At 54.2% G+C, this 57,671-nt stretch carries 44 protein-coding genes (2 of these 44 cut by a window edge); 29 read left to right on the top strand and 15 right to left on the bottom strand.

The window, feature by feature from the left end; all coding sequences use genetic code 11:
- Both AM410_RS22960 and AM410_RS22955 read left to right on the top strand, forming a co-directional pair.
- Positions 1-1,075, top strand: the 3' portion of a protein-coding gene (locus AM410_RS22960; RefSeq protein ID WP_014169376.1) for an MFS transporter. It extends 74 nt beyond the left edge of the window; the window shows 1,075 of its 1,149 coding nt (coding positions 75-1,149); its start codon lies beyond the left edge, outside the window; the stop codon is at positions 1,073-1,075.
- A gap of 123 nt (positions 1,076-1,198) precedes the next feature.
- Positions 1,199-1,720 (top strand): anti-virulence regulator CigR family protein, encoded by a 522-nt coding sequence (locus AM410_RS22955; protein WP_020884824.1) that lies wholly within the window; start codon positions 1,199-1,201, stop codon positions 1,718-1,720.
- 34 nt (positions 1,721-1,754) lie between these two features.
- On the opposite strand, the gene pflA is transcribed toward AM410_RS22955, so the two are convergent.
- From pflA to ycaO, 4 genes are all read right to left on the bottom strand, one after another.
- The gene (pflA, locus tag AM410_RS22950; RefSeq protein WP_020884823.1) at positions 1,755-2,495 is read right to left on the bottom strand and encodes a pyruvate formate lyase 1-activating protein; all 741 of its coding nucleotides are present in this window, start codon (positions 2,493-2,495) and stop codon (positions 1,755-1,757) included.
- Positions 2,496-2,699: 204 nt separating this feature from the next.
- Positions 2,700-4,982, bottom strand: coding sequence for a formate C-acetyltransferase (pflB, locus tag AM410_RS22945; RefSeq protein ID WP_014169380.1), 2,283 nt, complete (start codon positions 4,980-4,982; stop codon positions 2,700-2,702).
- A 51-nt stretch (positions 4,983-5,033) separates the two neighbouring features.
- Entirely contained in the window at positions 5,034-5,891 is an 858-nt protein-coding gene (gene focA, locus AM410_RS22940; protein ID WP_025204555.1) for a formate transporter FocA, read from the bottom strand.
- A 406-nt stretch (positions 5,892-6,297) separates the two neighbouring features.
- Positions 6,298-8,058, bottom strand: coding sequence for a 30S ribosomal protein S12 methylthiotransferase accessory factor YcaO (ycaO, locus tag AM410_RS22935; RefSeq protein ID WP_032677795.1), 1,761 nt, complete (start codon positions 8,056-8,058; stop codon positions 6,298-6,300).
- Positions 8,059-8,185: 127 nt separating this feature from the next.
- Between ycaO and AM410_RS22930 the strand changes: the two genes are divergently transcribed.
- The 13 genes from AM410_RS22930 to AM410_RS22870 all read left to right on the top strand — a co-directional run bounded on the left by AM410_RS22930 (position 8,186) and on the right by AM410_RS22870 (position 23,181).
- The gene (locus AM410_RS22930) at positions 8,186-8,878 is read left to right on the top strand and encodes a DUF421 domain-containing protein (RefSeq protein WP_020884820.1); all 693 of its coding nucleotides are present in this window, start codon (positions 8,186-8,188) and stop codon (positions 8,876-8,878) included.
- Positions 8,879-9,040: 162 nt separating this feature from the next.
- Positions 9,041-10,129, top strand: coding sequence for a 3-phosphoserine/phosphohydroxythreonine transaminase (gene serC, locus AM410_RS22925; protein WP_025204554.1), 1,089 nt, complete (start codon positions 9,041-9,043; stop codon positions 10,127-10,129).
- A 69-nt stretch (positions 10,130-10,198) separates the two neighbouring features.
- The gene (gene aroA, locus AM410_RS22920) at positions 10,199-11,482 is read left to right on the top strand and encodes a 3-phosphoshikimate 1-carboxyvinyltransferase (protein ID WP_108648520.1); all 1,284 of its coding nucleotides are present in this window, start codon (positions 10,199-10,201) and stop codon (positions 11,480-11,482) included.
- Positions 11,483-11,735: 253 nt separating this feature from the next.
- Positions 11,736-12,419 carry a (d)CMP kinase gene (gene cmk / locus AM410_RS22915; protein ID WP_014169386.1) on the top strand — a complete coding sequence of 228 codons (684 nt, stop codon included), beginning with the start codon at positions 11,736-11,738 and terminating at the stop codon, positions 12,417-12,419.
- Positions 12,420-12,529: 110 nt separating this feature from the next.
- Positions 12,530-14,203: a 30S ribosomal protein S1 gene (rpsA, locus tag AM410_RS22910; RefSeq protein ID WP_014169387.1), complete on the top strand. Its 1,674-nt coding sequence runs from the start codon at positions 12,530-12,532 to the stop codon at positions 14,201-14,203.
- A gap of 171 nt (positions 14,204-14,374) precedes the next feature.
- Complete coding sequence (ihfB, locus tag AM410_RS22905) at positions 14,375-14,662, top strand: integration host factor subunit beta (RefSeq protein ID WP_008499965.1); 288 nt, start codon at positions 14,375-14,377, stop codon at positions 14,660-14,662.
- 215 nt (positions 14,663-14,877) lie between these two features.
- Entirely contained in the window at positions 14,878-17,142 is a 2,265-nt protein-coding gene (locus AM410_RS22900; protein WP_108648518.1) for a ComEC family protein, read from the top strand.
- Positions 17,143-17,178: 36 nt separating this feature from the next.
- Positions 17,179-18,927, top strand: a complete 1,749-nt coding sequence (gene msbA, locus AM410_RS22895) for a lipid A ABC transporter ATP-binding protein/permease MsbA (RefSeq protein WP_020884816.1) — start codon at positions 17,179-17,181, stop codon at positions 18,925-18,927.
- Positions 18,924-19,901 carry a tetraacyldisaccharide 4'-kinase gene (gene lpxK / locus AM410_RS22890; RefSeq protein WP_025204549.1) on the top strand — a complete coding sequence of 326 codons (978 nt, stop codon included), beginning with the start codon at positions 18,924-18,926 and terminating at the stop codon, positions 19,899-19,901. The genes msbA and lpxK overlap by 4 nt, the downstream gene beginning before the upstream one ends.
- A 44-nt stretch (positions 19,902-19,945) precedes the next feature.
- Positions 19,946-21,175 carry a winged helix-turn-helix domain-containing protein gene (locus AM410_RS22885; RefSeq protein WP_108648516.1) on the top strand — a complete coding sequence of 410 codons (1,230 nt, stop codon included), beginning with the start codon at positions 19,946-19,948 and terminating at the stop codon, positions 21,173-21,175.
- Between the two features lie 45 nt (positions 21,176-21,220).
- The gene (gene ycaR, locus AM410_RS22880) at positions 21,221-21,403 is read left to right on the top strand and encodes a protein YcaR (RefSeq protein WP_006174474.1); all 183 of its coding nucleotides are present in this window, start codon (positions 21,221-21,223) and stop codon (positions 21,401-21,403) included.
- On the top strand, positions 21,400-22,146 hold the full coding sequence (kdsB, locus tag AM410_RS22875; protein WP_014169394.1) for a 3-deoxy-manno-octulosonate cytidylyltransferase: 747 nt from the start codon (positions 21,400-21,402) through the stop codon (positions 22,144-22,146). Before ycaR ends, kdsB begins: the two co-directional genes overlap by 4 nt.
- A 141-nt stretch (positions 22,147-22,287) precedes the next feature.
- Positions 22,288-23,181, top strand: coding sequence for a YcbJ family phosphotransferase (locus AM410_RS22870; protein WP_014169395.1), 894 nt, complete (start codon positions 22,288-22,290; stop codon positions 23,179-23,181).
- Here AM410_RS22870 and elyC read toward each other — a convergent pair.
- A complete protein-coding gene (elyC, locus tag AM410_RS22865) occupies positions 23,158-23,937 on the bottom strand; it encodes an envelope biogenesis factor ElyC (protein ID WP_020884813.1) in 780 nt (259 codons plus the stop codon). The genes AM410_RS22870 and elyC overlap by 24 nt on opposite strands.
- Positions 23,938-24,061: 124 nt before the next feature.
- On the opposite strand from elyC, the gene cmoM reads away from it, so the two are divergent.
- From cmoM to AM410_RS22830, 7 genes are all read left to right on the top strand, one after another.
- Positions 24,062-24,841 (top strand): tRNA uridine 5-oxyacetic acid(34) methyltransferase CmoM, encoded by a 780-nt coding sequence (gene cmoM / locus AM410_RS22860; protein ID WP_032677804.1) that lies wholly within the window; start codon positions 24,062-24,064, stop codon positions 24,839-24,841.
- A gap of 3 nt (positions 24,842-24,844) precedes the next feature.
- The gene (gene mukF / locus AM410_RS22855; protein ID WP_014169399.1) at positions 24,845-26,167 is read left to right on the top strand and encodes a chromosome partition protein MukF; all 1,323 of its coding nucleotides are present in this window, start codon (positions 24,845-24,847) and stop codon (positions 26,165-26,167) included.
- The gene (gene mukE / locus AM410_RS22850; RefSeq protein WP_014169400.1) at positions 26,148-26,852 is read left to right on the top strand and encodes a chromosome partition protein MukE; all 705 of its coding nucleotides are present in this window, start codon (positions 26,148-26,150) and stop codon (positions 26,850-26,852) included. The genes mukF and mukE overlap by 20 nt, the downstream gene beginning before the upstream one ends.
- Positions 26,852-31,303, top strand: a complete 4,452-nt coding sequence (gene mukB, locus AM410_RS22845; RefSeq protein ID WP_044857323.1) for a chromosome partition protein MukB — start codon at positions 26,852-26,854, stop codon at positions 31,301-31,303. The genes mukE and mukB overlap by 1 nt, the downstream gene beginning before the upstream one ends.
- 177 nt (positions 31,304-31,480) lie before the next feature.
- Positions 31,481-33,304: a L,D-transpeptidase gene (gene ldtD / locus AM410_RS22840; protein ID WP_108648514.1), complete on the top strand. Its 1,824-nt coding sequence runs from the start codon at positions 31,481-31,483 to the stop codon at positions 33,302-33,304.
- A 176-nt stretch (positions 33,305-33,480) separates the two neighbouring features.
- Positions 33,481-34,032 (top strand): YcbK family protein, encoded by a 552-nt coding sequence (locus tag AM410_RS22835; RefSeq protein ID WP_014169403.1) that lies wholly within the window; start codon positions 33,481-33,483, stop codon positions 34,030-34,032.
- A gap of 20 nt (positions 34,033-34,052) precedes the next feature.
- The gene (locus tag AM410_RS22830; protein WP_020884810.1) at positions 34,053-34,700 is read left to right on the top strand and encodes an MBL fold metallo-hydrolase; all 648 of its coding nucleotides are present in this window, start codon (positions 34,053-34,055) and stop codon (positions 34,698-34,700) included.
- 50 nt (positions 34,701-34,750) lie between these two features.
- Here the strand turns inward: AM410_RS22830 and aspC are convergent, their stop codons facing one another.
- The 4 genes from aspC to pncB all read right to left on the bottom strand — a co-directional run bounded on the left by aspC (position 34,751) and on the right by pncB (position 40,593).
- Positions 34,751-35,941 carry an aspartate transaminase gene (gene aspC / locus AM410_RS22825; protein WP_020884809.1) on the bottom strand — a complete coding sequence of 397 codons (1,191 nt, stop codon included), beginning with the start codon at positions 35,939-35,941 and terminating at the stop codon, positions 34,751-34,753.
- Between the two features lie 185 nt (positions 35,942-36,126).
- A complete protein-coding gene (locus AM410_RS22815) occupies positions 36,127-37,215 on the bottom strand; it encodes a porin (protein ID WP_020884808.1) in 1,089 nt (362 codons plus the stop codon).
- A gap of 605 nt (positions 37,216-37,820) precedes the next feature.
- Positions 37,821-39,221 carry an asparagine--tRNA ligase gene (asnS, locus tag AM410_RS22810; RefSeq protein ID WP_032677806.1) on the bottom strand — a complete coding sequence of 467 codons (1,401 nt, stop codon included), beginning with the start codon at positions 39,219-39,221 and terminating at the stop codon, positions 37,821-37,823.
- Between the two features lie 169 nt (positions 39,222-39,390).
- Positions 39,391-40,593 carry a nicotinate phosphoribosyltransferase gene (gene pncB / locus AM410_RS22805; RefSeq protein ID WP_020884806.1) on the bottom strand — a complete coding sequence of 401 codons (1,203 nt, stop codon included), beginning with the start codon at positions 40,591-40,593 and terminating at the stop codon, positions 39,391-39,393.
- A 255-nt stretch (positions 40,594-40,848) separates the two neighbouring features.
- Between pncB and pepN the strand changes: the two genes are divergently transcribed.
- Complete coding sequence (pepN, locus tag AM410_RS22800; RefSeq protein WP_073395858.1) at positions 40,849-43,461, top strand: aminopeptidase N; 2,613 nt, start codon at positions 40,849-40,851, stop codon at positions 43,459-43,461.
- Positions 43,462-43,504: 43 nt separating this feature from the next.
- On the opposite strand, the gene ssuB is transcribed toward pepN, so the two are convergent.
- The 5 genes from ssuB to ssuE are packed head-to-tail and all read right to left on the bottom strand — an operon-like array spanning position 43,505 to position 47,745.
- Positions 43,505-44,275, bottom strand: a complete 771-nt coding sequence (gene ssuB / locus AM410_RS22795; protein WP_032677808.1) for an aliphatic sulfonates ABC transporter ATP-binding protein — start codon at positions 44,273-44,275, stop codon at positions 43,505-43,507.
- Positions 44,272-45,063: an aliphatic sulfonate ABC transporter permease SsuC gene (gene ssuC / locus AM410_RS22790; protein WP_073395859.1), complete on the bottom strand. Its 792-nt coding sequence runs from the start codon at positions 45,061-45,063 to the stop codon at positions 44,272-44,274. Before ssuC ends, ssuB begins: the two co-directional genes overlap by 4 nt.
- A gap of 9 nt (positions 45,064-45,072) precedes the next feature.
- On the bottom strand, positions 45,073-46,218 hold the full coding sequence (ssuD, locus tag AM410_RS22785) for an FMNH2-dependent alkanesulfonate monooxygenase (protein ID WP_073395861.1): 1,146 nt from the start codon (positions 46,216-46,218) through the stop codon (positions 45,073-45,075).
- Positions 46,215-47,177, bottom strand: coding sequence for a sulfonate ABC transporter substrate-binding protein (locus tag AM410_RS22780; protein WP_020884802.1), 963 nt, complete (start codon positions 47,175-47,177; stop codon positions 46,215-46,217). The genes ssuD and AM410_RS22780 overlap by 4 nt, the downstream gene beginning before the upstream one ends.
- On the bottom strand, positions 47,170-47,745 hold the full coding sequence (gene ssuE, locus AM410_RS22775; RefSeq protein ID WP_014169418.1) for an NADPH-dependent FMN reductase: 576 nt from the start codon (positions 47,743-47,745) through the stop codon (positions 47,170-47,172). Before ssuE ends, AM410_RS22780 begins: the two co-directional genes overlap by 8 nt.
- Before the next feature lie 249 nt (positions 47,746-47,994).
- On the opposite strand from ssuE, the gene pyrD reads away from it, so the two are divergent.
- Complete coding sequence (gene pyrD, locus AM410_RS22770) at positions 47,995-49,005, top strand: quinone-dependent dihydroorotate dehydrogenase (protein ID WP_020884800.1); 1,011 nt, start codon at positions 47,995-47,997, stop codon at positions 49,003-49,005.
- Positions 49,006-49,170: 165 nt separating this feature from the next.
- Positions 49,171-49,713, top strand: a complete 543-nt coding sequence (gene zapC, locus AM410_RS22765; protein ID WP_014169420.1) for a cell division protein ZapC — start codon at positions 49,171-49,173, stop codon at positions 49,711-49,713.
- On the opposite strand, the gene AM410_RS22760 is transcribed toward zapC, so the two are convergent.
- Positions 49,710-50,819, bottom strand: a complete 1,110-nt coding sequence (locus AM410_RS22760; RefSeq protein ID WP_025204540.1) for a YcbX family protein — start codon at positions 50,817-50,819, stop codon at positions 49,710-49,712. The two genes, zapC and AM410_RS22760, sit on opposite strands and share 4 nt — an antisense overlap.
- A 98-nt stretch (positions 50,820-50,917) precedes the next feature.
- Here AM410_RS22760 and rlmKL point away from each other — a divergent pair, with 98 nt between their 5' ends.
- The 4 genes in view from rlmKL to pqiB are tightly spaced (at most 13 nt apart) and all read left to right on the top strand, a layout consistent with a single transcriptional unit that may run on beyond the window.
- Entirely contained in the window at positions 50,918-53,026 is a 2,109-nt protein-coding gene (gene rlmKL / locus AM410_RS22755; RefSeq protein WP_032677814.1) for a bifunctional 23S rRNA (guanine(2069)-N(7))-methyltransferase RlmK/23S rRNA (guanine(2445)-N(2))-methyltransferase RlmL, read from the top strand.
- A gap of 12 nt (positions 53,027-53,038) precedes the next feature.
- Positions 53,039-54,946: an ABC transporter ATP-binding protein gene (locus AM410_RS22750; protein ID WP_014169423.1), complete on the top strand. Its 1,908-nt coding sequence runs from the start codon at positions 53,039-53,041 to the stop codon at positions 54,944-54,946.
- 13 nt (positions 54,947-54,959) lie between these two features.
- Positions 54,960-56,213 carry a membrane integrity-associated transporter subunit PqiA gene (gene pqiA / locus AM410_RS22745; RefSeq protein WP_014169424.1) on the top strand — a complete coding sequence of 418 codons (1,254 nt, stop codon included), beginning with the start codon at positions 54,960-54,962 and terminating at the stop codon, positions 56,211-56,213.
- 4 nt (positions 56,214-56,217) lie between these two features.
- A protein-coding gene (pqiB, locus tag AM410_RS22740) for an intermembrane transport protein PqiB (protein ID WP_020884796.1) crosses the window boundary here: on the top strand, positions 56,218-57,671 show its 5' portion. Its footprint extends 187 nt past the window's final position; the window shows 1,454 of its 1,641 coding nt (coding positions 1-1,454); it begins with the start codon at positions 56,218-56,220; its stop codon lies off the right edge, out of view.

Raw genomic sequence — 57,671 nt, 5'->3', positions numbered from 1 at the left:
AAATACGCTCGTCCCGCTGTGGCTCGCCCATGAAAACTTACCGACCTGGCAGGTGGGTATGGTCAGCTCGTCCTTTTTTACCGGCAACCTTCTGGGTACGCTGGTTACAGGAAGCCTGATTAAACGCTTTGGTTTTAACCGCAGCTATTATCTGGCCTCGCTGCTCTTCGCTGTCGGATGTGCCGGGCTGGGCCTGATGGTCGGCTTCTGGAGCTGGATGGTATGGCGCTTTATCGCCGGAGTGGGTTGCGCGATGATTTGGGTGGTGGTTGAAAGCGCGCTGATGTGCAGCGGCACGTCACGTAACCGCGGACGTCTGCTGGCAGCCTATATGATGGTTTATTACATCGGTACCGTGCTTGGTCAACTGATGGTGAGCAAACTGCCAACCGACCTGATGAGCGTTCTGCCGTGGGTGACGGGAATGGTGCTGGCGGCAATCCTGCCGCTGCTCTTTACGCGCATTGTGAACCAGAACAGTGAACACCAGGAAGCAACCCACGTCTGGCCAATGCTGAGACTGCGTCAGGCGCGCCTTGGCGTTAACGGCTGTATTATCTCCGGAATTGTGCTTGGTTCACTGTATGGCCTGATGCCGCTTTATCTGAACCATCAGGGCGTCAGCGATTCCGGGATCGGTTTCTGGATGGCGGTGATGGTGAGTGCGGGGATTGTCGGTCAGTGGCCGATTGGACGCCTGGCCGATCGCTTTGGTCGCCTGCTGGTGCTGCGTGTTCAGGTTTTTGTGGTGATCATGGGCTGTCTCGCCATGCTCAGCAATGCGGCGATGGCGCCTGCGCTGTTTATTCTGGGTGCCGCAGGTTTTACGCTCTATCCGGTCGCGATGGCCTGGGCCTGTGAGAAAGTTGAACACCACCAGTTAGTGGCAATGAACCAGGCGTTGTTACTGAGCTATACCATCGGCAGCCTGCTGGGACCGACCTTTACCGCGATGCTGATGCAGAATTACTCCGACAATTTGCTGTTTATTATGATCGCCAGCGTATCGTTTATTTATCTCTTAATGCTGCTGCGCAAAGTGGGAGAACACCCGACGCCTGTGGCGCATGCCTGATTAATAAAAAGCCAGTCGATGACTGGCTTTTTTGTCCCCATCACATATAAGACTTTTACGTATTGTTTGTTTATTGCACCAGGCGATAATTCAGGTGAGTTATATCACTAAAAGGCAACAATCATGTCTACTCGTCGTTTTACCACTACCGCTCTGGCAGTAGTGTTGTCTTTAACGTTTGCTGCAGCTCCGGTCATGGCTAACCCGGGTAACGGGAATGGCAGTGGTCACGGGAACAGTGGCGGACAAGGTAATGGCGGCAGTCACGGCAATTCCGGTAGTCATGGCAACGGAAATTCCGGTACCCACGGTAATAAACAAAATAACGGACAGGAAAATCCAGGTAAATCGAATAAAAGCGTCAGTGACGATGTCGACGCCCGTGTGAGCTTCGATCATGCCCGTCACCTGGCACTCAATTACGGCTTAACAGGTTATGAGTCACTGCCTCCGGGTATTGCGAAAAACCTTGCACGCGGTAAACCGCTCCCTCCGGGCATTGCGAAGAAAACTGTGCCGGCTTCTATGCTGGGCCAGCTTCCTTCCTATCCTGGCTATGAATGGCGTGTCGTCGGTGACGATCTGGTCTTAATTGCGCTGAGTACTGCGGTTGTGACCACCATTATTAATGGCGTCTTCAGATAATATAAAAAAGGCCCGGTTCTCACCGGGCCTTTTCTTAATACATTACCTTGTGGCCGTACTGTTCAAGAATACCTTTCACGCGTTCCATCGTCTCTTTCTTCGGCGGCTTAACGCCATCGAGTTTATATTCTTCGCCCATGGCGACCCACTTGTGTTTACCCAGTTCGTGGTAGGGCAGAAGCTCAATTTTCTCAACGTTGCCCATATCGCGGGTAAATTCTCCCAGCCGATGCGCGGAATCGTCATCATCTGACCAGCCAGGTACAACAACATAGCGGATCCAGGTTTTGATGCCTTTCCCGGAGATGTATTTGGCGAACTCCAGCGTACGGTGGTTGGAAACACCCACCAGATTCTGGTGGATCTCATCGTTCATCTGTTTGAGATCGAGCATCACCAGGTCGGTGACGTCGAGCAGTTCATCAATGACCGGATCGTAGCGGCGGACAAAACCGTTTGTATCGAGACAGGTATGAATGCCTTCTTTGCGACAGGCGCGGAACCAGTCGCGCACGAATTCGGCTTGCAGAATGGCTTCACCGCCGGAAGCGGTTACGCCGCCGCCGGATGCGTTCATAAAGTGACGATAGGTCACCACCTCTTTCATCAGTTCTTCGACGGTCACTTCTTTGCCGCCGTGCGTATCCCAGGTGTCACGGTTATGGCAGTACAGGCAGCGCATCAGGCAGCCCTGGAAAAAAGTGATAAAGCGGATACCCGGGCCATCGACAGTGCCACAGGATTCAAAGGAGTGAATGCGACCAATAATTGACATTGCGGTGATATCTCCAGCATCGGCCCGTCCGGGGCCTGTGTATGCACAGCTCAAAACCGGCTGTGTTTAAGTCTGTTTTGGCTGTTATCCATAGAGTATAGATAGCGGACAAAAGAGACTGTGATGGAGAGAGTGTTAAAAAGGCCCCACGTATGTGGAGCCTTTATTGTACGCCTTTTAACGCGTGATTTCAGTCAATTCCACTTACATGGACTGAGTGAAAGTACGGGTGATAACGTCCTGCTGCTGTTCTTTCGTCAGGGAGTTAAAACGTACTGCGTAGCCGGATACACGGATGGTCAGCTGAGGATATTTCTCAGGGTGTTCCATCGCATCAAGCAGCATTTCACGGTTCATTACGTTCACGTTCAGGTGCTGACCACCTTCAATGGACGCTTCGTGGTGGAAGTAACCATCCATCAGACCCGCGAGGTTAGTTTTACGTACTTCGTCGTCTTTACCCAGCGCATTCGGCACGATAGAGAAGGTGTAAGAGATACCATCTTTCGCGTAAGCAAACGGCAGTTTAGCGACGGAGGTCAGAGAGGCAACAGCACCTTTCTGGTCACGACCGTGCATTGGGTTAGCACCTGGGCCGAATGGCGCACCTGCGCGACGACCGTCTGGGGTGTTACCGGTTTTCTTACCATACACAACGTTAGACGTGATGGTCAGAACAGACTGAGTCGGGATAGCGTTACGGTAAGTGGTCAGTTTCTGAATTTTCTTCATGAAACGTTCAACCAGGTCAACCGCCATGTCATCAACGCGAGAGTCGTTGTTACCAAACTGCGGATATTCGCCTTCGATTTCGAAGTCAACAGCCAGACCGTCTTCGTCACGAATTGGTTTAACTTTCGCATATTTGATTGCAGACAGGGAGTCAGCCGCAACGGACAGACCTGCGATACCACACGCCATGGTGCGGATAACGTCACGGTCATGCAGCGCCATCAGAGAGGCTTCGTAGCTGTACTTGTCGTGCATGTAGTGGATAACGTTCAGGGCAGTGACGTACTGTTTAGCCAGCCAGTCCATGAAGTGATCCATACGCTCCATAACTTCATCGAAGTTCAGAACGTCGCCTTTGATTGGTTCAGACTTAGGACCAACCTGCATTTTCAGTTTTTCATCAACGCCGCCGTTGATTGCGTACAGCATGGTTTTCGCCAGGTTTGCACGCGCACCGAAGAACTGCATTTGTTTACCAACAACCATTGGGCTTACGCAGCATGCGATAGCGTAGTCATCGTTGTTGAAGTCCGGACGCATCAGGTCATCGTTCTCGTACTGCAGAGAAGAGGTGTCGATGGACACTTTAGCGGCGAATTTCTTGAAGTTCAGAGGCAGTTTTTCAGACCACAGAACGGTGATGTTCGGCTCCGGAGAAGGACCCATGGTGTACAGGGTGTTCAGGAAGCGGAAGCTGTTTTTGGTAACCAAAGTACGGCCATCAACACCCATACCACCGATAGATTCCGTTGCCCAGATTGGGTCACCAGAGAACAGCTCATCGTATTCAGGGGTACGCAGGAAGCGAACCATACGCAGTTTCATGACCAGGTGGTCAATCATTTCCTGAGCGTCTTGCTCGGTGATTTTGCCCGCTTTCATATCACGTTCGATGTAAGCATCCAGGAAGGTGGATACACGACCGAAGGACATTGCTGCACCGTTCTGAGACTTAACAGCGGCCAGGTAGCCGAAGTAGGTCCACTGGATAGCTTCCTGAGCGTTGGTTGCAGGACCAGAGATATCGCAGCCATATTTAGCCGCCATTTCTTTGATCTGACCCAGCGCGCGATGCTGTTCAGCGATTTCTTCACGCAGACGAATAGTCGCTTCCAGGTTTACACCGTTTTCCAGATCAGACTGCAGGGAAACAAACTGCGCGTATTTGTCTTTCATCAGGAAGTCGATACCGTACAGCGCAACGCGACGGTAGTCACCGATGATACGGCCACGGCCATAGGCATCTGGCAGACCAGTCAGAACGCCAGATTTACGGCAATTCAGAATGTCTTTGGTGTAAACATCGAATACACCCTGGTTGTGGGTTTTGCGGTATTCGGTGAAGATTTTTTTCAGCATTGGGTCCAGCTCGCGGTTATACGCTTTGCAGGAACCTTCAACCATTTTGATACCACCGAACGGGATGATCGCACGTTTCAGTGGTGCTTCAGTCTGCAGACCAACGATTTTCTCAAGGGCTTTGTTAATGTAGCCAGCATCGTGAGAAGTGATGGTAGAAGCAACGGAGGTGTCAAAATCAACTGGCGCGTGAGTGCGGTTTTCCAGTTTTACGCCTTCCATTACGCTGTCCCACAGCTTGGTGGTCGCGTCAGTTGCACCAGCCAGGAAGGATTCGTCACCTTCATACGGGGTATAGTTTTTCTGAATGAAGTCACGTACGTTTACTTCATTCTGCCAGTCACCTTTCGCAAAACCTTCCCAGGCTGTGGCTAACTTTTCATTAAGCTCGGACATGTAACACCTACCTTCTTAAGTGGATTTTTTATTTACTGCCTGAGATAACCATCAATGATGGTCGTCGCCACGCAGGTAAATGACCCAGTATGTCAACCCAACTAACAGACCCCCACCGATAATGTTCCCGATAGTGACAGGGATCAGGTTATCAGTAATGAAATTCATAATAGTCAGGTGAGAGAAACTTTCCGGGGTTGAACCAACAGCAGTCCAGAACTCCGGGCTTGCAAAGTTGCGGATTACAATTCCCATTGGGATCATAAACATGTTCGCAATACTGTGCTCGAAGCCGCTGGCAACAAACATCGCAACCGGCAGAACCATAATCATGGCTTTATCCATCAGGCTACGACCCGAGTAGCTCATCCAGACAGCCAGGCAGACCATCAGGTTAGCGAGGATGCCGAGAGCAACGGCTTCGATAAATGTGTGGTGCATTTTGTGGTCTGCGGTCTGCAGGACGTTGAGTCCCCAGCCACCGTTGGCGGTCATATACTCGCCAGAGAGCCACATCAACAGAACAAAGAGCAGACAGCCAATCAGGTTGCCAACATAGACATTAAGCCAGTTGCGCGCCAGTTGACCCCAGGTAATTCTTCCGCTGGCTTTTGCCACGACAATCAACACTGTAGAAGTGAAGAGGTCGGCGCCGCAGATGACGCAAAGAATCAGTCCCAGTGAGAAGCAAATACCGCCAATCAGTTTCGCCATGCCGAAAGGCATCGCGGCAGTACCGGTGGTGGCAGTGATGTAGAAGACAAACGCGATAGAGATGAACACACCAGCCGTGATCGCCAGATAGAACGTCTTCATCGGGTGTTTCGTTGCTTTATAGACACCCGCTTCTTCGGCAACTTTGGCCATAGCAGCTGGGAGTAAAAGATCAAAAGGGTTGTCAGCTTTCACACTAACTCTCTCTTTATTAAGTCGGCGACGAGATACTAACAAAGCATTATAGAAGAGAAATTGATATAGATCATATCTCGCCTGGCTTATAGGCCCGCAATGTGTATGGATTTACAGCAAAAGCGGAGTAAGTATTTGATTATCCGTATAAAAATAAATTTTAAAAGTTATGAAAAGAGTTGAATTATTTCTTTCGGCCACCTCTGCAACAGTTAATTAATATGGAGTAATTACCATAAAAAGTAACAGTAAAGCCCAGGTAAATATTATTATATTTACCCATATTTAACTTTATTATTACAATCAACAGTCATTGCCGAAAAAAATAAAAAACGGGGCAATGAAATTGCCCCGTAATATAGCCCAGACGATTGAATACGCCTACAGCTGATAATGTTATATGCGCTTATTTTGACCAGTAAGCGGATTTCGCCTTCTGCAATTTTTCATACGCTTTCAGCAGAGACTGATGTGCCGGGAAGGCTTTCAGATCGCTATCCACAGCCTGAAGACCGTAGAACGGCGCTTCACCGCTCAGTGCTGCGCTGGCGGCTTCAACGGCGTCAGCACCGTACATGCGAACAAACGCATTCAGGTATTGCAGCGGCTGACGATCTTCTTCCTGCGCGAGAAGCAGCAGGGTTTGCAGGCAGCGATAGTAGTTAGTGCGCTCGGCAGAGAAGACAGACTGGTTAAACTCCATAGTCCACTCGGTCCAGGCCAGAGCCTGATCCAGATCGCCGCCAGCCAGTGCCAGCATTGCTTTCAGCTCACCAATACGCAGGGTATACCAGCCGTTATCTTTACCGGTCGCCAGACCCAGCAGCTCGCGTACGCGGGTGAAGTCATCATGGCCTTCTTCGTCCAGTTGCGCGATCAGGTTCAGGTAATCTTCTTTTTCCCATTCGCTGCCCGGCAAGGCCAGCAGGGTTTCACGCAGGTGCGCGCCCATGCTGTTGTTCGCCAGCCACAGATCTTCTGCCGGATAGATGTCGGACATGCCCGGCACCAGAATGCGGCAGGCGTACACGCCAAGGTGTTCGTAGTCAGCGATGTAGACTTCTTTATCTTCCGCCTTAAAGATAGCCATCAGCGTGGCGAACTCTTCTTCGGTGGTACCTGCAAAGCTCCAGTCGACGAACGGATAGTCCGCGTCCTGCTTAAACAGATCCCAGGAGATCAAACCGCTGGAGTCGATGAAGTGGGTTTCAAGGTTGGTGTGCTCGGCCACTTCTTCATCGTCAAAGGTCGGTGGCGTAAACACGTCCAGATCTTTCAGGCCACGGCCCTGCAGTAATTCGGTGACGGTACGCTCCAGCGCCACGCCAAAGTCAGGGTGCGCGCCGAAGGAGGCGAAGCAGGTTCCGTTTTCAGGGTTAAACAGCACCACACAGATAACCGGGTATTTACCGCCCAGCGAGCCGTCATAGGCAAAGATTGGGAAACCTTCCGCCTCCAGCCTAGCGATGGATTCCACCACGCCCGGGTAGCGCGCCAGCACGTCAGCCGGAATTTCAGGCAGGCTGATGGATTCGGCAATGATGCGGTTTTTAATGTGGCGTTCGAAGACTTCAGACAGCCCCTGTACGCGCGCTTCATTACGGGTATTACCGGCAGACATACCGTTGGACACGTACAGGTTGCCAACGATGTTCATCGGGATATAGACGGTCTGCTCATCAGACTGACGCGTGAACGGCAGGGCGCAGATACCACGATCCTCATTGCCGGACTGCAGATCGATCAGCATGCTGGCGGTCAGTTCGTTTTCCGGATCGTAGAACGCACGCAGACGCGCGTCGAGAATGCCTTCCGGCAGCGCGTCGTCTTCAGGCAGCGGGAACCATTTTTCGTTCGGATAGTGCACGAACGGGCCGTTGGCGATGGTTTCACCCAGCCAGAAATCGGCGAAGAAATAGTTGGTCGACAGACGTTCAAAATACTCACCCAGCGCAGAGGCCAGTGCCGCTTTTTTTGTCGCGCCTTTACCATTGGTAAAGCACAGGGCACACTCTTTATCGCGAATATGCACGGACCAGACATGAGGCACCGGGTTGAGCCAGGAGGCTTCTTCGATATTAAAGCCCAGGTCGGTCAGTTTCTGCTGGAAGCGAGCGATGGAATCTTCCAGAGCGGCGTCTTTGCCGGGGATAAACGTTTGAGTCATGGCGTTCACTTTTATCGTACGTAAAGCGCGCAATGATACGGGTTTTGCGTGACAGGTGCTATCTTCGGCGAAAATAAAAGACTCGACTATGCTTACAGACAGTAACTTACTGTTAAGGCATAGAAAAATGAAAGCATTTGATCTCCAGCGGATGGCGTTTGATAAAGTTCCTCCCGAATTTTTGGGCGAAGTGGCCCTGCGCAGCCTGTATACCTTTGTATTGGTCTTCCTGTTTCTCAAAATCACCGGGCGGCGTGGTGTCCGGCAGATGTCCCTCTTTGAGGTGCTGATTATTCTGACGCTGGGTTCAGCGGCGGGGGATGTCGCCTTTTACGACGATGTGCCGATGGTGCCGGTCTTTATCGTTTTTGTCTCACTGGCGCTACTTTACCGGCTTGTCATGTGGCTGATGTCGAAAAGTGAAAAGCTGGAAGATCTTCTCGAAGGGAAGCCGGTGGTTATCGTCGAGAACGGGCGGCTGGCCTGGGAAAATGTACAGAGTGCCAACATGACCGAGTTCGAGTTTTTTATGGAACTGCGTCTGAATAGCGTTGAACAACTCGGGCAGGTGCGGCTGGCAATCATGGAAACGAACGGGCAAATCAGCGTCTATTACTATGCTGACGACGAGGTGAAGCCGGGGCTCTGTATTCTGCCGGATATGCTTATTGAGCGTTTCACGACCGTGCCTGAGTCAGGCGAATATGCCTGTATAAGATGTAGCCATGTTGTGGCGATGCAACCGGGCGATCATCAATTATGTCCCCGCTGTACAAATCCGGAATGGACGAAGGTTAGCCGGGCCAAACGCCTTACCTGACAGCCATATTGTCGGTTTTGCCGCAGAGAGGTGGCAGATTGTATTGTGTGACGCGGAACACATTTCACCGGTCATAAGTTTTAGACATTGCGGCGCGTGTCACTGAATGATAAAACCGATATCCACAGTTATAACTTATTGCTTTTAGCGTGGTGAGGGGAAATGGCTCAAGTCTTTAATTTCAGTTCAGGTCCGGCGATGTTGCCGGCAGACGTGCTTAAACAGGCTCAACAGGAACTTTGTGACTGGAACGGTCTGGGTACGTCGGTGATGGAAATCAGCCACCGTGGTAAAGAGTTTATTCAGGTGGCGGAAGAGGCAGAAAAGGATTTTCGCGATCTGCTGAACATTCCCTCAAACTACAAAGTTTTGTTCTGCCACGGCGGTGGCCGCGGTCAGTTTGCTGGCGTCCCGCTGAATATCCTCGGCGACAAAACCACGGCAGACTACGTTGATGCGGGTTACTGGGCGGCAAGTGCGGTTAAAGAAGCCAAAAAGTACTGCTCGCCAAATGTTATCGACGCCAAAATTACCGTTGATGGCCTGCGTGCCGTGAAGCCGATGAGCGAGTGGCAGCTCTCTGATAACGCTGCGTATCTGCACTATTGCCCAAACGAAACCATCGACGGGATTGCCATCGACGAGACCCCGAACTTCGGTAAAGACGTGGTGGTTGCAGCCGATTTCTCCTCTACCATTTTGTCCGCGCCAATTGACGTCAGCCGCTACGGTGTTATCTATGCGGGTGCGCAGAAAAATATCGGCCCGGCGGGTTTGACGATCGTCATCGTGCGCGAAGATTTGCTGGGTAAAGCCCATCAGTCTTGCCCGTCTATTCTGGATTATACGGTCCTCAACGATAACGACTCCATGTTCAACACCCCCCCTACGTTTGCCTGGTACCTCTCTGGCCTGGTCTTTAAATGGCTCAAGCAAAACGGCGGCGTGGCGCAGATGGACAAAATCAATCAGCAGAAAGCCGACCTGCTGTATGGCGTGATCGATAAGAGCGATTTCTACCGTAACGATGTCGCGAAAGCTAACCGTTCTCGTATGAATGTGCCGTTCCAGCTGGCGGACAGCAACCTGGATAAAGTCTTCCTTGAAGCGTCCTTCGCTGCAGGCCTGCATGCGCTGAAAGGCCACCGTGTTGTAGGCGGTATGCGTGCCTCTATCTATAACGCGATGCCGCTGGAAGGGGTTAAAACCCTGACCGATTTCATGATCGACTTCGAACGTCGCCACGGTTAATTACGCTGTTTTTCACCCCCGTAGCCCTGCTGCGGGGTTTTTATTATGTTGAGTTGAGAGTTAAGTTTCATGGAATCCCTGACGTTACAACCTATCGCGCGGGTAGATGGCACCATTAATCTGCCTGGTTCAAAAAGTGTCTCGAACCGCGCTCTGCTGCTGGCAGCTCTGGCAAACGGCACCACCGTCCTCACAAACCTGCTGGACAGCGATGACGTGCGCCATATGCTCAATGCGCTGAAAGCGTTGGGAGTTCATTACACGCTGTCTGACGACCGCACCCGCTGTGAAGTGACCGGCAACGGCGGCGCGTTACGCTCGGCTGAAGAGCGTGAACTGTTTCTGGGTAATGCGGGGACGGCGATGCGACCGCTGGCGGCGGCCCTGTGCCTGGGCAGCAACAATATTGTGCTGACCGGTGAGCCACGCATGAAAGAGCGTCCCATTGGCCATCTGGTGGATGCCCTTCGTCAGGGCGGCGCGCAGATTGAGTATCTGGAGCAGGAAAATTACCCGCCTCTGCGTCTGCGCGGTGGTTTCAATGGCGGTAACGTCGATGTGGATGGCAGCGTCTCCAGCCAGTTCCTGACGGCTCTGCTGATGACTGCGCCGCTGGCACCTCGGGATACGGTCATCACCATCAAAGGCGACCTGGTCTCTAAACCGTACATTGATATTACGCTGCACCTGATGAAAACCTTCGGGGTTGAGGTGGAAAACCGCGCTTATCAGCAATTCGTGGTTCGCGGTGCGCAGCAGTACCAGTCTCCGGGTCATTACCTTGTGGAAGGTGATGCTTCGTCTGCCTCCTATTTCCTGGCGGCAGGGGCGATTAAGGGCGGTACGGTGAAAGTGACCGGCATTGGCCGTAACAGCGTTCAGGGCGATATCCGTTTTGCTGACGTGCTGGAAAAAATGGGCGCCACGATTACCTGGGGCGATGATTTCATCTCCTGCACCCATGGCGAGCTGAACGCTATCGATATGGACATGAACCATATCCCGGATGCGGCGATGACCATTGCCACGGCGGCGCTCTTCGCAAAAGGCACCACGACGCTGCGTAACATTTACAACTGGCGCGTAAAAGAGACTGACCGTCTGTTCGCGATGGCGACCGAACTGCGTAAAGTGGGCGCCGAAGTGGAGGAGGGCGAAGACTACATCCGCGTCACGCCTCCGGCAAAACTGCAGTTTGCGGAAATCGGCACCTATAACGATCACCGCATGGCAATGTGCTTCTCGCTGGTGGCGCTCTCCGATACGCCGGTGACCATTCTCGACCCGAAATGTACGGCGAAAACCTTCCCGGACTACTTCGAGCAATTGGCGCGTATCAGTACCCCTGCCTGATTTGCCTTCGCGCCAGCCTCTGTGCTGGCGCGCTTACACCGTTCCCACTCATTGACGTGATGATCTACACTTCTGAAGATGTGCGCCTGCCGCCTGCAAGCAACGCGAACGATGTAGAAGTATCATTGCGCAATAATTCTTCATCTAAATACCTGTAATTCGCGTTTTTGCACACAACGTTAACGATTGTGGGCATTGGCGCGTATAATGCGCGGCGTTTACGTTAACGGTATGCCTGTTTAAGGAGATAAAGATGACGGCAATTGCCCCGGTCATAACCATTGATGGCCCAAGCGGTGCAGGAAAGGGCACCTTGTGCAAGGCAATGGCGGAAGCATTGCAATGGCATCTGCTGGACTCTGGTGCTATTTACCGCGTGTTAGCGCTTGCGGCGCTGCATCACCATGTTGATGTGGCCTCCGAAGACGCGCTGGTTCCGCTGGCTACCCATCTTGATGTTCGCTTTATCTCAACCAACGGAAATCTGGAAGTGATTCTCGAAGGTGAAGATGTCAGCGGTGAAATTCGGACTCAGGACGTGGCGAATGCCGCTTCACAGGTTGCCGCTTTCCCGCGCGTGCGTGAAGCACTGCTGCGCCGTCAACGCGCCTTCCGCGAACTGCCTGGCCTGATCGCTGACGGGCGTGACATGGGAACCGTTGTCTTCCCTGATGCGCCAGTGAAAATTTTCCTCGACGCCTCCTCGGAAGAACGGGCTCAACGCCGCATGCTTCAGTTGCAGGAAAAGGGGTTTAGTGTTAACTTTGATCGCCTTTTGTCCGAGATAAAAGAGCGCGATGACCGCGATCGTAACCGCGCCGTCGCCCCACTTGTTCCTGCAGAAGATGCATTAGTTCTGGATTCAACCAGTTTAACTATTGAGCAAGTGATTGAAAAAGCGCTACAATATGCGCGCCAAAAACTGGCACTCGCGTAATTGCGACCGATTTAGCAGTACCCCCGCTGCAATGGATTGACGGCGGGTATGTGAAACAACCCCATCCGGCACGGAGCCAGGTGGACGTTATATTAACCTGAAGATTAAACATGACTGAATCTTTTGCTCAACTATTTGAAGAATCCTTAAAAACAATCGAAACCCGTCCGGGTTCCATCGTTCGTGGTGTTGTTGTTGCTATCGACAAAGACGTAGTACTGGTTGACGCCGGTCTGAAATCTGAGTCCGCCATTCCGGCAGAGCAGTTCAAAAACGCCCAGGGCGAGCTGGAAATCCAGGTTGGTGACGAAGTTGACGTTGCTCTGGATGCAGTAGAAGACGGCTTCGGCGAAACCCTGCTTTCCCGTGAAAAAGCTAAACGTCACGAAGCTTGGATCACGCTGGAAAAAGCTTACGAAGAAGCTGAAACTGTGGTCGGTGTTATCAACGGCAAAGTTAAAGGTGGCTTCACTGTTGAGCTGAATGGTATTCGTGCGTTCCTGCCAGGTTCTCTGGTAGACGTTCGTCCAGTCCGTGACACCCTGCACCTCGAAGGCAAAGAGCTTGAGTTCAAAGTAATCAAGCTGGACCAGAAGCGTAACAACGTTGTTGTATCCCGTCGTGCCGTTATCGAATCCGAAAACAGCGCAGAACGCGATCAGCTGCTGGAAAACCTGCAGGAAGGCATGGAAGTCAAAGGTATCGTTAAGAACCTCACTGACTACGGCGCATTCGTTGACCTGGGCGGCGTTGATGGCCTGCTGCACATCACCGACATGGCGTGGAAACGCGTTAAGCACCCAAGCGAAATCGTGAACGTGGGCGACGAAATCACTGTTAAAGTGCTGAAGTTCGACCGCGAGCGTACTCGTGTATCCCTCGGCCTGAAACAGCTGGGCGAAGATCCATGGGTAGCTATCGCTAAGCGTTACCCAGAAGGTACTAAACTGACTGGTCGCGTTACCAACCTGACTGACTACGGCTGCTTCGTTGAAATCGAAGAAGGCGTTGAAGGCCTGGTGCACGTTTCCGAAATGGACTGGACCAACAAAAACATCCACCCATCCAAAGTTGTTAACGTTGGTGATGTAGTGGAAGTTATGGTTCTGGATATCGACGAAGAACGTCGTCGTATCTCCCTGGGCCTGAAACAGTGCAAAAACAACCCATGGCAGCAGTTCGCGGAAACCCACAACAAGGGTGACCGTGTTGAAGGTAAAATCAAGTCTATCACTGACTTCGGTATCTTCATCGGCTTGGACGGCGGCATCGATGGCCTGGTTCACCTGTCTGACATCTCCTGGAACGTTGCAGGCGAAGAAGCAGTTCGTGAATACAAAAAAGGCGACGAAATCGCTGCAGTTGTTCTGCAGGTTGACGCAGAGCGTGAACGTATCTCCCTGGGCGTTAAACAGCTCGCAGAAGATCCGTTCAACAACTGGGTTGCACTGAACAAGAAAGGCGCAATCGTAAACGGTAAAGTCACTGCAGTTGACGCTAAAGGCGCAACCGTAGAACTGGCTGACGGCGTTGAAGGTTACCTGCGCGCTTCTGAAGCTTCACGTGACCGCGTTGAAGATGCCACTCTGGTTCTGAACGTTGGTGACGACGTTGAAGCTAAGTTCACCGGTGTTGACCGTAAGAACCGTGCAATCAGCCTGTCTGTTCGTGCTAAAGACGAAGCTGATGAGAAAGATGCAATCGCAACTGTTAACAAACAGGAAGATGCAAACTTCTCTAACAACGCAATGGCTGAAGCTTTCAAAGCAGCTAAAGGCGAGTAATATCAGGTTGTCCGCATCATTTTGAGCTGTAACGCATTTACAGCGAGAAGGATGAGGAGCAAACTTGACAGATTAGAGGATTCGTCCTGTAATCAATAACAAAGGGCGGCTACGGCCGCCCTTGTTTAATGAGCTGTTCAGCTAATTGGTTTGAAAGGAACCGGAGGAATCATGACCAAGTCAGAATTGATTGAAAGACTTGCCAGTCAGCAACCGCATATCCCTGCGAAAGCAGTGGAGGATGCCGTAAAAGAGATGCTGGAGCATATGGCCTCCACTCTTGCCCAGGGCGAGCGCATTGAAATCCGCGGTTTCGGTAGTTTTTCTCTGCACTATCGTGCTCCACGTACCGGGCGTAACCCGAAAACTGGCGATAAAGTCGAACTGGAAGGTAAGTACGTTCCACACTTTAAGCCGGGTAAAGAACTGCGCGATCGCGCCAACATTTACGGCAACTGAGTTTAGCCATCAGCGCTAAACTGGGTTCGAAAGAAAGCACCTGCGGGTGCTTTTTTTGTGCCTGTCGCTTTTATTCTGAAGATGCCGCGCAATTTTCCTTTTGTTTTCTGCAAACGGATAAAAATGCTTCAGCGCCCGCTGTAAACCGCGTTTCTTCTGGCTGACGACTCACCCTGCCTGCTTCCATACTGTCACCCTCAAACAGGGAGGTAGTAATGGGCATTCCCGCGATAAGTCTTTGCGCCATTCTGGCGATCGTGCCGTTACTCTGGTTACCCGTCCTGCCTGAACGTCATACCGTGTGGGTAATGATAGCCGGTGGGATAGCGCTGGCCGCCCAGCGACACAACGTCCTGAAGCATATGGGGATCATGGTGTTATTTTGTGTCTGGGGTCTTCTTGCTGCGCAGGAAAGCGTCTGGCCGATGCAACATTTAACGACGGGAGCAGTGCAGGCAGAGATAGAAATCACGGCCACCGATGGTGCAACAATGCATCAGGGCAACATTCTGCGTGTCGATGGTCAACGCTGGTGGGCATCCACGGGCGTGACGCTGTATGGCAATTACCTGCCGCAAAAGGTGTGTGCCGGTCAGCGCTGGGCTATGACGCTCAGGCTCCGGCCTGTGCATGGCGAGCTAAACGACGGGGGATATGATCCCCAGCGAAGCGCCTTTGCCCGACACCAGACGCTCAGCGGACGTTTCACGCAGGCGAAAATCGTCGATGAAAACTGCAGCTTGCGTGCTCAGTACCTGATGTCACTGCAACACCGGCTTTCTGCTTTTCACTGGGGCGCGGTTATGCTTGGGCTGGGGATGGGAGAACGTCTGGAGGTGCCCCGGGAAATTAAAGATCTGATGCGCGACACCGGCACGCTGCACCTGATGGCAATTTCGGGTCTGCATATTGCGCTGGCCGCATCCATCGTCTGGTTACTTGCGCGTGGGCTTCAGTTCTTGATGCCGGGCCACTGGATCCACTGGCAGATTCCTCTCCTGGCCGGGTTGTTCTTTGCCGCTTTCTACGCCTGGCTTACCGGGCTGCAACCGCCCGCATTGCGAACGGTTATCGCACTTGCCGTGCTGGCGGCATTGCGCATTGGCGCCCGTCAGTGGTCTCCCTGGCAGGTGTGGTGTTGCTGTATCGCGGCAATCCTGATAAGCGATCCCTTAGCCGTGCTTTCTCAAAGTCTGGCCCTTTCAGCTTTTGCCGTCGCCGCGCTGATTTTCTGGTTTCAGTGGCTGCCTCTTCCTCGCGGGCACCGGGTTCGCTGGTTACAGCCTCTGGTGAATCTTCTTTATCTGCAAACCGGCATGTTGCTTCTGCTCATGCCATTACAGGTGCTGATTTTTCATGGGTTTAGCCTCTCTTCCCTGGTGGCTAATCTCTTTGCCGTCCCCCTGGTCACTTTTGTCTGCGTACCGCTGATCCTGGCCGGAATGTTGCTTCATCTGTTGCCGCTGACGGCGCTGGAAAGTGCCCTCTGGTTTGCAGCCGATAAATCCCTAGGGGGGTTGTTCTGGATGCTGATGCGCCTGCCGGATGGCTGGCAGAATGTAGATGAACGATGGCAATACCTGACGTTATTGCCCTGGCTTGCCATTATCGGCTGGCGCTTTCATGCCTGGAAATCCGTTCCTGCAGTTTGTCTGGCAGGGAGTATCTTACTGGCATTTCCGCTTTGGCGAACGGTGAGGAGTGAGGGCTGGACACTGCATATGCTGGATGTGGGGCAGGGACTGGCAATGGTCATTGAACGCCATGGCAAAGCCCTTCTTTATGATACCGGGCTCGCCTGGCCGGGTGGTGATAGCGCCCGGCAGTTAATCATTCCGTGGCTACGCTGGCACCATTTGCAACCAGAAGGCGTCATCCTCAGTCATGAGCATCTCGACCATGCGGGCGGCCTGGCGACGCTGCAAAAAACATGGCCCACATTATGGATAAGAAGCCCGTTAGGCCGGGCGGAACATCGGCCTTGTTTTCGCGGGCAGAGATGGATATGGGAGGGGTTAACCTTCACCGTCCACTGGCCACCTGAGGGCTATTCCGAAAGGGGGAACAATCGCTCCTGTGTGGTAAAAATCGACGATGGTGAGCAAAGTGCGTTGCTTACGGGAGATATTGAAGCGCAAGCGGAACAGACTATGCTTAGCCATTACTGGCGTCATCTGACGTCCACTGTAATACAGGTACCCCATCATGGCAGCAATACGTCTTCATCATTGCCACTGGTGCAGCGGGTAGAGGGGAGGATCGCGCTCGATTCTGCGGCCCGCTATAACGCATGGCATTTTCCGTCGGCAAAAGTTATCAGACGTTATCGAAAAGAGGGCTATATCTGGCACGATACCCCCCATTCTGGACAAATATCGGTGACATTCTCGCAACATCGATGGCAAATACAGCGCGTACGTGATGAATATTTACCGCGTTGGTATCATCAGTGGTTTGGCGCGCCCGGAGATAACGGGTAGAATATGCGGCTATTTCAACAGATGCTGGTTTTTTGAATGCATAACGACAAAGATCTCTCCACGTGGCAAACCTTCCGCCGACTCTGGCCGATGATTGCACCTTTTAAAGCAGGCTTGATCGTGGCGGGTGTAGCGTTAGTCCTCAACGCAGCCAGCGATACGTTTATGTTATCGCTTCTCAAACCGTTACTGGATGACGGTTTTGGTAAAACAGATCGCTCAGTGCTGATATGGATGCCACTGGTGGTTATTGGACTGATGATCTTACGCGGTATCACCAGCTACATTTCGAGCTACTGTATCTCCTGGGTTTCCGGGAAAGTCGTTATGACCATGCGCCGTCGGCTGTTTGGCCACATGATGGGCATGCCAGTAGCGTTCTTTGATAAGCAGTCTACCGGTACCTTGCTGTCACGTATTACCTACGACTCCGAGCAGGTGGCATCATCGTCGTCCAACGCGCTGATTACCGTGGTGCGTGAAGGTGCATCGATTATTGGTCTGTTCATCATGATGTTCTATTACAGCTGGCAGCTGTCACTGATCCTTATCGTGCTGGCACCGGTTGTCTCTATTGCTATTCGCGTCGTTTCAAAGCGTTTTCGCAACATCAGTAAGAATATGCAGAACACGATGGGCCAGGTTACGACCAGCGCTGAGCAGATGCTGAAAGGGCATAAAGAGGTGTTGATTTTCGGCGGGCAGGAAGTCGAAACCAAACGCTTTGATAAAGTCAGCAACAAAATGCGTCTGCAGGGGATGAAAATGGTTTCGGCCTCTTCAATTTCTGACCCTATCATCCAGCTGATCGCTTCTCTGGCGCTGGCCTTTGTTCTGTATGCGGCCAGCTTCCCGAGCGTGATGGAGACGCTGACGGCAGGTACCATCACCGTGGTCTTCTCATCGATGATTGCCCTGATGCGTCCGCTGAAATCACTGACGAACGTCAACGCTCAGTTCCAGCGCGGGATGGCTGCCTGCCAGACCCTGTTCAGCATTCTGGATACCGAACAGGAGAAAGATGAAGGTAAACGCGAGATTGAACGCGCCCACGGCGATGTTGAATTTCGCAATGTGACTTTCACCTATCCTGGCCGCGAAACGCCGGCTTTGCGTAACATCAACCTGTCCATTCCCGCGGGTAAAACCGTTGCGCTGGTAGGCCGCTCTGGCTCAGGTAAATCCACCATCGCCAGCCTGATCACCCGTTTCTATGATATCGACGAGGGTGAAATCCTGCTGGATGGCCATGACCTGCGGGAGTATACCCTGCAGTCGCTGCGTAACCAGGTGGCGCTGGTCTCCCAGAATGTGCATCTCTTCAACGATACGGTGGCAAATAACATTGCCTATGCGCGTACAGAAGAGTACAGCCGTGCGGAGATTGAAAAGGCCGCTCGTATGGCCTATGCGATGGACTTTATCAACAAGATGGATAACGGTCTGGATACCATTATCGGTGAGAACGGTGTACTGCTCTCCGGTGGCCAGCGCCAGCGTATCGCCATTGCTCGTGCGCTGTTGCGTGATAGCCCGATTCTGATTCTGGATGAAGCAACCTCTGCGCTGGATACGGAATCTGAACGTGCCATTCAGTCTGCGCTGGATGAGCTGCAAAAGAACCGTACGTCGCTGGTGATTGCGCACCGTCTGTCGACTATCGAGCAGGCTGACGAAATCGTTGTTGTTGAAGATGGCGTGATTGTCGAACGCGGAAGCCACTCTGATTTGCTGGCGCACCGCGGCGTTTACGCCCAACTGCATAAGATGCAATTCGGCGAATGATTGCACGCATCTGGTCCGGTGAATCACCGCTGTGGCTGCTGCTTCTGCCGCTTTCCTGGCTTTATGGCCTGGTGAGCGGCGCCATTCGTCTGCTTTACCGTCTGGGGTTGAAGCAAGCATGGCGCGCGCCGGTGCCGGTTGTCGTGGTGGGTAACCTGACGGCTGGCGGCAACGGTAAAACACCGGTGGTGATCTGGCTGGTGGAGCAACTGCAAAAACGCGGTATACGCCCAGGCGTGGTATCGCGTGGGTATGGCGGAAAAGCGGCGCAGTATCCCCTGTTGCTGACGGCGGAAACTACGACCGCTGAAGCGGGTGATGAGCCAGTATTGATATACCAGCGTACAGGTGCACCTGTTGCGGTTTCCCCGGTACGCAGTGATGCCGTTCAGGCACTTCTTGCCGAACACACGGTAGACATTATTATTACTGACGATGGTCTGCAGCATTACGCGCTGGCGCGTGATAAAGAGATTGTGGTCATTGACGGGGTTCGCCGGTTCGGTAACGGCTGGTGGCTACCCGCCGGGCCAATGCGCGAACGCGCTTCGCGTCTCAGGTCCGTTGATGCGGTGATTGTTAACGGTGGAGAGGCCAAACCGGGTGAGATCCCTATGCATCTCAGGCCGGGAATGGCGGTGAATCTGTTGACCGGAGAGCGCCGTGCTGTCTCGTTGTTACCCGCGCTGGTGGCCATGGCGGGTATCGGTCATCCTCCGCGTTTCTTCGCGACGCTGGAACAGTGTGGTGCCCGGCTTGAAAAACGCGTTCCGCTGGCCGATCATCAGGCGCTGGTGCCAGATCAGGTCGCGGCCCTGACTGCGCCGGGGCAGACGCTAATCATGACTGAAAAAGATGCGGTGAAATGCCGTGCCTTTGCGAAGGATAACTGGTGGTATCTGCCGGTTGACGCTGAACTCAGCGGTGAGCAACCGGAACAATTGCTCAAGGAACTGATTGCGTTAGTGCAGTAATGGCTTACGCGGTTCTGGTGGCGCTTTGACTGACAGGAAAACGCATGTCTTTACCGCAACTCTCGCTTTCAGCCGCACGTCATTTGCACCTTGCCGCACAGGGGCTGCTCAAAAAGCCCCGCCGCCGCGCGCAGCCCGCCGATATTCTCTCTACCGTTCAGCGCATGTCGCTCCTTCAAATTGACACCATTAATATCGTGGCCCGTAGCCCTTACCTTGTGCTGTTTAGTCGGCTGGGGAATTATCCGCCTCAGTGGCTGGATGACGCGCTCAGTAAGGGGGACTTAATGGAGTACTGGGCGCACGAGGCCTGTTTCCTGCCGCGCAGCGATTTTGCCCTGGTTCGCCATCGCATGCTGGCCCCCGAAAAGATGGGCTGGAAATACCGCCAGGAATGGATGCAGGAGCACGCGACTGAAATTGTACAGCTTATCGAGCATATTCAGCAAAACGGTCCTGTACGTTCCGCCGATTTTGAACATCCGAGAAAAGGGACCAGCGGCTGGTGGGAGTGGAAGCCGCACAAACGCCACCTTGAAGGACTGTTTACGTCCGGCAAAGTCATGGTGATTGAACGGCGTAATTTTCAGCGCGTGTATGACCTGACGCACCGCGTGATGCCCCACTGGGACGATGAGCGTGACTTACTCACCCAGGAGGCAGCGGAAGCTATCATGCTGGAGAACAGCGCCCGCAGTCTGGGCATTTTCCGGCCGCAGTGGCTGGCGGATTACTATCGCCTTCGCCAGCCGGCCCTGAAACCGCTGCTGGAAATGTGGCAGCGTGAACATCGTGTTATCCCCGTCACGGTAGAAACCCTCGGGGACATGTGGCTGCATTCGGATCTCCTCCTGCTCTTACCCCAGGCTCTGGAAAGTAAGCTTCAGGCAACCCACAGCGCGGTGTTATCGCCTTTCGATCCGGTCGTGTGGGACAGAAAACGGGCCGAACAGCTGTTTAATTTCAGCTATCGGCTTGAGTGTTACACCCCCGCGCCAAAGCGTCAGTACGGCTACTTTGTGTTGCCTCTGCTGCACAAAGGGCAACTGGTCGGTCGAATGGACGCCAAAATGCACCGAAAAACCGGCACGCTGGAGATTATCGCGCTCTATCTTGAAGAGGGGATCAAGACCACCGCGGCGCTGGAAAAAGGATTAACCTCCGCCATTAGCGAATTCGCATGCTGGCAGGGGGCCCACGACGTGGCGCTGGGTCGGGTGCCTGACGGGTTGTTTAGCACCTGTCGACGTGGCTGGGAAACAGACACTCCCTGAAAAAGGAATGTGTTAAGCTTTAGCGATTACCCATACGGAGGAACTATGGATCACCGTTTACTTGAAATTATTGCCTGCCCGGTGTGCAACGGCAAACTTTATTACAGCCAGGACAAACAAGAGCTGATTTGCAAGCTGGACAGTCTGGCATTCCCGCTGCGCGACGGTATTCCGGTATTGCTGGAAAACGAAGCCCGCTCCCTGGTGGCAGAAGAGAGCAAACCATGAGTTTTGTTGTCATTATTCCTGCGCGTTATGCATCAACCCGTCTGCCGGGTAAACCGCTGGTGGATATCAACGGCAAACCGATGATTGTGCATGTCCTTGAACGTGCGCGTGAGTCCGGTGCTGAGCGCGTTATCGTGGCAACCGATCATCCGGACGTTGCCCGTGCGGTTGAGGCGGCTGGCGGAGAAGTGTGCATGACCCGCGCCGATCACCAGTCCGGCACAGAGCGGCTGGCAGAAGTGGTTGAGAAATGCGGTTTTAGTGATGATACGGTCATCGTTAACGTACAGGGCGACGAGCCGATGATCCCGGCGGTCATTATTCGCCAGGTGGCGGAAAACCTGGCGCAGCGCCAGGTCGGTATGGCTACGCTCGCGGTACCTGTGCTCCACGCTGAAGAGGCGTTTAATCCGAACGCGGTGAAAGTGGTGATGGATGCCGAGGGCTATGCGCTCTACTTCTCTCGCGCCACTATTCCCTGGGATCGTGATCGTTTTGCGGTTTCAAAAGAGACCATTGGTGATTCATTCCTGCGTCATCTGGGGATCTACGGCTACCGTGCTGGCTTTATTCGTCGTTATGTTACCTGGGCACCCAGCCCGCTGGAGCATATCGAAATGCTGGAGCAGCTCCGCGTGCTCTGGTACGGGGAAAAAATCCACGTTGCCGTTGCGCAGGAAGTGCCAGGTACGGGTGTTGACACCCCGGAAGATCTTGAGCGCGTCCGCGCCGAATTGCGTTAATAGCGCCCGCATCCCTCCTTGCGGGGGGATGTTCTCTCCAGGTTATTTTCCCTTTCTTTTCCATAATTGATCTCTGTCGGGTGACATCTTCTGTCCGCGCGCTCATTATAAAAGCAGTAGTCTTAATGGGGGTAATCTCATATGGAACAGCTGCGTGCTGAACTGAGCCATCTGCTGGGTGAGAAGTTAAGCAGGGTTGAGTGTGTGAACGAAAAGGCAGATACCGCACTCTGGTCGTTATATGACAGCCAGGGAAACCCAATGCCGCTGATGGCCCGAAGTTTTACCTCGCCGGGCGTTGCCAGGCAGTTGGCCTGGAAAATGTCGATGCTTGCGCGACAAGGGACCGTCCGCATGCCGACGGTGTATGGCGTGATGACGCATGAAGAACACCCCGGCCCCGATGTCCTGCTGATTGAGCGGTTACGTGGCGTGCCTGTGGAAGCGCCGGCTCGTTCACCGGAACGCTGGGAACAGCTGAAAGATCAGATTGTCGAGGCGCTACTGGGTTGGCACAGACAAGACAGCGGTGGGCTCGTCGGGCCGGTAGACAGCACCCAGGAAAACCTGTGGCCACTGTGGTACCGCCAGCGGGTCGAAGTGTTGTGGGGCACCCTTAACCAGTTTAATAACACCGGTTTGACCATGCAGGACAAACGTATTTTGTTCCGCACCCGGGAGTGTTTGCCCGCGCTGTTTGACGGCTTTAACGACAACTGCGTGCTGGTTCACGGCAATTTTACCCTGCGCAGCATGCTGAAAGACCCTCGCAGCGACCAGCTTCTGGCAATGGTAGGGCCAGGGATCATGCTCTGGGCACCGCGCGAGTACGAGTTGTTCAGGCTCAGCGACAGCGGGGCCGCAGAGGGGTTACTCTGGCATTATCTCCAGCGCGCGCCGGTTGCAGAAGCGTTTCTCTGGCGCCGCTGGCTCTATCTGCTCTGGGATGAAGTGGCGCAACTGGTCAATACTGGCCGTTTTAATCGTGCCAACTTCGATCTCGCCACGAAATCACTCCTGCCCTGGCTCGCCTGACGCGCCTTTTAGCCATTGCCAGAGGCGTCCAAGCGTTTCGTAACCGACACGATCGCTGTGCATCAGCCATACCGGGGACGGGATCGCCCGTTCCCACGGGTTAAGCGGCGCGTCGATGGCCATCTGGTTAGCCGGCGCGGGGAGGGGATGCAGGCCAACTCTTTCGAAGAAAATCATCGCCCGCGGCAGGTGCGAGGCGGACGTAACCAGCAGGAACGGAGCATCGCCAATCGCCTGCTTCACGGCGGCAGCTTCTTCTTCAGTGTCTTTTGGGCTGTCCAGCGTGATGATAGCGGAACGCGGTACACCCAGCGATTCAGCCACTCTGGCTCCGGCTTCGGCCGTGCTGACCGGGTTTGTTTTTGCCGCCGCACCGGTAAAGATCATTTTCGATCCCGGATTCGCCAGCCACAGGCGAATGCCTTCGTTCAGTCGAGGCAGGCTGTTGTTAATCAGGTTTGAACTGGGCGCCCAGTTCGGATCCCAGGTGTAACCCCCACCCAGCACCACGATATACTTCACCTCCTGATGACCCTGCCATGTCGGGTACCTGTTTTCGACAGGGCGTAACAGGCTATCCGCGACCGGTTGCAGACTCAGCAGCAGGAGGACCAGCCAGCCGACGGTAATAAGCGTTTTGCCACTTTTCTGAAAGCGACTAAACCACACCAGCGCCAGCCCCAGCGCAATGATGATAAGCAGCAATGGAAGGGGAAGCATCATCCCCCCAATGTATTTCTTCAGGGTAAAAAGCATCCTTTTTGGTTCCTTTTTTAACCATATAGCAGGTGATTACTCGTGATATTACACCAGAGAGGTTCATTCTCCGCGCGGGTGTGACAAAATAGCGGTTTTGCAGTTAGCGAGTGGAACTCTCCCAATGCGGGATCGCAATTTTGATGACATCGCGGAAAAGTTTTCGCGCAACATTTATGGCACCACGAAAGGGCAGTTGCGTCAGACGATCCTCTGGCAGGATCTGGACAACATCCTGGCCTCGTTTGAGGGGCAAACGTTGCGCGTGCTGGACGCTGGCGGCGGTGAAGGGCAGACGGCTATCAAAATGGCCCAGCGCGGTCATCACGTAACGCTTTGCGATCTTTCTGCTGAGATGATCGCGCGTGCGACGCGTGCCGCAGAAGAGAAAGGTGTGAGCGACAACATGCATTTTATACAATGCGCCGCTCAGGACATCGCACAGCATTTGGAAACCCAGGTTGATCTGATATTGTTTCATGCAGTGCTGGAGTGGGTTGCCGATCCGCAAAGCGTGTTACGCACCCTGTGGTCGATGTTGCGCCCGGGCGGTACGCTGTCACTGATGTTCTACAATGCTAACGGCTTCCTGATGCACAACATGGTTGCGGGTAACTTCGACTATGTTCAGGTCGGGATGCCAAAAAAGAAAAAACGCACGCTTTCCCCGGATTATCCGCGCGATCCGCAGCAGGTGTATGGCTGGCTGGAAGAGATTGGCTGGCAGATAACCGGGAAAACGGGCGTCAGGGTGTTTCATGATTATCTGCGTGAAAAACACAAACAGCGTGACTGTTTTGACACCTTAACAGAATTAGAAACGCGGTATTGCCGTCAGGAACCTTTTGTCAGTCTTGGCCGCTATATTCACGTCACCGCGCACAAGCCGCAGATGCAAGGATAACCTATGAGTGAATTTTCCCAGACAGTCCCCGAACTGGTTGCCTGGGCCAGGAAAAACGATTTCTCCATCTCGCTGCCGGTAGACAGACTCTCTTTCCTGCTGGCGGTTGCCACGCTGAACGGCGAACGGCTGGATGGCGAAATGAGCGAGGGTGAACTGGTGGATGCGTTCCGCCATGTCAGTGATGCGTTTGAGCAAACCAGCGAAACCATTAGCGTGCGTGCCAACAACGCAATCAACGATATGGTGCGTCAACGTCTGCTGAACCGCTTTACCAGCGAGCAGGCGGAAGGAAACGCCATCTATCGTCTGACGCCACTGGGTATCGGCATCACCGATTACTACATCCGCCAGCGTGAATTTTCCACGCTGCGTCTTTCCATGCAGCTCTCGATTGTGGCGGGTGAACTTAAGCGCGCTGCCGATGCAGCGGATGAAAACGGTGACGAATTCCACTGGCACCGTAACGTCTATGCGCCGCTGAAATATTCGGTGGCAGAGATTTTCGACAGCATCGATCTGACCCAGCGTCTGATGGATGAACAGCAGCAACAGGTAAAAGACGATATCGCGCAGTTGCTGAATAAAGACTGGCGTGCGGCCATCTCCAGCTGTGAAATGTTGCTGTCGGAAACCTCGGGTACGCTGCGTGAACTGCAGGATACGCTGGAAGCGGCAGGGGATAAGCTTCAGGCGAACCTGCTGCGCATCCAGGATGCGACCATGGCCCATGACGATCTGCATTTTATTGACCGTCTGGTGTTCGATCTGCAGAGCAAACTCGATCGTATTATCAGCTGGGGTCAGCAGTCGATTGACCTGTGGATCGGTTATGACCGCCACGTGCATAAATTTATCCGTACCGCGATCGATATGGATAAAAACCGCGTCTTTGCTCAGCGTCTGCGCCAGTCGGTACAGACCTATTTCGATGCGCCATGGGCGCTGACTTACGCCAGTGCCGATCGTCTGCTGGATATGCGCGACGAAGAGATGGCTCTGCGCGATGAAGAAGTGACCGGTGAACTGCCACCGGATCTGGAATATGAAGAGTTCAACGAAATTCGTGAGCAACTTGCGGCGATGATCGAAGAACAGCTCGCTGTCTACAAAACCAGACAAGTGCCGCTGGATCTTGGGCTCGTGGTGCGCGACTATCTGGCGCAATATCCTCGCGCGCGCCACTTCGACATCGCCCGCATCGTGGTAGACCAGGCCGTGCGTCTGGGCGTCGCGCAAGCAGATTTCACCGGGCTGCCGCCGAAGTGGCAGCCGATTAACGATTACGGAGCCAAGGTACAGGCGCATGTCATTGACAAATATTGAACAAGTGATGCCAGTTAAGCTGGCACAGGCGCTGGCGAATCCGTTGTTTCCGGCGCTGGACAGCCAACTGCGTGCCGGTCGTCACATTGGCTTAGACGAGCTGGACAATCACGCCTTTTTGATGGACTTCCAGGAGTACCTGGAAGAGTTTTACGCCCGCTATAACGTGGAGCTTATCCGCGCACCGGAAGGGTTTTTCTACCTGCGTCCACGTTCCACAACCCTGATTCCGCGTTCCGTGCTCTCTGAGCTGGATATGATGGTCGGCAAAATTCTTTGCTACCTCTATCTCAGCCCGGAGCGTCTGGCAAATGAAGGCATCTTCACCCAGCAGGAGCTTTACGACGAGCTGCTGGCGCTGGCGGATGAGAGCAAGCTGCTTAAGCTGGTGAACAACCGCTCCACCGGCTCGGATCTTGACCGCCAGAAATTGCAGGAAAAAGTTCGCTCTTCCCTTAACCGTCTGCGTCGTCTGGGCATGGTCTGGTTTATGGGCCATGACAGCAGCAAATTCCGCATCACGGAATCTGTCTTCCGCTTCGGCGCCGATGTGCGTGCGGGCGACGATGCGCGTGAAGCGCAGCTTCGCATGATCCGCGACGGTGAAGCGATGCCGGTGGAAAACCATTTGCAGCTCGATGATGAGCATGAAGAGAATCTGCCGGATAGCGGGGAGGAAGAGTAATGATTGAACGCGGTAAATTTCGCTCACTAACGCTGATTAACTGGAACGGCTTCTTTGCCCGGACGTTCGATCTGGATGAGCTGGTTACGACGCTCTCCGGTGGTAACGGTGCGGGTAAATCCACCACCATGGCGGCGTTTGTTACGGCACTGATCCCCGATCTGACGCTGCTTCATTTCCGTAACACCACCGAAGCGGGGGCGACCAGCGGCTCTCGCGATAAAGGCCTGCACGGTAAACTCAAAGCAGGCGTCTGTTATTCGGTACTGGACGTCATTAACTCCCGACATCAGCGTGTGGTGGTGGGGGTACGTCTGCAGCAGGTCGCAGGCCGTGACCGTAAAGTGGACATTAAACCGTTTGCCATCCAGGGTCTGCCAACCTCCATGCAGCCCACAGCGCTGCTGACGGAAACCCTGAATGAGCGCCAGGCGCGCGTGCTGACGCTGCAGGAGCTGAAAGATAAGCTCGAAACCATCGAAGGCGTGCAGTTCAAGCAGTTCAACTCCATTACGGATTACCACTCCCTGATGTTCGATCTGGGCGTTGTGGCACGTCGTCTGCGCAGCGCGTCTGACCGTAGCAAATACTACCGTTTGATCGAAGCATCGCTGTACGGTGGTATCTCCAGCGCCATTACCCGCTCCCTGCGCGACTACCTGTTACCGGAAAACAGCGGCGTGCGTAAGGCCTTCCAGGATATGGAAGCCGCGCTGCGTGAAAACCGCATGACGCTCGAAGCCATTCGCGTGACGCAGTCTGACCGTGACCTGTTTAAGCACCTGATTAGCGAGGCCACCAACTACGTGGCGGCGGACTATATGCGTCACGCCAATGAACGTCGTGTCCATCTAGATCAGGCGTTAGAGTACCGCCGCGAGCTGTTTACCTCCCGTAAACAGCTGGTGGCTGAGCAGTATAAGCACGTCGAAATGGCGCGTGAACTGGGCGAGCACAACGGTGCCGAAGGCGATCTGGAAGCCGATTACCAGGCTGCCAGCGATCACCTGAACCTGGTGCAGACCGCCCTGCGTCAGCAGGAGAAGATCGAGCGCTACGAAGCGGATCTCGATGAGCTGCAAATTCGTCTCGAAGAGCAAAATGAAGTGGTGGCGGAAGCTGCCGACATGCAGGAAGAGAACGAAGCACGTGCCGAGGCCGCCGAGCTGGAAGTGGATGAGCTGAAAAATCAGCTGGCCGATTACCAGCAGGCGCTGGACGTGCAGCAGACGCGTGCAATTCAGTATACCCAGGCACTTCAGGCGTTACAGCGTGCAAAAGAGCTGTGTCATCTGCCTGACCTCACCCCGGAAAGCGCTGACCAGTGGCTGGATACCTTCCAGGCCAAAGAGCAGGAAGCGACCGAGAAACTGCTCTCGCTTGAACAGAAGATGAGCGTCGCGCAAACGGCGCACAGTCAGTTTGAGCAAGCGTACCAGCTGGTTGTGGCAATTAACGGCCCGCTTGCGCGTAACGAAGCGTGGGAAGTTGCCCGTGAACTGCTGCGCGACGGTGTGAACCAGCGCCATCTGGCCGAGCAGGTTCAGCCGCTGCGTATGCGCCTGAACGAACTGGAACAGCGTCTTCGCGAACAGCAGGAAGCCGAGCGTATGCTGGCGGAGTTCTGTAAGCGCCAGGGCAAAAATTACGATTTCGACGATCTTGAAGCTCTGCATCAGGAGCTCGAAGCGCGTATTGCTGCGCTTTCCGATTCCGTATCCAACGCCAGTGAACAGCGCATGACGCTGCGCCAGGAGATGGAGCAGCTGCAGTCCCGTTCTAAGGTGCTGCTGCAGCGCGCACCAGTCTGGCTGGCTGCCCAAAGCAGCCTGAATCAGCTCAGTGAACAGTGCGGCGAACAGTTTGAGTCCAGCCAGGACGTGACCGAATATCTGCAACAGCTGCTGGAGCGCGAGCGCGAGGCGATTGTTGAGCGCGATGAAGTCGGCGCCCGTAAACGCGAGATCGATGAAGAGATTGAGCGCTTAAGCCAGCCTGGTGGTTCGGAAGATTCACGTCTGAACGCCCTGGCTGAACGTTTTGGCGGCGTGCTGTTGTCCGAAATCTATGACGATGTCGGTCTGGACGATGCGCCGTACTTCTCAGCCCTGTATGGCCCATCACGTAATGCGATTGTGGTCCCGGATCTGTCGCTGATTGCTGACCAGCTGGCAGGACTGGAAGATTGCCCGGAAGACCTCTATTTAATCGAAGGGGACCCGCAGTCGTTCGATGACAGCGTATTCAGCGTCGATGAGCTGGAAAAAGCGGTTGTCGTCAAAATCGCCGATCGTCAGTGGCGTTATTCTCGCTTCCCTGAGCTTCCGCTGTTTGGTCGCGCAGCGCGTGAAAACCGGATTGAAAGTCTGCACGCCGAGCGTGAGAAGCTGTCTGAACGTTTTGCGACCCTGTCGTTTGACGTGCAGAAAACCCAGCGTCTTCATCAGGCGTTCAGCCGCTTTATCGGCAGCCATCTGGGCGTGGCGTTTGAAGCTGACCCGGAAGCCGAAATTCGCAAGCTCAACACCCGTCGTGGCGAGCTTGAGCGTGCGATCTCAAACCATGAAAATGACAACCAGCAAAGCCGCGTTCAGTTCGAACAAGCGAAAGAGGGCGTTGCGGCCCTTAACCGCATCCTGCCTCGCCTGAATCTGCTGGCAGATGACACGCTGGCTGACCGCGTGGATGAGATTCAGGAACGTCTGGATGAAGCTCAGGAAGCGGCACGTTTTGTTCAGCAGTACGGTAATCAGCTGGCGAAGCTCGAACCAATGGTCTCCGTGTTGCAGAGCGATCCGGAGCAGTTCGAGCAGTTAAAAGAAGATTACGCCTGGTCGCAGCAGGTGCAGCGCGAAGCGCGCCAGCAGGCGTTTGCCCTGACGGAAGTGGTGCAGCGTCGGGCCCACTTCGGCTACTCCGATTCCGCGGAGATGCTGAGCGGTAACAGCGATCTCAATGAGAAGCTGCGTCAGCGCCTTGAACAGGCTGAAGCTGAACGTACTCGCGCCCGTGACGCGATGCGTAGCCACTCGGCACAGCTGAACCAGTACAATCAGGTTCTGGCCTCGCTGAAAAGCTCCTTCGACACCAAGAAAGAGCTGTTAAACGATCTTCAGAAAGAGTTGCAGGACATTGGCGTCCGTGCTGACAGCGGAGCAGAAGAGCGGGCGCGTATTCGTCGTGATGAACTGCATGCGCAGCTCAGTAATAACCGCGCACGTCGTAATCAGCTGGAAAAAGCGCTGACCTTCTGTGAAGCGGAAATGGATAACCTGACTCGTCGCCTGCGCAAGCTGGAGCGCGATTATCACGAAATGCGTGAGCAGGTCGTGACCGCGAAGGCGGGCTGGTGCGCCGTCATGCGGATGGTGAAAGACAATAACGTTGAACGCCGTCTGCATCGTCGCGAGCTGGCCTATCTCTCTGCGGATGAACTGCGCTCTATGTCGGATAAGGCGCTGGGTGCCTTGCGTCTGGCGGTGGCGGATAACGAACACCTGCGCGATGTGCTGCGTATGTCCGAAGATCCGAAACGCCCTGAGCGTAAGATCCAGTTCTTCGTGGCCGTTTATCAGCACCTGCGTGAGCGTATTCGTCAGGACATCATTCGTACCGACGATCCGGTCGAAGCCATTGAGCAGATGGAAATCGAACTGGGCCGCCTGACGGAAGAGTTGACCTCCCGCGAGCAGAAGCTGGCTATCAGTTCCCGCAGCGTGGCGAATATCATCCGTAAAACCATCCAGCGCGAGCAGAACCGAATTCGCCAGCTGAACCAGGGCTTGCAGAGCGTATCGTTTGGTCAGGTGAACAGCGTGCGTCTGAACGTGAACGTGCGTGAAGCGCACTCGACGCTGCTGGAAGTGTTGTCTGAACAGCACGAACAGCATCAGGATCTGTTCAACAGCAACCGTCTGACCTTCTCCGAAGCGCTGGCGAAACTGTATCAACGCCTTAATCCGCAGATTGACATGGGGCAACGCACGCCGCAAACCATTGGTGAAGAGCTCCTGGATTACCGTAACTACCTGGAAATGGAAGTGGAGGTTAACCGTGGTTCAGACGGCTGGCTCCGTGCGGAGTCCGGTGCACTCTCTACCGGTGAAGCTATCGGTACCGGGATGTCGATTCTGGTGATGGTGGTCCAGAGCTGGGAAGATGAAGCACGTCGTCTGCGCGGCAAAGATATCTCCCCATGTCGACTGCTGTTCCTGGATGAAGCGGCGCGTCTTGACGCCCGCTCAATTGCCACGCTGTTTGAACTCTGTGAGCGTCTTGATATGCAGCTCATTATCGCAGCGCCGGAGAACATCAGTCCTGAGAAAGGCACCACGTATAAACTGGTGCGTAAGGTATTCCAGAATACCGAACACGTTCACGTGGTCGGGTTACGCGGTTTTGCCCCACAGCCGCCAGAATCCTTACCGGAAACAACGGCAGACGCGTCCTGAGGCGTTTTCTCACCGTGAGCGGCGCACCAGCGCCGCTTTTTTTTTCGCTTAACTTGTGTTTAAGGCTGCGTTATCTTTAAACTTCTTTACATAAGGTAAGGCAACAGGTTTGCCGTCACCCTATAATAAAAGAAAGCCCCAACGTGATGGGCATGTCGTGAAAACAGGGGGCAAGGGATGTTGCTAAAGAAAAAATGTGGTCGTCAGCTGTCTGCGCTAAGTTTATGCCTGGCAGTGACGTTTGCTCCACTGTTAACCGCTCAGGCCGACGAGCCTGAAATTGTGCCGACTGACAGCACAGCAACGACTGGCACACAGCCAACGTCGCTGTCTCAACCGCTGAAGCAGTCTCCTGCGACGGCCATCATGGCCGGTATTAAACCGTTGCCAGAAGGCATCGACGCGGAATCGCTTCGCCAGCAGCTGCTGTCTGGGCTGCCAGCAGGCTACACGCCTGTCTATACCAGCCAGCTCACGCTGCTCTATGCGGCGCGTGACATGAAACCCATGTGGGAAAACCGTGATGCCGTGCGCGCCTTCCAGCAACAGCTGGCAGAAGTCGCCATTGCAGGGTTCCAGCCGCAGTTCACAAAATGGGTTGAGCTCTTAACCGATCCTGCTGTCACCGGGCAGGCGCGGGACGTGGTGCTTTCCGATGCCATGATGGGGTATCTCCAGTTTGTGGCCGGTATTCCGGTCAATGGTAACCGTTGGTTGTACAGCGATAAGCCTTACAAGCTGGCGACGCCGGCACTGTCGGTAATTAACCAGTGGCAACTGGCACTGGATAGTGGCGATCTGCCGCGCTTTATTGCGAGCCTCGCGCCGGCACATCCGCAATACGCGACCATGCATCAGTCGCTTCTGGAACTGGTCGGGGATTCACGTCCATGGCCGCAGATGCGTGGTACCGCGACGCTGCGTCCTGGACAGTGGAGCAGCGATGTGCCTGCCCTGCGTGAGATCCTCAAACGCTCCGGTATTCTGGATAGCGGGCCTAAAATTGCCCTGCCGGGTGACGATGCGCAAAGCGTTGTTGTCAGCCCGTCAGCCCCGGTGAAAGAGAAAAAAGCCGCCGTTCTGAGTGATAAGCCCGCGGCCTACGATCGGGAGCTGGTTGCAGCGGTTAAGCTGTTTCAGGCTGCTCAGGGGCTGGGTGCTGATGGCGTGATTGGCCAGTCAACGCGCGACTGGCTGAACGTCTCACCTGCGCAGCGTGCAGGGGTGCTGGCGCTCAATATCCAGCGTTTACGCTTGCTGCCAGGGACCCTCTCTACCGGCATCATGGTGAATATTCCGGCGTATTCGCTGGTCTATTACCAGAACGGCAGTGAAGTGCTGGCGTCACGCGTGATTGTGGGACGTCCCGATCGCAAAACGCCGATGATGAGCAGTGCCCTGAACAACGTGGTGGTTAACCCGCCGTGGAACGTACCGCCGACGCTGGCGCGTAAAGACATTCTGCCCAAGGTCTGGAACGATCCGGGTTACCTGGAACGCCATGGCTATACGGTGATGCGCGGCTGGAACAGCAAAGAGGCGATAGACCCCTATATGGTCGACTGGTCAACCATTACCGCGTCTAATCTGCCATTCCGGTTCCAGCAGGCACCAGGTGCGCATAACTCGCTCGGACGCTACAAATTCAATATGCCGAGTTCAGATGCTATCTATCTGCACGATACGCCGAACCACAATCTGTTCCAGAAAGACACCCGCGCGCTGAGTTCAGGCTGTGTGCGTGTCAATAAAGCCTCGGAGCTGGCTAATATGCTGTTGCAGGATGCAGGCTGGAACGATACGCGCATCTCTGACGCCCTGAAGCAGGGGGATACGCGTTACGTTAATATTCGCCATAATATTCCGGTCAATCTTTATTATCTGACGGCGTTTGTGGGTGAGGACGGGCGGACGCAGTATCGTACAGATATTTACAATTATGATCTCACGGCGCGATCCGGCGCACAAATTTTGCCAAAAGCTGAACAATTAATCAGGTAAATGAAGCAGTTCGGGAAAATAGGTTGTCGTAAGTAATGGTGAATACGGGGCTATATGGCTGGAGGCCGCGTATTTACTGGGGTTGGGTGCCTTGACGTAGTCGGCTTTGCCAGTTAAGGTGCCCTTCGTGCGCTAAGCATATTTACGATAAACATTGACCTGTAGACCTGATTATCATGGACAAATTTGACGCTAATCGCCGCAAACTGCTGGCGTTAGGTGGTGTTGCGCTCGGCGCAGCGGCCATCTTGCCGACGCCAGCATTTGCCACCCTCTCGACACCTCGTCCGCGAGTTTTAACGCTCAACAATCTCCACACCGGTGAGTCGCTAAAAGCGGAGTTCTTCGATGGCAGAGGCTATATTCAGGATGAATTAGCAAGACTTAACCATTTTTTCCGTGATTTCCGCGCGAATAAAATAAAAGCCATCGACCCAGGACTGTTTGATCAGTTATTCCGCCTTCAGGGCCTGCTGGGTACCAGCAAGCCAGTGCAGCTTATTTCTGGTTATCGCTCTGTTGATACCAATAATGAACTGCGCGCCCACAGCCGTGGGGTAGCGAAAAAAAGCTATCACACGAAGGGACAGGCAATGGATTTCCATATTGAAGGCGTTTCGTTAGCCAATATTCGCAAAGCTGCGTTATCTATGCGCGCAGGTGGTGTAGGATATTACCCAAGTAGCAACTTTGTGCATATTGATACCGGTCCGGTCCGGCACTGGTAATAACGAAACACAGGAGCAGTATGAACTATCGTATTATTCCGGTTACTGCATTCTCCCAGAATTGTTCATTAATCTGGTGTGAGCAAACCAAACTGGCCGCGCTTGTCGATCCCGGCGGTGACGCTGAGAAAATCAAGCAGGAAGTCGCTGATAGCGGTGTCACGCTGATGCAGATTTTACTGACGCATGGTCATCTTGATCATGTTGGTGCGGCGGCGGAGCTGGCACAGCACTTCGGTGTGCCTGTGATCGGTCCGGAAAAAGAAGATGAGTTCTGGCTGCAGGGTTTACCAGCCCAGAGCCGCATGTTTGGCCTTGATGAGTGTCTGCCCCTGACGCCCGATCGCTGGCTAAATGAAGGAGAGCGCGTTAACGTAGGGAATGTGACTTTACAGGTGTTGCATTGTCCTGGGCATACGCCAGGCCATATTGTCTTCTTTGATGACCAGTCCCGTCTGCTGATTTCCGGCGATGTGATTTTCAAAGGTGGCGTAGGACGCAGCGATTTTCCACGTGGCGACCACGGACAGCTGATTCAGTCGATTAAACAGAAGTTGTTGCCGCTGGGCGATGATGTGACGTTTATCCCTGGACACGGTCCGATGTCGACGCTGGGTTATGAACGACTCCATAACCCGTTCCTTCAGGACGAAATGCCTGTCTGGTAACCAGAATAAAAAAAAGCCTGCATTATGCAGGCTTTTTTTATGGGGGCAATTTACAGCACGGCGACGATGGCTTCGCACAGCGGCGCCATATTGTCTGGGGTCATGCCTGCAACGTTGACGCGGCCAGACGCCACGGCGTAGACGCCAAACTCTTCACGCAGACGCAGAACCTGTTCTTTGGTCAGGCCGCTGAAAGAGAACATACCGTTCTGCTTAATAATAAAGCTGAAGTCACGGTCAGCGCCTTTCTCCGCAAGGGTGTTCACAAACAGCAGACGCATGCGCTGAATACGCTGACGCATATCGTTCAGCTCTTGTTCCCAGATAGCGCGCAGTGCATCGTTGCTCAGGATAGTCGCAACGACAGAGGCACCGTGTGCAGGCGGGTTAGAGTAGTTAGCGCGGATCACGGATTTCATCTGGCTGAATGCACGATCAACGGTTTCAGTGTTCGCCGCAACCAGCGTACAGGCACCGACACGCTCATTGTACAGACCGAAGTTCTTGGAGTAAGAGCTTGCCACGATCAGTTCCTGATGCACGGCAGCAAAAGCGCGCAGGCCTTCCGCGTCTTCTTCCAGACCACGGGCGAAGCCCTGGTATGCAAAGTCAAACAGCGGCAGCCAGCCTTTTTCTACGGAGAGCTTCGCCAGCTGTTCCCACTGTTCCAGCGTTGGATCAATACCGGTTGGGTTGTGGCAGCAGCCGTGGAACAGCACCACATCACCCGCCTGAGCCTCGTTCAGGCTGGCCAGCAGACCGTCGAAGTCCAGAGAGTGGTTAGCCGCGTCGTAGTAAGCATATTCGCGTACTTCCAGGCCTGCAGAGTTGAATACGCTCTTGTGGTTTGGCCAGCTTGGGTTGCTCACCCAGACACGCTTAACAGAGGTGTTTTTCGCAAGGAAATCCGCCGCGACGCGCAGCGCGCCGGTACCGCCAGGAGTCTGTGCTGTACGCGCACGCTTGTCGCTCACAATTGCACTGCCTTTGCCGAACAGCAGTTCCTGAGTGCAACGACCAAATTCAGGGATACCATCAATACCGAGGTAATTTTTGGTGGTTTCATTTTCCAGCAGATACTGCTCAGCTTTTTTAACGCTGGTCAGCACCGGGGTTTTGCCGGTTTCATCTTTATATACACCAATACCCAGGTTGATTTTACCAGGGCGGTCGTCGGCACGAAACAGATCGGCCAGGCCCAGAATAGGGTCGGCAGGAGCGGCGGTAATGTTCTCAAACATGACGAAGTTCCATTGTGATTACAGAAGTGAAATCCGCTATCAGGTTAACGGTAGATTTACAAAATGCCAACCGTTTGCGACAAAAAGCGTGCGGCTTTTCAAAAGTCGCCATTTTTTGCTATCAGACATAAAAAAAACAGGGCCGAAGCCCTGTTCATTAAGCATATAACAAAGTGGTGTACTGATTAGAACTGGTAGGTCACAGCCATTGCAACCTGGTCGTCTTTACCGTTCACGATACCCACGCTACGAGAGTAGTCGGTGTCGTCGATCAGGTTCAACTGGTAATCAACATAGATGTTGAAGTTTTTGTTGAAGTAGTAAGTTGCACCCAGTTCAACGAATTTCTGCAGGTCAGCATCGCCGCCAGCGAAGGTGCCACGTTGTGCAAGGTTTTTACCTTTAGACTGCACGTAGGACACGGATGGGCGCAGACCGAAGTCGAACTGGTACTGAGCGATAACTTCGAAGTTCTGCGTTTTGTTTGCGAAAGAACCGTCGTCTTCACGGGTCATGTTACGCGTTTCAGCATAGGTGGTTGCCAGGTAGATGTTGTTCGCATCGTATTTAGCACCAACAGCCCATGCTTCCGCTTTCTCGCCTTTGCCGTCTGCGGATTGCCCGTCAGTACGGTCAGAGTTGCTGTATGCGCCGATCAGGCCGAAACCTTCACCGAACTCATAACCTACAGAGGTACCGAAACCGTCACCGTTAGCGGTTCTCACGTCAGTACGCTCGTTTTTGCCCTGATACTGCAGACCCAGGCTCAGACCGTCAACCAGACCGAAGAAGTCAGAGTTGCGGTAAGTCAGGAGACCAGAGTTACGGCCAGTCATGAAGTTGTCAGAGTAGTTTGCCCAGGTCATACCTGAGAAAGATGGCGCCATATCGGTGTAAGATTCTACGTCGTATACGATACCGTAGTTACGGCCGTAGTCGATGGAACCTGCATCACCCGCTTTCAGACCGGCGAATGCCAGACGGGTACGCTGAGTCTGGTTGCTTTCTGCCTGGCTTGCCAGAGCACGGTATTCCCACTGACCGAAACCAGTCAGTTGGTCGTTAATTTGAGTCTCGCCTTTGAAACCGATCTGAGCATAGGTAGCGTCGTTGCTGTCAGTGTTGTCACCAGAGGTAACGAAGTCGTGCTCACCAACCACTTTCCCGTACAGATCCAGTTTGTTGCCGCTTTTGTTATAGATTTCTGCAGCGTTAGCTGCACCGGCTACCAGCAGGGCAGGGATTACCACTGCCAGAATATTGCGCTTCATCATTATTTATTACCCTCATTGGTTTTTTTATGACACTCGCCACTGCCGTCAATAAATTCTGTCAATAAATATTTCCGGAACTATTGATGAGAGTTAGGTGTCTTTATGTATCTGACAGGCATCTTTCCATTCATAGAACCGTTTCGCTAGCCTGAAAGTGCTACAATTCTCAAGATTAAGTTACAAAAAGAAATCATGTGTAACAAAATGTGTATTTTTCGGAACTTTGTGAACCACCTCAAATTTCAGCGTCCACTGGCGAATTAAACGACAGATACTTTGATATCTATATGAAAAGCTTATAATTAATTTAGATAAAGGCAATTCGTATAAACAGAAGCCAAACGGCTCATTTTTTCTTATGACCCGAAAAAGACTTCTGGATGGCTGTAAAACTGGTTGAATTTTGTGCTATTGCTTCAGATTGCAATAAGCGCAATAAGAATGGGGTTTATTTTTTGTGCGTAGATGTTTCGTGGAAACAAAACGTAACAGGTAGTGGTTGTAACGGGGTTGTGGTTTAAAAATGCTGACTTTGCGCTGACGAAAACTGACAATGCAGAATAAAATAATGGCCAGCAATTGCTGGCCATTTGTTATTCAGTCGATTAGAAGCTGGCGTTACGCGGTGTGCGTGGGAATGGAATAACGTCACGGACGTTCTGAACACCGGTGACATAGGCGATGAGACGCTCAAAGCCCAGACCAAAACCGGCATGCGGGACGGTACCGTAACGGCGTAAATCGCGATACCAGCTGTAATCCGCAGGATTAAGGCCCATCTCTTCCATGCGTGCGTCCAGTACGTCAAGACGCTCTTCACGCTGAGAACCACCGATGATTTCACCAATGCCCGGTGCCAGGACGTCCATCGCCGCAACGGTTTTACCGTCTTCGTTAAGGCGCATATAGAAGGCCTTAATGTCTTTCGGGTAGTTTTTCACCACAACCGGTGCTTTGAAGTGCTTCTCGGCCAGGTAACGCTCGTGCTCAGACGCCAGGTCAACGCCCCAGTAAACCGGGTTCTCAAACTTCTCACCGCATTTCTCGAGGATGGCCACCGCGTCGGTGTAGTCCACCTGCGCGAAATCTGCCGAGACGAAACGCTCCAGACGTGCGACTGCATCGCTGTCGACACGCTCTGCGAAGAATTTCATGTCGTCAGGACGCTCTTCCAGCACCGCTTTGAAGACATATTTCAGCATCGCTTCTGCCAGACCCGCGACATCATCCAGATCTGCGAACGCCACTTCAGGCTCCAGCATCCAGAATTCCGCCAGGTGACGGCTGGTGTTGGAGTTTTCTGCACGGAAGGTAGGACCAAAGGTGTAGATTTTGGACAGCGCGCAGGCGTAAGTTTCACCGTTGAGCTGACCAGAAACCGTCAGGAAGGCCTCTTTACCGAAGAAGTCTTTGTCATAGTCCACTTTACCTTCTGGCGTACGCGGCAGGTTTTCCATGTCCAGCGTAGAGACGCGGAACATTTCACCCGCACCTTCCGTATCGGACGCAGTGATCAGTGGAGTAGACACCCAGAAATAACCCTGCTCATCGAAGAAACGATGCAGCGCCTGCGCCAGCGTATGACGCACGCGGGCAACCGCACCAATCAGGTTGGTGCGTGGACGCAGGTGCGCCACTTCACGCAGGTATTCGATGCTGTGACGTTTTGCCGCCATTGGGTAGGTGTCGGGATCTTCAACCCAGCCAGTGACTTCAATGGCTGAGGCCTGAATTTCGAAACTCTGACCCTGACCAGGTGATGCCACAACAACACCGGTTACGATAACGGAACAACCCGTTGTCAGGCGCAGAACGTCATCATTGTAATTGGGCAGAGAATTATTAATGACGGCCTGTACAGGATCAAAGCAGGAACCGTCATAGACGGCAAGGAAGGAGATGCCAGCTTTAGAATCTCGGCGAGTACGCACCCATCCGCGCACGGTGACTTCTTGGTCAACGGCGACACGGCCCTGGAGTACGTCGGCTACAGGCACAACGCTCATAATATTCTCTCTGTTAATAGTCGGAAAAAATAAACACTTGTCCACCCTTACTGGGGGGGATATCTATGTTACCTGGCATCCGCCATCAGACAAGCAGATTTCGCAGTCAAAAGAGAAGAATTAAGAAATAAATTGAGGAGAGGGGAGCCTGAAAGGCTCCCGAAAGCAGTTAACTGGCTTTTTTGATCTGCGGCAGATCGAATGCTTTGCGTAATGCGCGCACAAAGGCTTTGTCATGGCAGATGGTTTTACCGGGGCTATCGGAGAGCTTCGCTACCGGCTTACCGTTACATTCCACCAGTTTTATCACGATGTTCAGAGGTTTTACCTGAGGGATGTCGCAGGTCAGACGGGTGCCAATCCCAAAGCTCAGGTTAATTCTGGAGGTGAAATGACGATAGAGATCGACCGCTTTCGCCAGATCGAGGTTATCAGAGAAGACCAGCACCTTGGTCATTGGGTCAATGCCCAGTTTTTCGTAATGGGCAATGGCCTTTTCACCCCATTCAACCGGATCCCCGGAATCATGGCGTAATCCCTGATAACGTTCGGCAAATTCAGGGCCAAAATCACGCAGGAACGCGTCCATCGTAATACAGTCGGTAAGCGCGATGCCCAGTTGATTGGGATATTCTTCCAGCCACGCGGCCAGTGCGGCACGCTGGCTGTTTGCCAGGTCCGGGCTTATCTGCTGATGCGCCTGGAACCACTCATGCGCCTGGGTACCCATTGGGGTCAGATCCAGACGACGTGCCAGATCGTAGTTGCTGGTGCCCACGAACCACGGCTCCTGCTGCAGACGCTTCACAATAGCCTGCTGCACTTCGCGAGAGAAACGGCGACGCGTGCCAAAATCCATCAGGCGGAAGCGGGACATATCGAGCCCTTCGGTCAGCGTTGAGAATGCGGCCAGTTTATTTTCCAGCGACGCGACCGCCTGCTCAACGCCGGTTTCCGGCGAACGGTAGCGGTGGGCCAGTTCACTGATCACCGCGAGAAGCGGAACTTCCCACATGATCACTTCACGCCACGGGCCTTCAAGACGAATATCCAGCTTGCCGTTATCATTGACCACGGTCACCTGCTCCGGCTTATAGCGGAAGTCGCGCAGCCAGTTCAGGTAGTCAGCTTTAAAGAAGGGCAGGCCAGAGAGCCACTGATATTCGTCGTCCTGCAGCGTCAGATGCTGCATAGCATCGACCTGTTCACGAATGGAGTCTGCGTAGATACCGAGCAAGTCGTCACCACGGCAGCGGAATTCCGCCGCGACATGGACGTCATAGTAATGGTGGAAAACGGCTTGCTGCATATGCAGTTTATACGCGTCGGTATCCAGCAATGTATGCAGAACAGGAGAAGCGAATTGAGTCATAGGTGCGCAGTAGCATCCTCTCACAGGAGCGTTTAGTACAATAAACAACTCCGGAGTATACCTTGTTTAGTGATTTATTGAACCCCGATCACAACATAAGCGCTCTTTATGGTCGAGGGCATTTTGTGCCCCGTGTTATACAAATGTAGCGAAAAAGGTGTTTGTACCTGAAAAGATGAACATTCTGCATAGCGCGTTTTACACAACAGGAATAGACTGGATTCGTTATTCGACAAACGATGCATAAGGTTTTCTATGACACAACAGCCACAAGCCAAATACCGCCACGACTACCGTGCGCCGGATTACCTGATTAGCGATATCGATCTGACTTTTGACCTGGATGCCACTAAAACCGTTGTCACGGCGGTAAGCCAGCTCACGCGCCAGAGCGCGACGGCTGTGCCGCTGCGTCTGGATGGTGAAGACCTGACGCTGGTCTCCGTGCAAATCAATGATCAAGCATGGTCTGACTATAAAATAGAAGGCAACCAGCTGGTTATCGACAACCTGCCGGAACGCTTTACGCTGCGCATCGTGAATGAAATCAGCCCGGCTGCCAACACGGCGCTGGAAGGGCTTTACCAGTCTGGCGTGGCCCTCTGCACCCAGTGTGAGGCCGAAGGTTTCCGCCACATTACCTGGTATCTTGACCGCCCGGACGTGCTGGCACGCTTTACAACGAAAATCATCGCCGATAAAACCCTCTATCCGTTCCTGCTTTCCAACGGCAACCGCGTAGGTGAAGGCGAGCTGGAAAACGGTCGCCACTGGGTACAGTGGCAGGATCCGTTCCCGAAACCGTGTTACCTGTTTGCGCTGGTGGCGGGTGATTTCGACGTGCTGCGTGATACGTTCAAAACCCGTTCAGGCCGCGACGTCGCGCTGGAGTTGTTCGTCGACCGCGGCAACCTGGACCGCGCGCCATGGGCGATGACCTCGCTTATCAACTCCATGAAGTGGGATGAAGAGCGCTTTGGCCTCGAGTATGACCTCGACATCTATATGATCGTTGCTGTCGACTTCTTCAACATGGGCGCGATGGAGAATAAAGGTCTTAACGTCTTTAACTCCAAATACGTGCTGGCACGTACCGATACCGCGACCGATAAAGATTACCTGGATATTGAACGCGTCATCGGACACGAGTATTTCCATAACTGGACCGGAAACCGCGTCACCTGCCGTGACTGGTTCCAGCTGAGCCTGAAAGAGGGCCTGACCGTCTTCCGTGACCAGGAGTTCAGTTCCGATCTGGGTTCCCGTGCGGTGAACCGCATTAACAACGTGCGCACCATGCGTGGCCTGCAGTTTGCGGAAGATGCCAGCCCAATGGCACACCCTATCCGTCCCGATAAAGTCATCGAGATGAATAACTTCTACACCCTGACGGTGTACGAAAAAGGGGCGGAAATTATCCGCATGATCCATACCCTGCTGGGTGAAGAGAACTTCCAGAAAGGGATGCAGCTCTACTTCGAGCGTCATGACGGCAGCGCAGCCACCTGCGACGATTTTGTGCAGGCGATGGAGGATGCGTCTAATGTCGATCTTTCCCATTTCCGCCGCTGGTACAGCCAGGCCGGGACGCCGATTGTCACCGTCAAAGACGACTACAATCCGGAAACCGAGCAGTACACCCTGACCATCAGCCAGCGCACGCCGCCAACGGCAGAGCAGGAAGAAAAACACCCGCTGCACATTCCTTTCAGTATTGAACTGTATGACAACGAGGGTAACGTGATCCCGCTGCAGAAGGGCGGTCATCCGGTCCACCACGTCCTGAACGTGACCCAGGCGGAACAGACCTTTATCTTTGATAACGTCTATTTCCAGCCGGTTCCCGCGCTGCTGTGTGAATTCTCTGCGCCCGTGAAACTGGAATATAAGTGGAGCGACCAGCAACTGACGTTCCTGATGCGCCATGCGCGCAATGACTTCTCACGCTGGGATGCGGCGCAAAGCCTGCTGGCGACCTACATCAAGCTGAACGTTAATCGTCATCAGCAGGGCCAGCCGCTGTCGCTGCCGGTTCACGTTGCGGACGCATTCCGCGCAGTCCTGCTGGATGAGAAGATTGACCCGTCGCTGGCGGCTGAAATTCTGACGTTGCCATCCGCAGGCGAAATCGCCGAACTGTTCGACATCATCGATCCGATTGCCATTGTGGCGGTGCGTGAAGCGCTGACCCGTACGCTGGCGAACGAGCTTGCGGACGAATTCCTCGCAATCTACAACGCCAATAAGCTTGACGCTTATCGTGTGGAACATGCTGACATCGGTAAACGTTCCCTGCGTAACACCTGCCTGCGTTATCTGGCCTTCGGTGAGCGCGAGCTGGCAAACACGCTGGTGAGCAAGCAGTATCACGAAGCAGACAACATGACCGACGCGCTGGCAGCCCTGGCTGCAAGTGTTGCCGCTGAACTGCCATGCCGTGATGCGCTGATGCAGGAGTACGACGACAAGTGGCATCAGGATGGTCTGGTCATGGACAAGTGGTTCATCCTGCAGGCCACCAGCCCGGCGGCCGATGTCCTCAGCAATGTACGCAGTCTGCTGAAGCATCGCTCCTTCACCATGAGCAACCCAAACCGCGTGCGTTCCCTGATTGGCGCGTTTGCCAGCAGCAACCCGGCGGCGTTCCATGCGGAAGATGGCAGCGGTTATCAGTTTATGGTGGAAATGTTGACCGAGCTGAACAGCCGTAACCCACAGGTGGCGTCACGCCTGATTGAGCCGCTGATCCGTCTGAAACGCTATGATGCACAGCGCCAGGCGAAAATGCGTGCTGCGCTTGAGCAACTGAAAGGGCTGGAAAACCTGTCTGGCGATCTGTACGAGAAGATCGCTAAGGCACTGGCCTGATCGAAAGACCAACCCTCCCTCTCCCGGTGGGAGAGGGAGGACGTCAGCCGTGAGCCGTCATTAACGCTCGCTCGCTGACCCCGCGCTGCATCACCCGATTCAGCACTTCCGCCTCCAGCTCTGCCAGTCTTGCCGACCCTACGCGGCGCGGACGCGCAATATCGACCGTGACATCAAGACCGATTTTCCCTTCTTCTATTAGCAGCACGCGGTCTGCCATCGCGACGGCTTCGCTCACGTCGTGCGTCACCAGAAGTACCGTAAAGCCATGCTTTTGCCAGAGTGCGGCAATCAGGTCCTGCATTTCGATTCGCGTCAGGGCGTCGAGCGCGCCGAGTGGCTCATCCAGCAGCAGCAAGCCCGGACGATGTATCAGCGCTCGCGCCAGCGCCACGCGTTGCTTCTGCCCGCCGGAGAGCGCCGCAGGCCATTCACCCGCACGGTTTTCCAGCCCTACGGCGGCCAGCGCCTGGCGGGCTTCATCCCGCCAGTTGCCGTTGAGGCCCAGTCCGACATTATCAATCACCGTTTTCCAGGGCAGCAGGCGAGCGTCCTGAAACATCATGCGGGTATCATCCTGAATAGTGGCCAGCGGTGTCGCGCCTGCCAGAATTTCGCCGCCGTTGGGGGATTCCAGCCCGGCTAAAAGGCGTAACAACGTACTCTTGCCGCCGCCGCTGCGGCCCACAATGGCGACAAATTGTCCGGCAGGAATATGCAGATCCAGCGCGTTGAGAATCGTGTTTTCGCCATAGCGCTTCGTGACACCGTTAAGGAGCAGCGGTGTACCCTGAGTCAGTCGGGCAGTATTCATGCTTTAGCCTCCTGTGAAATATAGGCTGGATTCCAGCGCAGCCAGCTGCGTTCCAGCCACTGGGCGCTGACGTCGGCAAGTTTGCCGAGCAGGGCATAGAGGATAATGGCCACCACCACCACGTCCGTTTGCAGAAATTCGCGGGCGTTCATCGCCAGATAGCCAATCCCTGAGTTTGCAGAGATGGTCTCTGCCACAATCAGCGTCAGCCACATCAGGCCGAGCGCAAAGCGCACGCCGACCACTATGGAGGGCAGGGCGCCCGGCAGGATCACATGCATAAAGAGGGCAAAACCGGACAGGCCGTAACTGCGTGCCATTTCGACCAGTCCGCGATCGATGTTGCGGATCCCATGCCAGGTATTAATGTAAATCGGGAACAGCGTACCCAGCGCGACGAGAAAAATTTTGGCGCTCTCATCAATACCAAACCATAAAATGACCAGCGGAATCAGCGCCAGATGCGGCACGTTACGCAGCATCTGAATGGAGGTATCGAGCAGCCGCTCGCCCCAGCGAGAAAGCCCGCTGATCAGACCCAGTACCAGGCCGATGCTTCCGCCAATCGAAAAACCAATTACCGCACGCCATGAGCTGATGGCCAAATGCTGCCAGAGTTCGCCGCTGACGCTCAGCGACCAGAATGCCTCTATTACGCCCTCCGGAGAGGGCAGGATACGGCTCGACAGCCAGCCGGCAGAGGACGCGAGTTGCCAGACAAGCACAATGCCAACGGGTAAAAACCATGGGGCGGCACGTAGCAACCATTTTTGTGAGGGGGCAGTCATGGCAACTCCTTAACTTTGTGCGGCTCTTCGCGGGATAAACTCGTTAGCCACGGCTTCGCCCTGAAGCTGGAGCTGGCGGGGCTGCGGTACGTCCGGGATGGTGACATCAAGATGCGGGAATAACAGCTCGCCCACTTTGTAGGCTTCTTCCAGGTGCGGATAACCGGAGAGGATAAAACTGTCGATACCCAGGTCCGCGTATTCATTGATCCGCGCAGCCACCGTTGGACCGTCGCCGACCAGCGCGGTACCCGCACCGCCGCGCACCAGGCCGACGCCCGCCCACAGGTTCGGGCTGATCTCCAGATTCTCGCGCTTACCGTTGTGCAATGACGCCATTCTGTGCTGGCCGACGGAGTCGGTTTTCGCAAACGCCGCCTGAGCTTTAGCGATAGTCTCATCATCCAGATGCGCGATCAGCCGGTCGGCCGCCTGCCAGGCTTCTTCATTGGTTTCACGCACAATCACATGCAGGCGAATACCAAAGCGCACCTTGCGACCATGCGCTGCCGCTTTGGCGCGTACCTGGGCAATTTTCTCTTTGACCAGCTCGGGCGGCTCACCCCAGGTGAGGTAGAGATCAACCTGTTCAGCCGCCAGATCCTGCGCCACATCTGATGAGCCGCCGAAGTAAAGAGGAGGGCGCGGCTGCTGCACCGGCGGGAAGTAGAGCCTGGCGTCGCGAACGTGAATATGTTTACCTTCGAAGGTGACGGTTTCCCCCTCCAGCAGACGTCGCCAGACGCGGGTGAACTCGGCGGACGCTTCATAGCGTTCGGTATGATCGAGGAACACGCCGTCACCCGCCAGCTCCTGCGGATCGCTTCCGGTGACCAGGTTAAACAGGGCCCGGCCGTTAGAGAGCCGGTCGAGCGTTGCCGCCTGGCGCGCCGCGACGGTCGGGGAGACCACGCTCGGGCGCAGCGCCACGAGGAACTTCAGGCGTTGGGTCACGGGGATCATCGATGCGGCTACCAGCCACGCATCCTCGCACGAGCGTCCGGTGGGGATCAGTACGCCGGTAAAACCGATTCGGTCGGCTGCCTGCGCAATCTGCTGCAGATAGCCGTGGTCAACCGGGCGTGAACCCTCTTCTGTGCCAAGATAGTGTCCATCACCGTGGGTGGGTAAAAACCAGAAAAGATTCAGACTCATGATTTGGTTCCTTCTTTGCCTGCGGGTTGCCAGATGCGTTCGCGAATATTCACCTGTTTTGGAACAAGGCGATTTTGATAGAAGAGATCTGCGGTTTGCTGCTGCAGCGCAGCGACGTGTGCGTCCACCGGGGTAATGGTGGTCTGTGGACGGTGATCGAGATAGCTCGCGATCACCGGCTCAGGTAAGCCCATGGTTTTCGCCAGCAGGGTAATGCTTTCCTGACGTTGGCTTTGCGTTAGCGCATCCGCCTGAGTAAAGGTGTTGAGAACATCCTGAATAAAAGCGCCATTCTTTTCCGCATACGGGCGCGCGGCGAGGTAGAACGAGCCGGTTTGTTTCAGCGTGGTGCCATCTTTTAATACCCGCACGCCACCCTGCAGTAAAGCTGCGGAGTAGTAGGGATCCCAGATAGCCCACGCGTCGACATTACCCTGCTGGAAAGCGGCGCGAGCATCAGCCGGCGTCAAATAAACGGGCTGAATGTCGGTGAATTTAAGCCCGGCCTCCTGCAGGGCCCGCAGCAGCAGGTTATGCGAGCTGGAGCCTTTCTGGAATGCAACCTTGTGGCCTTTGAGATCGGCGACAGTCTTAATGGTGCTATTTTCAGGGACCAGAATGACCTCAGCCTTCGGCTTGGCCGGCTCAACGCCGACATAAACCAGGTCGGCCCCCGCCGCCTGCGCGAATATTGGCGGAATATCCCCGGTGCTGCCGAGGTCGATGCTTCCGACATTCAGGGCTTCCAGCATTTGCGGGCCAGCAGGGAACTCAATCCAGGAGAATGTGGTCTTCGGGAAGCGTTTTTCCAGAAGCTGATGGCTTTTGGCCAGCACCATACTGACGCTGCCTTTCTGATAGCCGATGCGTAAATGTTCAGGCGCCGTCTCTGCCGCGTGGGCCAGCGAGGTGAGCGCTAACAGCCCGGCCAGTCCGAGACGGGTTAATCTTTTAAACATGGGCGACTCCCTGTGAATGGTTAAACGCCGGGGCGTGGATATCTCTGCGGTGCAGGGCATGCCAGAAGGTTTCCAGGGCGCTGTCGAGGCGGGTTTGCAGATTCGGCGTGAAGTGAGGCTTGTGTTGATAATCGATAACCTGCGAGTCGTCGGCAAAGACGCCGTGGAGGATCTCCTGCGCTTTTAGCGCATTGAGTACCGGCTTAAGGGCATAATCTACCGCCAGTAAATGGGCCACCGTGCCGCCCGTTGCCAGTGGCAGAACCACTTTGCCGTCCAGCGCACGTTCAGGCAGCAGATCGAGCAGGGTTTTCAGGGCCCCGGAAAACGAAGCTTTATAGATAGGCGTCGCCACGATTAAGCCATCAGCCCCTTTAAGCTGTTCAGTCAGCGTTTGCAGCGCCGGACTGTCAAAACGGGCGTAGAGCAGATCCTCGGGGTCGAAGTTATGCAGATTCCAGTGGCATACTTCCACATCCAGAGCATTGAGCTTTTCACGGGCATATTCCAGCAGTGCGCTGGAGCGAGAGGGGAATCGTGGACTTCCGGCCAGGGTTATGACGCGCATGCATGCTCCTTATAACTAATTGTTTGCTTTTATCTAACATTCATAACAATTTTCAGGAGTGTGACACTGCCCGGTTATTCCACTAAATGATTTATCTGCAATTTAAATGCGAAAAAGCGCATAAGAACGGGGCTGCGAGGTAAACGATTGCGTCTAACGGTGTTTTTTTTGCCACAGGTCAATTCCCTTTCCGGGCCGGATCGCACATAATCCCCTCCCGGTTTGCACACCGGGAATCCAGGAGAGTTCATGTACTACCCCTTCGTTCGTAAAGCCCTTTTCCAGCTCGATCCTGAGCGCGCTCATGAATTTACATTCCAGCAGTTACGTCGTATTACCGGAACGCCGCTGGCCGCACTGGTGCGTCAAAACGTGCCGGAAAAACCTGTGCAATGCATGGGCCTGACCTTTAAAAATCCGCTGGGTCTCGCGGCGGGTCTGGATAAAAATGGTGAGTGCATTGATGCCCTGGGCGCGATGGGCTTTGGCTCCATCGAAATCGGTACCGTCACGCCGCGTCCGCAGCCAGGTAATGATAAGCCGCGTCTGTTCCGCCTGGTCGAAGCCGAAGGGCTGATCAACCGCATGGGCTTTAATAACCTCGGCGTTGATCACCTTGTTGAGAACGTAAAAAAAGCCCATTTTGATGGTGTATTGGGCATCAATATTGGCAAAAATAAAGACACGCCGGTAGAGCAGGGTAAAGATGACTATCTGATTTGTATGGAAAAAGTCTATGCCTACGCGGGGTATATTGCGGTGAATATTTCCTCACCAAATACCCCAGGTCTGCGCTCTTTACAATATGGCGAAGCACTGGACGATCTTCTGAGTGCCATTAAAAATAAACAAAATGAGCTCCAGGCGATCCACCATAAATATGTTCCGGTCGCGGTTAAGATCGCACCGGATCTTTCTGCTGAAGAATTGATCCAGGTTGCCGACAGTTTAGTTCGCCATAATATTGACGGGGTGATTGCGACCAATACCACACTCGATCGCTCGCTCGTTCAGGGAATGAAAAACTGTGACGAAGCGGGTGGGTTAAGTGGACGTCCGGTACAATTAAAAAGCACAGAAATTATTCGTGCCCTGTCAGCAGAATTAAAAGGACGACTGCCGATTATTGGCGTCGGTGGTATCGACTCCGTGATTGCGGCTCGCGAGAAGATGGCGGCGGGTGCCTCACTGGTGCAAATCTATTCCGGTTTTATTTTTAAAGGACCGCAGCTGATTAAAGAAATCGTTACTCATATCTAATCTTTTCTCTTTATCAGACAACCAGGGCTTTATTTCCAGCCCTGGTTGTTTTATATTCCGTCATTGTTGCTTATTTAGTCATTATAGTCTTTTATTAATGGTGTTATAAACGAAGCGGCGAACAGGACATTTTTAGTACAGGAAGTTTGGGGACGGGAGAGAAACATGCGAATTAAACCTGACGATAACTGGCGCTGGTATTTTTGTGACGAGCATGACCGCATGATGCTCGATTTAGCCAATGGTATGTTGTTTCGTTCCCGTTTTGCTCGCCGAATGTTAACCCCGGACGCCTTCTCCCCGTCAGGCTTTTGTGTTGACGACGCTGCGCTTTATTTCTCCTTTGAAGAAAAATGCCGCGACCTGGTGCTTTCTAAAGAGCAGCGCGCCGAACTGGTATTAAACGCGTTAGTGGCCATTCGATTCCTGAAACCGCAAATGCCGAAAAGCTGGCATTTTTTACCGCACAGCATGAACTGGTCCCCCGCCACCGGCGATGCGGCGAGCGTAAACCTGAGCGATACCGCTGAAGAGGTGAGCCTGCTGGTGGTTGAGCCTGGCGAAAATGCCGCGCTCTGTCTGCTGGCCCAGCCCGGTGTGACCATTGCCGGGCGGACGATGCAACTGGGGGATGCCATTAAGGTAATGAATGACAGGCTGAAACCGCAGCAACGCGTAGATGCTTTCAGCCTCGAGCAGGCCGTTTAAGCTTCCAGCTGTACCGACGTTTTCGGAATACAGCTGCAGCACAGAATTGTACCATCATCGCCAATCGCGGATTTTTTCAGCGCGCTGACTTCTCCTTCGACCAGCTTGATTCGACAGCACCCACAGATGCCTGCCCGGCAGGAGTAAGGTACGCGGATCCCCGCTTGTTCCAGCTGTTCAAGTAAAACCTGCTGATTGTTGCCGCGGATAACGGTGCCCTGCCAGTGAATGTCTACGGGCGAACTGGCTGGCGTCTCAACGTCGACGAACTCTTCTTCCTGACCTGCGCCATACACTCTTGCGGGTCCACGGGCGAGAATTTCGACTTCGTCACCCACGCGGATGACGCCGCTTGAGCGCGGAATGAGGTTCTGGCCGAAATCCACATCGCCATTGTCCTGCGCTGTGCGGAATGACTGCAGGGTTTTTAACGGCTCGCCGGAAGGGTGTTTCTGGCCTTTTTCGGGACTGACGGTGGTAAAAATACAGCGGCTGCAGGGCTTCACGACATCAAATACCACGCTGCCGATACGGATCACTTTCCAGGTATCCTCTTCCCAGGCGTCAGCGCCTGTAACAACCAGGTTGGGACGAAACTGCTCCATCTGAACGCTGGCTTTACAGCGACGCTGCAGGTCGCGCAGGGAGGCGTCGTTAGTCAACAGGAAGGGGAAGCCGTCCGCGAATGAGAGCGGGACCGCCTCGTGGCGCTTAACGCGCCGCGTCAGCGCCGGGCCGACCCAGCGCAGCTGCACATCCCGGGAGAAGAAGCCACTCAGCCAGCGGTTAATGTCATCCGGGGCGATGCGCGCGGTAAAATGATTGCCCCACACTTCCGTTGGCGCTTCGACAGGCGCAAAATCAGCAAAGCGGATCACCACGCTGGAGCCATCCGGCGCGGTGAGATGCAAACCGTCATAAAGCGGGGAAGGGGTAAAGCGAACCATTTGTGGGAACTGGCGTGCGGTAATGAACGTACCGTCAGGTTCGGTGACCATAAAGATACGATCGAAGGCAAATCCGCTCATGTCGGCCAGCGCGTGTGAAACGCCGATCCCGCGCATGGATTTCACCGGATGAATAAAAAGCCTGGATAACGTCGCCACTGCACAGCCCCTCGAATGAAAATAAGCCTTCAACTTTATGACATACACGCCATATTAGCTATAATGCGCGACAATTTTCTAAGAGTAAAAGTGACGATATGAATTCTCTGTTTGCCAGTACGGCCCGTGGGCTGGAAGAGCTGTTAAAAACTGAACTGGAAACCCTGGGTGCGCAAGAGTGCCAGGTGGTTCAGGGTGGTGTCCATTTTGAGGGCGACACACGGCTTATTTACCAGAGCCTGATGTGGAGCCGTCTGGCATCACGCATCATGCTGCCGATGAAAGAGTGCAAGGTTTACAGCGACCTTGACCTCTATACCGGCGTACAGATGATCGACTGGACAGAGATCTTCTCCCCGAATGCCACCTTTGCCGTGCACTTTAATGGCGTGAACGATGAAATCCGCAACAGCCAGTATGGTGCCCTGCGCGTCAAAGACGCCATTGTGGACTGCTTCACGCGTAAAAATAAGGAACGCCCAAACGTCGATCGTGAAAATCCCGATCTGCGGATCAACGTCTGGCTCAACGGCGACACCGCCAGTATCTCTCTGGATCTGAGCGGCGCGGGTCTGCACCTGCGTGGTTATCGCGATCGTACCGGTATGGCGCCCATCAAAGAGACTCTCGCCGCCGCCATCGTGATGCGTTCCGGCTGGCAGCCAGGCACACCGCTGCTCGACCCGATGTGTGGCTCCGGTACGCTGCTGATTGAGGCCGCTATGCTGGCCACCGACCGCGCACCGGGCCTGCACCGCGGCCATTGGGGCTTCGGCGGCTGGGCGCAGCACGATGAGGCGCTGTGGAAAGAGGTCAAAGACGAAGCGCAGACCCGTGCACGTAAAGGTCTGGCGGAGTACACCTCCCATTTCTACGGCTCTGACAGCGACTCACGCGTCATTGAGCGTGCGCGCAGCAACGCCCGCCGTGCCGGTATCGGCGAGCTGGTCACCTTCGAGGTGAAAGACGTCGCGAACCTGACCAATCCGCTGCCAAAAGGCCCATACGGTACCGTTATCAGCAACCCGCCTTACGGCGAGCGTCTTGATAGCGAACCGGCGCTGATTGCCCTGCACAGCCTGCTGGGCCGTAATATGAAAAATGACTTTGGCGGCTGGAACCTGTCGCTGTTTAGCGCCTCGCCAGAACTGCTGAGCTGTCTGCAACTGCGTGCCGAACGCCAGTTTAAGGCGAAAAACGGCCCGCTGGACTGCGTGCAGAAAAACTACCATCTGGCCGAGAAAGCGGCGGACAGTAAACCATCGGGTGTGGCGGAAGATTACGCTAACCGCCTGCGTAAGAATCTGAAGAAATTCGAAAAATGGGCGAAACAGGAAGGTATCGAATGTTATCGCCTGTATGATGCCGATCTGCCGGAGTACAACGTGGCGGTTGACCGTTACGCTGACTGGGTTGTGGTGCAGGAATATGCGCCGCCAAAAACGATTGATGCACAAAAAGCGCGTCAGCGTATGCTGGACGTGATTGCGGCAACAATTTCGGTGCTGGGCATTGCGCCTAACAAACTGGTGCTGAAAACCCGTGAGCGTCAGAAAGGGAAAAATCAGTATCAGAAAATGGGTGAGAAGGGTGACTTTATCGAGGTGGGCGAATACAACGCGCGCCTGTGGGTTAACCTGACCGATTATCTGGATACCGGTCTGTTCCTTGACCACCGTATCGCCCGCCGCATGCTGGGCCAGATGAGCAAGGGTAAAGACTTCCTGAACCTGTTCTCCTATACCGGCAGCGCCAGCGTGCATGCTGGCCTTGGCGGCGCGCGCAGTACCACCACGGTGGATATGTCCCGTACTTACCTGGAATGGGCAGAACGTAACCTGCGCCTGAACGGTCTCACCGGGCGTCAGCATCGTCTGATGCAGGCTGACGTGCTGGGCTGGCTACGCGAAACGGACGAACAATTTGATCTGATCTTCATCGATCCCCCAACGTTCTCTAACTCCAAGCGTATGGAAGATAGCTTTGACGTTCAACGCGATCACCTGCGCCTGATGACCGACCTGAAACGCCTGCTGCGTAAGGGCGGTACCATTATGTTCTCGAATAACAAACGCGGCTTCCGCATGGATCATGAGGGGCTGGCTGCTCTGGGGCTGAAAGCACAAGAAATTAGCCAAAAAACGCTGTCCCAGGACTTTGCCCGTAATCGTCAGATCCATAACTGCTGGTTGATCTCCGCGGTCTGAAAGGAATAATACATGTCTTTAATTAGTATGCACGGCGCGTGGCTCTCTTTCAGCGACTCGCCGCTTCTCGACAATGCAGAACTGCACATCGAGGACAACGAGCGCGTCTGTCTGGTCGGCCGTAACGGCGCGGGTAAATCCACGCTGATGAAAATCCTCAACCGCGAACAGGGCCTGGACGACGGGCGTATTGTTTACGAGCAGGATCTTATCGTCTCTCGCCTGCAGCAGGATCCGCCGCGTCACGTGACCGGCAGCGTTTACGATTTTGTTGCCGAAGGTATCTCTGAGCAGGCCGAATACCTGAAGCGTTATCACGAGATTTCTCACCTGGTGATGACCGACCCGAGCGACAAGAATCTTAACGAACTGGCGAAAGTGCAGGAGATGCTCGATCACCACGGCCTGTGGCAGCTCGAAAACCGCATCAATGAAGTGCTGGCGCAGCTCGGACTGGAACCGGACATGGAGCTGTCGGCGCTTTCTGGCGGCTGGCTGCGTAAGGCTGCGCTTGGCCGCGCGCTGGTCAGCGGGCCGAAAGTGCTGCTGCTGGATGAACCGACGAACCACCTGGATATCGAAGCGATAGACTGGCTGGAAGGGTTCCTCAAAACCTTCAACGGGACCATTATCTTCATCTCCCACGACCGTTCGTTTATCCGCAATATGGCCACGCGTATTGTCGATCTCGATCGCGGCAAGCTGGTGACCTACCCTGGCGATTACGATACCTATCTGCTGGAGAAAGAAGAAAACCTGCGTGTGGAAGAGTTGCAGAACGCTGAATTCGACCGCAAGCTGGCGCAGGAAGAGGTCTGGATCCGTCAGGGCATCAAAGCCCGTCGTACCCGTAACGAAGGCCGCGTTCGCGCGCTGAAAGCGATGCGTCGTGAACGCAGCGAGCGCCGCGAAGTGATGGGCAGCGCCAGAATGCAGGTTGAAGAGGCCTCCCGTTCCGGCAAAATTGTCTTCGAAATGGAAAACGTCAACTATCAGGTTGATGGCAAAGTGCTGGTGAAAGACTTCTCCGCACAGGTTCAGCGTGGGGATAAAATCGCGCTGATCGGGCCGAATGGCTGCGGTAAAACCACGCTGTTGAAGCTGATGCTGGATCAGCTGAAGCCTGACAGCGGCCGCATTCACTGCGGTACTAAGCTCGAAGTGGCTTACTTCGACCAGCACCGTGCGGAGCTGGATCCGGACAGAACGGTGATGGATAACCTGGCGGAAGGTAAACAAGAGGTGATGGTTAACGGTAAGCCGCGCCATGTGCTGGGCTACCTGCAGGACTTCCTGTTCCATCCGAAACGTGCGCTGACGCCGGTACGCGCGTTGTCAGGCGGTGAGCGAAATCGTCTGCTGCTGGCACGTCTGTTCCTGAAGCCAAGTAACCTGCTGATCCTCGATGAACCAACAAACGACCTGGACGTGGAAACGCTCGAACTGCTGGAAGAGCTGATCGACGGCTATCAGGGAACCGTGATGCTGGTAAGCCACGACCGTCAGTTCGTCGATAACACCGTGACCGAGTGCTGGATCTTCGAAGGTGAAGGGCGAATCGGACAGTATGTGGGCGGCTATCACGATGCGAAAGGACAGCAGTCGCAGTCTCAGGCGCTAAAACAGGCTAAATCCAGAACCAGTTCCGAACCTGCTGTAACAAAAGCAGAAACTGTCAAGAAAACCTCGGTTAAACTAAGCTATAACCTGCAGCGCGAACTGGAAGGACTCCCTCAGCGTCTTGAAGAGCTGGAAGCCGCACTTGAAGATCTGCAGGCGCAGGTCGCTGATGCGTCATTCTTTACCCAATCGCATGACTATACTCAAAAAGTACTGGCAGAACTGTCCGCGGCTGAAAAAGCCCTGGAAGAAGCATTTGAGCGCTGGGAGTACCTTGAGTCTCTGAAGAACGGCGCATAAACAGGGATACAATATGTGTGACCAGCACCATGCCGACAGGCATATATTATGCTCTCAATGCGATATGCTCGTGGCGTTGCCAGAGCTTGGTCACGGACATAAAGCCCTGTGTCCCCGTTGCGGTACGACGTTGACAACCGAGTGGGACGCACCAAGGCAGCGTCCCACTGCTTATGCGCTGGCGGCGTTGTTCATGCTGCTGCTTTCCAATCTCTTCCCCTTCATTTATATGAAGGTGGGAGGGATGACCAGCCAGGTCGATTTGCTTGAAATTCCGGGGGTTATGTTCTCGGAAGACTATGCCAGCCTCGGCACCTTTTTCCTCCTGTTCGTACAGATCGTCCCGGCTTTTTGTCTGGTCGTCATTCTGTTGCTGGTGAACCGCGTCGCGATGCCCCTCGCGCTTAAAATCTGGCTCGCGCGTATCCTGTTCCAGTTAAAAAGCTGGGGTATGGCCGAAATCTTTCTGGCAGGTATCCTGGTCAGTTTCGTCAAACTGATGGCGTATGGCGATGTGGGTATCGGCAGCAGTTTTGTTCCCTGGTGTCTGTACTGCGTTCTGCAACTGCGCGCCTTCCAGTGTGTGGACAGACGTTGGGCGTGGGACGATATCGCGCCGGCACCGAGGCTGGTGCAGACGGTAAAGGTGGGGGTGCCAGGCATTCGTCAGGGGCTTCGTTCTTGCCCATGCTGCACTGCTGTGCTGCCAGCCGATCTGGATGTGTGCCCGCGCTGCGAAACAAAAGGATATGTGCGACGTAAAAATAGCCTGCAGTGGACAATGGCGCTGCTGGTGACTTCCATCATGTTGTACCTGCCGGCCAATATCCTGCCGATTATGATCACCGATTTGCTCGGTGACAAAATGCCCTCGACAATCCTTGCCGGGGTAATACTGCTGTGGGGTGAAGGCTCCTATCCTGTTGCGGGGGTGATCTTTATTGCCAGTATTATGGTACCCACGTTAAAAATGATCGCTATTGCCTGGCTCTGCTGGGATGCGAAAGGCCATGGCAAACGCGACAGCGAACGCATGCACCTGATTTATGAAGTCGTCGAGTTTGTTGGACGCTGGTCAATGATTGATGTGTTTGTTATTGCCGTTCTCTCTGCACTGGTGCGGATGGGCGGATTGATGAGTATTTATCCCGCGATGGGGGCATTAATGTTTGCGCTGGTCGTTATTATGACCATGTTCGCGGCCATGACCTTCGACCCTCGTTTATCGTGGGATCGTGAGCCTGAATCAAGCCATGAGGAACAGTAAGAGCATGGAAAATAAGAGTGGAGAGGCGAAAGTGCAGAAGGTCAAAAACTGGTCGCCGGTGTGGATTTTCCCCATCGTGACCGCGCTGATCGGTGCATGGATCCTGTTTTATCATTACAGCCATCAGGGACCGGAAGTGACGCTCATCACCACCAATGCCGAGGGGATTGAGGGCGGTAAAACGACCATCAAAAGCCGTAGCGTCGATGTGGGCGTGGTTGAAAGCGCAACCCTGACCGACGATTTAACCCATGTGGAAATCAAGGCACGCCTGAACGCGGGCATGGAAAAACTGCTGCACGGTGATTCTGCTTTCTGGGTGGTCAAGCCGCAGGTAGGACGTGAAGGGATCAGCGGCTTAGGTACGCTGCTCTCCGGTGCCTACATTGAACTGCAGCCGGGTAAAAAAGGAAGCCAGCCGGCGCAATACCAGCTGCTTGACTCGCCACCGCTTGCGCCGCCAGATGCGAAAGGCATCCGCGTGATCCTGGACAGTAAAAAAGCGGGCCAGTTAACGGCGGGCGATCCCGTGCTGTTCCGCGGTTATCGCGTGGGATCGGTTGAAACAAGTACCTTTGATCCGCAAAAGCGCACCATCAGCTATCAGCTGTTCATCAACGCGCCAAACGATCGGCTGGTCACCAGCAACGTCCGTTTCTGGAAGGACAGCGGGATCGCGGTTGATCTGACGTCAGCGGGAATGCGCGTGGAGATGGGCTCCCTGACCACGCTGTTTGGTGGCGGTGTAAGCTTTGATGTGCCGGAAGGGCAAGATTTGGGACAGCCGGTTGCAGAGAAAACGGCGTTCAGGCTCTTTGACGATCAACGCAGCATTCAGGACGCACTCTATACCGATCACATCGACTTCCTGATGTTCTTTAAAGATTCCGTCCGTGGCCTTCAGCCGGGCGCGCCTGTCGAATTCCGCGGCATTCGCCTGGGTACGGTGGGGCAAGTTCCGTTCTTTGTACCGGGTCTGCAGCAGGTACTGGATGACGATTACCGCATTCCGGTGCTGATTCGCATTGAGCCGGAACGTCTGCTCAACCAGATTGGCGAGAATCAGGATATTGGTACGCATATTACCGAACTGATGAACCGGGGTCTGCGTGGGTCGCTGAAGACGGGCAACCTGGTGACCGGTGCGCTGTATGTGGATATGGACTTCTATCCAAAAGCCCCGCCGATTACCGGTATCCGGGAGTTCGGTGGTTATAAGATCATCCCGACGGTGAGCAGCGGCCTGGCACAGATCCAGCAGCGTCTGATGGAGACACTGGATAAGATTAACAATCTGCCACTGAATCCGATGATTGAAGCCGCGACCAGTTCGCTCAGCGAAAGTCAGGCAACGATGCGTCGCCTGCAAACCACGCTGGATAACATCAACAAGATCACCGCAAGCCAGAGTATGCAGCAGTTGCCGCAGGATATGCAGAAAACGCTGCGTGAGCTTAA

Source organism: Enterobacter cloacae complex sp. FDA-CDC-AR_0164 (assembly GCF_003071645.1).
Classification (GTDB): domain Bacteria; phylum Pseudomonadota; class Gammaproteobacteria; order Enterobacterales; family Enterobacteriaceae; genus Enterobacter; species Enterobacter ludwigii.
This window is presented reverse-complemented; position numbering and strand designations above follow the sequence as displayed.

Excerpts from the sequence above, each read along its gene's own strand:
- pqiA (WP_014169424.1), top strand. The coding sequence starts at position 54,960 with ATGTGTGACCAGCACCATGCCGACAGGCATATATTATGCTCTCAATGC.
- zapC (WP_014169420.1), top strand. The coding sequence starts at position 49,171 with ATGCGAATTAAACCTGACGATAACTGGCGCTGGTATTTTTGTGACGAG.
- AM410_RS22780 (WP_020884802.1), bottom strand. The coding sequence starts at position 47,177 with ATGTTTAAAAGATTAACCCGTCTCGGACTGGCCGGGCTGTTAGCGCTC.
- AM410_RS22750 (WP_014169423.1), top strand. The coding sequence starts at position 53,039 with ATGTCTTTAATTAGTATGCACGGCGCGTGGCTCTCTTTCAGCGACTCG.
- mukE (WP_014169400.1), top strand. The coding sequence starts at position 26,148 with ATGTCATTGACAAATATTGAACAAGTGATGCCAGTTAAGCTGGCACAG.
- ldtD (WP_108648514.1), top strand. The coding sequence starts at position 31,481 with ATGTTGCTAAAGAAAAAATGTGGTCGTCAGCTGTCTGCGCTAAGTTTA.
- pyrD (WP_020884800.1), top strand. The coding sequence starts at position 47,995 with ATGTACTACCCCTTCGTTCGTAAAGCCCTTTTCCAGCTCGATCCTGAG.
- AM410_RS22930 (WP_020884820.1), top strand. The coding sequence starts at position 8,186 with ATGAAAGCATTTGATCTCCAGCGGATGGCGTTTGATAAAGTTCCTCCC.
- pflA (WP_020884823.1), bottom strand. The coding sequence starts at position 2,495 with ATGTCAATTATTGGTCGCATTCACTCCTTTGAATCCTGTGGCACTGTC.
- pncB (WP_020884806.1), bottom strand. The coding sequence starts at position 40,593 with ATGACTCAATTCGCTTCTCCTGTTCTGCATACATTGCTGGATACCGAC.
- AM410_RS22870 (WP_014169395.1), top strand. The coding sequence starts at position 22,288 with ATGGAACAGCTGCGTGCTGAACTGAGCCATCTGCTGGGTGAGAAGTTA.
- rlmKL (WP_032677814.1), top strand. The coding sequence starts at position 50,918 with ATGAATTCTCTGTTTGCCAGTACGGCCCGTGGGCTGGAAGAGCTGTTA.
- msbA (WP_020884816.1), top strand. The coding sequence starts at position 17,179 with ATGCATAACGACAAAGATCTCTCCACGTGGCAAACCTTCCGCCGACTC.
- ssuB (WP_032677808.1), bottom strand. The coding sequence starts at position 44,275 with ATGAATACTGCCCGACTGACTCAGGGTACACCGCTGCTCCTTAACGGT.
- cmk (WP_014169386.1), top strand. The coding sequence starts at position 11,736 with ATGACGGCAATTGCCCCGGTCATAACCATTGATGGCCCAAGCGGTGCA.
- AM410_RS22885 (WP_108648516.1), top strand. The coding sequence starts at position 19,946 with ATGTCTTTACCGCAACTCTCGCTTTCAGCCGCACGTCATTTGCACCTT.
- mukF (WP_014169399.1), top strand. The coding sequence starts at position 24,845 with ATGAGTGAATTTTCCCAGACAGTCCCCGAACTGGTTGCCTGGGCCAGG.
- AM410_RS22955 (WP_020884824.1), top strand. The coding sequence starts at position 1,199 with ATGTCTACTCGTCGTTTTACCACTACCGCTCTGGCAGTAGTGTTGTCT.
- mukB (WP_044857323.1), top strand. The coding sequence starts at position 26,852 with ATGATTGAACGCGGTAAATTTCGCTCACTAACGCTGATTAACTGGAAC.
- rpsA (WP_014169387.1), top strand. The coding sequence starts at position 12,530 with ATGACTGAATCTTTTGCTCAACTATTTGAAGAATCCTTAAAAACAATC.
- cmoM (WP_032677804.1), top strand. The coding sequence starts at position 24,062 with ATGCGGGATCGCAATTTTGATGACATCGCGGAAAAGTTTTCGCGCAAC.
- AM410_RS22835 (WP_014169403.1), top strand. The coding sequence starts at position 33,481 with ATGGACAAATTTGACGCTAATCGCCGCAAACTGCTGGCGTTAGGTGGT.
- aspC (WP_020884809.1), bottom strand. The coding sequence starts at position 35,941 with ATGTTTGAGAACATTACCGCCGCTCCTGCCGACCCTATTCTGGGCCTG.
- lpxK (WP_025204549.1), top strand. The coding sequence starts at position 18,924 with ATGATTGCACGCATCTGGTCCGGTGAATCACCGCTGTGGCTGCTGCTT.
- pflB (WP_014169380.1), bottom strand. The coding sequence starts at position 4,982 with ATGTCCGAGCTTAATGAAAAGTTAGCCACAGCCTGGGAAGGTTTTGCG.
- kdsB (WP_014169394.1), top strand. The coding sequence starts at position 21,400 with ATGAGTTTTGTTGTCATTATTCCTGCGCGTTATGCATCAACCCGTCTG.
- AM410_RS22830 (WP_020884810.1), top strand. The coding sequence starts at position 34,053 with ATGAACTATCGTATTATTCCGGTTACTGCATTCTCCCAGAATTGTTCA.
- pepN (WP_073395858.1), top strand. The coding sequence starts at position 40,849 with ATGACACAACAGCCACAAGCCAAATACCGCCACGACTACCGTGCGCCG.
- ycaR (WP_006174474.1), top strand. The coding sequence starts at position 21,221 with ATGGATCACCGTTTACTTGAAATTATTGCCTGCCCGGTGTGCAACGGC.
- ssuC (WP_073395859.1), bottom strand. The coding sequence starts at position 45,063 with ATGACTGCCCCCTCACAAAAATGGTTGCTACGTGCCGCCCCATGGTTT.
- ssuD (WP_073395861.1), bottom strand. The coding sequence starts at position 46,218 with ATGAGTCTGAATCTTTTCTGGTTTTTACCCACCCACGGTGATGGACAC.
- AM410_RS22815 (WP_020884808.1), bottom strand. The coding sequence starts at position 37,215 with ATGATGAAGCGCAATATTCTGGCAGTGGTAATCCCTGCCCTGCTGGTA.
- elyC (WP_020884813.1), bottom strand. The coding sequence starts at position 23,937 with ATGCTTTTTACCCTGAAGAAATACATTGGGGGGATGATGCTTCCCCTT.
- ycaO (WP_032677795.1), bottom strand. The coding sequence starts at position 8,058 with ATGACTCAAACGTTTATCCCCGGCAAAGACGCCGCTCTGGAAGATTCC.
- ihfB (WP_008499965.1), top strand. The coding sequence starts at position 14,375 with ATGACCAAGTCAGAATTGATTGAAAGACTTGCCAGTCAGCAACCGCAT.
- serC (WP_025204554.1), top strand. The coding sequence starts at position 9,041 with ATGGCTCAAGTCTTTAATTTCAGTTCAGGTCCGGCGATGTTGCCGGCA.
- aroA (WP_108648520.1), top strand. The coding sequence starts at position 10,199 with ATGGAATCCCTGACGTTACAACCTATCGCGCGGGTAGATGGCACCATT.
- AM410_RS22900 (WP_108648518.1), top strand. The coding sequence starts at position 14,878 with ATGGGCATTCCCGCGATAAGTCTTTGCGCCATTCTGGCGATCGTGCCG.
- asnS (WP_032677806.1), bottom strand. The coding sequence starts at position 39,221 with ATGAGCGTTGTGCCTGTAGCCGACGTACTCCAGGGCCGTGTCGCCGTT.
- ssuE (WP_014169418.1), bottom strand. The coding sequence starts at position 47,745 with ATGCGCGTCATAACCCTGGCCGGAAGTCCACGATTCCCCTCTCGCTCC.